The following is a 57,671-nucleotide window of genomic DNA, read 5'->3' as shown; positions in this document are numbered from 1 at the left end:
ACTGATACATATCCATTCTTATCTTGTTGATCAGGGAGATAGCGAATGGGTGAGGCAGGTATTGGCTGGATTGCAGCAATCATCATTGGGGGACTAGCAGGCTGGATCGCGTCGAATTTCATGAATAGCAATACCGGCATATTCATGAATATAATTCTGGGTATCATCGGCGCAGCTATCGCCAGCTTTATTTTCAGCTTCCTCGGTGTGTCGTTCGGTGGCTGGCTTGGCTATCTGATTGCAGGCTTTATCGGAGCCTGCATATTGATCTGGGTCGGTCGGGCAATCAGTTGAAGCTCAAATCATAAAAGGAATAGCCCCGCACTGCGGGGCTTTTCTTTATCGCTAATTTAAATGCATTTTAAATTGAAACACCCTACTTGTTGAAGCTATTAAAGGTAACGCTGAAAGTCGCGGGGTGGTGGGGTGATAAGAATATTGTTTCTTCTACTGGGTCGCGAGATTATTCAGCGGCACTGGAGAACCTTGCTGGCGATTTCCATTCTCTGGATAATCGGCGGCAGCCTGATCGTCATAGATGCACTGGACGGCAAGACAGTTCTACCTGCCCGCGTGTTTGGTTATTTCCTGCTCCCGGAAGCTGCCTTATGCCTTTTTGCAGCCATTGCGAGCTCTGGAACTGCGCGAAGAATGCGCCTGGTACAAGGTATAGCCCTGCTCGGCGTAAGCATACTGATCATAAGCTCGACACCAGCCAGCAATTTTACACTGGCGATGCTTTTCGGGCTTTGCTTCCTCATTGACGGTGTCGTGCGTATCGCAAGCGCATGGGTGGTTCGCTATCCGCGCTGGCGCGTGGGATTGACCGGCGGTATCGTTGAAGTCCTGATTGCTATTGGCACACTGCAACCATGGCCAACATGGTACGAAGGAACCGTCGGCGTTAATGTCGGCGCCGTGCTTATTCTCACTGGTATCGGTTTGCTTAGCATAGCGTTTCGTATCAAGCGCATGGAAGCCGACGCATCGCTGACCAGTATCCTTAGCAGAAACCCTTTTAATTATCGTGCAGCACAGCTTCATCAAAAGCGCAGTGCCCGAAACCGCAAAAAGCTGGTTGTTCACGTCTGGACGCCAACCGGAACTGCGATGACATCGCTTCGGCAACGAGCGATCAACCGCTATATTGCAGCTGTCGACAGCAATGGTGTCATTTCGACAGGACATGCAGCGCTGGAAATGGAACCGGATCTCTATATCAGCCATTATCCGGCTGCTGAAATCGACCGCAACCCGGATGAATTCAGCCGTACCCTGCGTGCAACCGCAGACAACAATGTTCCCGGACGTTTTTTACCAAGCTACGAATTTGAATCCGGTGACTGGTGTTCATCCACCGTACAGGTGGAAATCAACAATATAGATGCCGCACGCCTACGCCGGTTCTGGAAACATTATCGCGCAAACGACACTTACAATCTGACAAACAGAAACTGTTCAAGCGCTGTTGCCGATGCTCTCGACGCCGCCCTTGAAGGCGTTTATCGCGACCACAGATGGCCCGTTTTCCGTGCTTTGCAAGCACTCGTATTTCCTGAGCTATGGGCCGCAGGCCTTATGCGCAAACGCGCAGAATCCATGGCATGGACGCCGGGACTAGTGCTTGATTATGCGCGCGCCTTGTCAGCACTGGTCGATCATTCCGGCCGTCCTCCGACAAAGCAAAGCTTTCACCTTGTGAAGAAATATTCGCCTCGTAAGTCAAAAGCCCCATAAGTTAAAACGTCCAACGAGGGCGTTTTAACTTGATTATTATACTCATGTTAAATAAGGTTTACTGATCGATCATACAATCAGATGGATCAGGTAGACGTGCATTTTACACCTCATATCCGGGTTTTCCCTTTGCGCAGCATAGCAAAAACTGTGCTCGTGCTGATGCTAATTTGCATTGCACCACAAGCGGCCTTTGCCGAGAACAAAGAGGCCAAACGCATTGTCTCCCTTGGCCCTGACGTCACTGAAATAATATTTGCACTCGGCGCAGGCGATAAGGTTGTAGCGGTTGATCGAAGCAGCAAATATCCCGCGCAGACATCCAGTAAGGCTAATGTCGGCTATCGCCGCAGTCTTTCGCCAGAAGGAATCCTCACACTCGACACCGATCTGATTATCGCATCCGAAGATATTGGACCACCGGAAACGACAGATGTGCTGAACCAGTCAGCACTCGAAATTCTCTATGTCCCGGTCGATAACAGTCGCGAGGGTCTAATCAAAAAGATCGGGCTGATTGCGAAGCGGCTCAATCGCGAACACCAAGGCGAGCTACTTACCCGCAAAGTGGTTGAAGATTTCGATGCTGCAACAGCCTATGCCAAAAAGGTTTCGGCTGGAAAGCAAAAGCGGGTCGTCTTTTTCCACGGTCTGGCCAGGCTGAGCGGTGCGGGAAGCGAAACTGCGGCAGATGCATTCATCCGCTATGCCGGCGGGATCAATCCGCTATCAGTCTATTCCGGTTATAAACCCGTGTCCGAGGAATGGTTGGTCAAGGCAGAACCAGATGTGGTGTTGATGCTCTCAGATGGCAATGGCGGCCCCACACGCGAGGATGTGTTTTCCCAAAAAGCGCTGCAAGAAACACCAGCAGCGCGCAGTCAATCGCTGGTTGTGCTAGAGGGCCCATATATGCTTGGCTTCGGACCACGAACAGCGCAAGCCGTGCGAAAATTAGCGGCAGCTCTTTACGAATAGAAAAAAAGCCCCTCCACTGGAGGGGCTTTCTGTTTTTTACAATGCGATAAGATTAAGCGAAATCTTCTGGCAGAAGTTCCGTTGGGAAGTTCTGATAAGAAACTGGACGCAGGAAACGGCGGATCGACATTGTGCCAACGCTAGTTGCTCCAAAGTTCGTCGATGCCGGATATGGTCCGCCGTGAACCATTGAATCAACCACTTCAACGCCAGTGGGGAAACCATTGACGAGAACACGACCAGCCTTACGTTCAAGCACAGGCAGAAGTTTCTGTGCCTCACCTATGTCGCCTGCATCCATGTGAATGGTTGCTGTCAGCTGACCTTCAAAGCCACGCGCAAGCTTTTCCATTTCATTGACGGAACCAACGCGAATGACCAGTCCGAGAGGACCAAATACTTCTTCACCAAGCGCATGGTCGGACAGGAAGCGCTCACCAGTTGTTTCAAACAGATTTGGTGAAACCTGACGACCCGACGACTCGGTTTCATAAAGCGGCTTCACAGCATTGCGCGTTTCAAAACGCTCTTTGCCTTCGTGGTATGCCTGCGCAATGCCATCAGTCAGCATGGTCTGCGGAGCAACTTTTTTGAGACCTTCAACAGCAGCTTCTGTGAAGGTGTCGGCATCAGCACCGTCGAGAACAACAGCAATACCTGGATTGGTGCAGAACTGGCCAGCGCCCATAGTGAGCGACCCAGCCCAACCCTGTCCGAGCGTTTCGGCCCGCGCCTTCATTGCTTCTGGCAGCAGAAACATCGGATTGACCGAACCAAGCTCACCGAAGAACGGGATTGGTTCTGGACGTGCTGCGCAAAGGTCGAACAATGCACGGCCACCAGCCAGCGAACCCGTGAAGCCAACAGCCTTGATGTTTGGATTCTGAACCAGCGCATGACCGACATCGCGGCGTCCGCCCTGAATGAGCGAGAACACACCCGGATGAACGCCAGTCCTCTTGATCGCGGCTTCAATAGCCTGCGCTACGATTTCGCCCGTTCCAGGATGTGCAGAATGGCCCTTCACGACGACAGGGCAACCAGCAGCCAGTGCTGCCGCAGTGTCACCACCGGCGGTCGAAAATGCCATCGGGAAGTTGGATGCACCGAAAACCGCGACAGGACCAATTGGACGCTGAACAAGGCGGATTTCCGGGCGCGGCGCTGGCTGACGATCAGGAAGTGCTGCATCAAAACGGCGATCAAGATAATCGCCCTTTTCGATATGGTCAGCAAACAAGCGCAGCTGGCCGGTGGTACGACCAGTTTCACCCTGAAGACGCGCTTCCGGCAAGCCGGTTTCCTGCGAACCAATTACGATAATGTCTGCAATGCGTGCTTCGATTTCGTCGGCGATTGCGCGCAGGAATGTAGCGCGCTCGGCGCGGGTCGAATAGCCATAAGACCAGAACGCATCTTCCGCAGCTTCACAAGCGCGGTTCACCAGATCAACTGTACCGACTGCGAACGAATGCGCTGGCCCACTTGCTGGTGAAGATTCAAAGGTCCCGGCTCCATCAAGCCATTCGCCAGCAACAAAGTGTTTCCCTTTGGGCGTAAATGCCATTCGTCCATCCTCCTGTAGAAATCAACGCACAATTAAGCCAGTATCTCACTGAATCTAAATTGTACTTGTCTAATGATTGTATACCCTGTTTGTTTGTATACAGTGTGTGCGCAGATATCAATTGCCTGCAGGACATTCCATGCAGGTTTAGCCATGAAAGATGCATGATGAGCGAGACCACCATCCTGAGCATTGCCACGCTTCACGACCGCGTAGAGGCGATTTTTCGTAAAGCAGGGCTGAACGCTATACAGGCTGCCGCTGTCACGCGTGTTATTATTGCAGGTGAACGCGATCACTGCAAATCTCACGGCATATATCGTATCGAGGGTGCGCTTCGCACAGTCAAGGCCGGGAAGGTAAAAGCAGCCGCGATTCCCGAAATCGTGGCCGATGAAGCTTCAAGCATCGTGCGCGTGAATGCCAATTTCGGCTTCGCCAATGCCGCATTCGAAGTGGGCGTGCCCGTTCTCGCGGAGCGTGCACGGAAAAACGGCGTTGCGGCACTTGTCATCAATGACTGCACACATTTTTCCGCCCTCTGGCCAGAAGTTGAAGCGCTGACATCAGAAGGTTTGGCAGCGCTTGTCATGTGCCCGAGCTACGCAACCGTTGCACCCACCGGCGGCAACAAGCCCTTGCTTGGAACCAATCCTTTTGCGTTCGGCTGGCCGCGCAAGGAAACCTCGCCTTACGTCTTCGACTTTGCGACCTCTGTTGCGGCGCGTGGCGAGATCGAACTTCATCGTCGCGCCGGCAAACAATTGCCGGAAGGCTGGGCGCTGGATGCGGAAGGCAACCCAACAACTGATCCTGAAACAGCGCTTGCTGGTGCGATGCTACCTTTCGGCGAGCACAAGGGTTCAGCCATCAGCACCATGGTCGAATTGCTTGCTGCCATCATGATCGGCGATCTGACCAGCCCGGAAGTGCTTGATTTCCTTGGCACGACAACTCTGTCGCCAGTGCATGGGGAACTGATCATTGCGTTCTCGCCGGAAGCTTTTGCCAAAGGTCGTCCCGGTGATCCGTTTGCGCGAGCCGAAAGCCTGTTCGATGCGATTGTCGGCCAAGGCGCACGCCTGCCTTCGCAGCGTCGCTTCAAGGCACGCGCCGAATCTGAAAGCGAAGGTATCAAGCTCACCAAAGCGGAAATTGATCAGCTCGATCTGCTGCTGGAAAAAGGCCTCGAAGCCATCAACTAAAAACAAAAAAGCCCTCCAAACGGAGGGCTTTTTCAATCCATGGCTATATTCAAGCTTTGTATGTCTGAACCGCGCCGGGAAGCTTGCTCCACTCGGCATACCAGCTGTTGAACAGCTTGAACTGCGCTTCGACATAACCGCGCTGGCTATCGGAAAGAGCGTCACTTGCATTGAAGTGCAGCGTGTATTCCTTGTCACCCTTCAGAACCATCATGTGCTTGAAGTAAAGCACGAGATCTGGACCTTCATCGAAAGAAGACAGAACAGCAAGCGCTTGTTCGAGTTCAAGCGCACGCTGACGCGCGTCGGCATCTCCTTTTGCTGCAGCCTGCGAAAGCTTGCACATCTGGATGACTTCCTTCGGCAGAACGTTGCCGATGCCGGTAATAGCACCTGTTGCGCCGCAGTTCACAAATCCATGGAACACAGCCGTATCAACACCGATCATCAGCGTGACATCGTCATCACGGCTGGTGATGTTTTCGGCTGCGTAACGCATGTCTGCGGGGCCGCCGAACTCTTTGAAGCCAACGAGGTTCGGATGCTCCGCACGCAACGCGAAGAACAGATCAGCACGCGTTGCAAAGCCATAATAAGGGCTGTTGTAGATGACGGCAGGAAGATCAGGAGCAGCCGAAAGCACAGCCTTGAAGTGCTCCTTCTGCGCTGCAATCACCGAGCCACGCGACAGAACGCGCGGGATAACCATCAGGCCTTTTGCGCCCACTTTCTGCGCATGTGCAGCATGAGCCGCAGCAACAGCGGTGTTCACGGCGCCAGTACCAACGATAACCGGAATGCCAGCAGCGGTCAGGCGAGCAACGCCTTCCATACGCTGCTCGTCGGTCAGCAGAGGCCAGTCGCCCATCGAACCGCAATAAACGACAGCCGACATACCAGCGTCGATCAGTTCCTGCCCCTTGCGCACCAGCGCATCGAAATCAGGCGTGCGGTCGTCCTTGCACGGGGTCATCAGAGCCGGAATCACGCCGGAAAAAATATTGGCAGCCATCGAAAACTCCTCTCAGAGCATTGCCATCGAACTACGGTGCAGTTTCACAAGAGACAATGCAACAAACAAAACCAAAGCGATTGGACTGTCATGGGTCTGGCCATTTTCAGTTCACCGCAACTGATATATCAGCCTGTATTTTATTTGTCGACAGAAATTACACGGTACTAAAGGTTTATTTTAAGACGGTCATCGCGCATCACCAGTTTCTGCACCTGACGCACGATCTGCTCTGCATGTTCATGCGCCAGCTGTTCGGCAAGCTTCATGTCGCGTGCAGCGATTGCAGCGATCATTTCTTCATGCTCTTCGACAAAACGCCTTGGCAGGCGATCATTATAGGACTGATAATAAAGCCGCAGAATACGCCGCCCCTCATCCAGCAATCGTTTAAAAAGACTGGTGAAATATGGATTTCGCCCTGCCTCTGCGATTGCAAGATGCAGCGCTGCGTTGGTCGCGATCATCCCAAGTGCGTTCTGTGCTTCAACAGCGGCGGTAAACTCTGTCTGATAAGACGCGATAATGTCCAGATCTTCCTGCCGATGGTTTTTGGCGGCAAGCTGAGTTGTGGCGCGATACATCAATGTCAGCGCGTCGAAGTATGTATGCATGTTAAGGAAGTCGATATTCGACACCATCGTCGAGCGGTTGGGCAGCGTATCAATAAGCCCCTCACCCGCAAGCCGCACCAAAGCCTCACGTATCGGCGTACGGGACATTTTAAACCGCTCCGCAAGCTGCACCTCATCGATCGGGCTACCAGGAGGCAGCACCAGATCGAGGATTTCATCGCGCAGCAGATCATAGACCATTTTCCCGCCGGAACCGCGTTTGCGTTCAGGGATGGCGTTATTATCGCTTTCCGTCATCGTTAACTTCCTTAAGCAAAAATCAGACGAACGGTTCCGTTGGTCCTTTTGCAGGCTGCGTAAACCACTCTGCGCCCTCGGTGCTCATGTAAATATGATCTTCCAAGCGCACACCAAACTGCCCCGGCACGACGATCATCGGTTCATTCGAGAAGCACATGCCCGCTTCGAGCGGCAGCTGATTGCCACGAACGATATAAGGCGCTTCATGGATTTCCAGTCCCAAACCATGACCCGCGCGATGCGGAAGCCCGGGAAGCTGATAATCCGGCCCCAAGCCATGCTTTACCAGCACCGCACGCGCTGCGTCATCAAGGCTGGAACAGGCAGCACCGATTTTTGCCGCATCAAAAACCGCTTGTTGTGCCTGCCGCTCAATCGCCCATATACGCTCAAAATCAGCTGTAGGCTCATCAAGCATATAGGTGCGGGTCAGGTCCGAATGATAGCCATCAATCCGGCAACCTGTATCAACAAGAATAACATCGCCATTTTTATAGAACTGCTCGCCATCGGCACCATGCGGCAAAGAGGTCGCCTCGCCAAAGGAGACGATGCAAAAGGTTGAGCCCCTTGCGCCCATTTCGCGATGCTGCTCATCGATGAAGCGCACGACATCGGATGCAGCAACGCCGGGACGAATGAATTGATGCGCACGGCGATGCACTTCAAGCGTCAAGCCCATCGCATATTTGATAATATCGATTTCGGTTTGTGATTTTTGGATACGCTGTTCTCGAATGATTGGGCCAGCGTCGACAAGGCGGTCAGCGCCAACTTGCTCACGCAACGCATTATAGACAGAGAGCGGAACGGCATTGTCGACGGCGAGCGTTTCGCCCGCCTTCAAAAGTGAAGCGACGAGCACGGCGCTGTTTTCTTCTTCCTGCCAGATGCGGATTTCACCCGGCAAGTGCGGGAGGCTTTCCACGCGGCTCAGCTCAAAACCGGGAACAATATAGATAATGTCGGTCTGCGTGATCACAGCACCCAGCAGGCGTTCGCTCGAATGCCAGACAAGGCCAGTGTAATAAAGCAGGCTCTCAGTCGACCCAAGCAGCAAGGCACCGATGTTTTTTTCGCTTAAATTGCGGCGCAGAACGTTGATACGCTCAAGCCGCTCATCATTGGAAATGCAAGGTGGTTGAGTTGTAAGAGACATTGCTTATTCCTTTCAGCCTGCCACGGACTCGATGGTATGATGAAAGGATAAATCTCTGTACGCAATTTGTCGACAGATTAGATTTTGACTAAACCTGTTCTTTTAAGGACTCCCATCAAAAGCAAAGGCAGCAAAGTCGTGAGCAGGATCGCGATGAAGGCCATGGCCATGCCAAGGCCAATTGATCCCTGTTCAAACTGTCGCCAGATAAAGATCGATATGGTCTGCATACCGACAGGGGCAACCAGAATGGAAGCAACAAGCTCACGCGTCGCCACCGCAAATACCAACAGCATTGCAGTAACCAGGCTTGGCGCGATCAGCGGTAGCATGATGCGGCGGAAAGTTGTAAAACTACCAGCGCCACAAACACGCGCAGCGGCTTCGAGGTTGTCTCCGATCTGATGAAACGCTGCGGTCGCATAGCGGATTGGCTGCGGCAGCAGAATGCAGCAATATGCAAGTAGTAGGATCAGCGGTGTATTATAAGGTGAAATCAGGAGCGATGGCTGGTTCCATGCAAGGATAAGGCCGACTGCAACCACGACACCCGGCAGCGAATTTGGCAACACCGTCAGAACATCAAGCCAGAAACGCCCACGGAAACGCATTTTCACAACTGCATAGGCAGCTATCGCTCCAAGCGACCCTGTCAGAAGCGCACTAGCGACACCCAAAGAAAGGCTATTCGTGAGCGCGCGCATAGCCCCTGCACTATTATCCGCAATATCTGCAAAATTATCAAAGCCGAGATTGGATAGTGTAAGTCCACCGGAAATTGTCTTCGACATCGCCGTCGCAAGAATTGCGAGAAGCGGAACGCCAGTCGCCGTAAAAGCGACCACACCAAACAGGATGACAACGGGAACCTTGAACGCACCAAGCTCGCGCTTGTCCTTGTTCTGTGGCTTACCGCCCGTCGTGACATAGGAACGGCGCGTCAGAATCCAGCGCTGGAACATGAATGCCGCAAGCGACAAACAAACTAGTGCCAGCGAGAAAACCGCAGCACCGGAAAGATCAATCGGCCAGTCGGATATGCGCATATCTATTTCTGTGACCAGCACTTCAAAGCCCGAGCGGCTGCCAAGAGCTGCAGGCGTTCCATATTCTTCGATTGCCGAAGCGAATACGAGAAGCAGACTTGCCGCAAGTCCCGGCGTTGCCAGTGGCAAGGTTATGCGGAAAAACGAACGCCAAGGCGACGCACCAAAAACGCGGCCCACATCAGAATAACGTGCGCCAACGGCTTCAATCGTCCGCGACACGGCGAAATACACCAGCGGAAACGTGTTGAGTGCCATTACGAATGTCATGCCAGCCAACGAAAATAGGAATGGCGCTAGGTTAAAACCGGCAAGCTGATCGAGATAACCGCGCGGCTGCAACGTCATGATCCAGCCAAGCGTCGCAATATAGGGCGGGATCATGAAGGGCACGAGCATCAGCACGTCCCAGACCAGCGCAAGAGGCACTTTGTAGAGTGCTCGAAAAACCGCGAGAGGTACAGCAATAATCGCCGATAACACCACGACGCTGACACCAAGCAGAATTGTGTTGCCGGTCATACGCAGCAGTCTTGGATCTTCAAACAAGGCTGGCAGATGCACAAAAGGCGCGCTGAACACGCCCTGCCCGATCCGCGGAAAAATAGCCTGTAAGACAATGAAAATAAACGGAACCGCGACGACAATGGCAAGGCCGATGATGGCCACAAGCCCAAGCGGATTTGCAGCGGTAGCGGTCTTTGCACTCATAATTGCCTCTGCGGTATTCCCGCTGCCATGAACAATGACAGCAATTTAAAAATCACCAAATGAAATGGCTCTCCTCGATTTGAAGAGAGCCATCCGGGTTTTACTTTTTCACGCCAAAAATCGCGTTGAATTCCTTCAGCGTTTCATTGCGTTTGCCATAAACAGCTGCTGCGTCGATCTTGAGAATCTTCAGATCATTAATCAGTGGACGGTTAGCCGCAACGTCAGAACGTGCAGGCATCAGGTAAGTGTCAGCAACCATCTTCTGACCTTCATCCGAAAGCATGTAGTCGATGAACTGCTTGGCTTCGTCCTGATTTTTCGACCAGTTGAGGATCATCGCAGGACGTGGTGCAATTACCGTACCCGATGCTGGAAAGATAACATCAATAGCTTCGCCCTTGGCTTTGCCAGCAAGCGAAATGTAATCGACAGCGCCAAAGACCGCTGCTTTTGCGCCCTGAAGCACAGGGTTCAGCGCTTCTGCATTGGCACCGGCTGCAACTGCACCATTTGCCTGCAGGTTCTTGAACAGGTCCCAGCCCTGTGTTTCCGAAAGTGCGGCAACGAGTTCAAATGTTGCACCCGACTGCGATGGATCTGGAAGGTTCACCAGATCCTTATATTCTGGCTTGGCCAGATCGGCCCATTCGGTTGGCTTTGGCGTCTTGCTGTTTGGGTTCCATGCAATACCAAGCGCCGACACACCCTGTGCAACAGCGGTTTCAGTCTTGAGGAAATCAGGCACGGTTTCGGCATTTGGGCTGGTATAAGCAACGAGCCAGTCGCGCTTGGCAAAATCGGTTGCTGTATCCCACGAAGCCGAAATCAGAACATCTACGACAGGATTGCCAGCTTCGGCCTCAATGCGAGCCATGACCTTGCCGGTCGTTGCCTGAAAGACATTGACCTTGGTGCCGGTCTTGGCTGTGAAGCCAGCGGCAAGGCCTTCAATCAGCTTGCCCGGACCAGCCGAGTAAACTGTGATGTCGGCAAAAGCGGTCGTGCTTGCGAGCAGAGCTGCGGCGAAAGCCATGCCTGCGCCGATAAGGGACTTTTTCATTAATCTCTCCTGAGATGTGCCTGAGATGAAAGAGTTATTAGGCGAACCAGCGAAGCTGTTCCGCATCGATTGCAATGCCCACCGGAACACCCGGGGAATGACGAGCGCCATCGAGATAGGTCAGTTCGTGACCTTCATGCTGCGAACCGATGCGGACTGTTGTGAGATGTCCATCACCGCGGAACTGCGTGCGCAGAACAGTGGCAGGAATAGAGGCGTCGCTCATTTCGACACTGCGAACCGAGCGTGACGGCACCAGCACATGTGTCGCCTTCGCGGGCGCGACATGGTGCGACAGGTGGATTTCCGTTTGCGTTATGCGATAGCCAGCATTTGCACGCTCAACCGGCATCACACAGCCAAGCCGCAGAAAATCCGCAACGGCTGGCGTAGACGGCTGCGCAACAAGCATTTCGGGCGCTGCAAGCTGTTCGATGACGCCAGCCCGCATGATCGCAACCTGATGCGCAAGTGAGAAAGCCTCGCTCTGATCATGGGTCACATAGATTGCGGTGAGACCAAGATTAGCGACGAGCTGACCAATTTCGGTGACCATGTTCTCGCGCAATTCGCGATCAAGATTAGAGAGCGGCTCATCGAAAAGCACAAGTCCGGGTTCGGCAACGATCGCGCGTGCGATCGCCACCCGCTGTTGCTGACCGCCAGACATATCGCTGATCGAGCGATCGCCGAAGCCAGTGAGACCGACGCGTTCCAGCGCCGATTTTACACGGCTTTCGCGCTCGGCACGTCCGATGCCCCGCATCTCCAGCGGAAATGAAACATTGCCATAAACCGTCATATGCGGCCAAAGCGCATAATCCTGAAACACCATGCCAAGATGACGCTTTTCCGGCGGCGAAAACTTGCCCGTGGTAGCATCAGCAACTTTTACACCATTGATCGTGACCGATCCTGACGTGGGCGCCAAAAGACCTGCCACCAGCCGCAACAATGTTGTCTTGCCGCAGCCTGAAGGACCCAGCAGCGCAAGTGTCTGACCTTTGGTGAGATCCAGATCGATATTTTTAAGGATCTTACTTGCACCATAGGCAAGGCTTAGACCTTCTGTCTGAACAGCAAAATCAGTATATATATTAGATACTTGTAACATTGCCCGCAATCTTTGATTGTTTGCGCGCTTTTATGCTTCCTCCATGACAGAGCGATGACACAAATCACAAGAGGCGGACCGCAAGTTTATGCTGCCGCTTTTCGAAAATTCCGAATCAAGAATAACCTTCAAAAAAGCGGAGTTAACGCAAATTCTATCACATAGTATAATTATGATATTTTTTGCCTAAAATCGACATCAACTTAAATATAAGGTGCGAATGCATCATTTAAAATTAATGAAAAATGAGCACAACAGGGAAATTATTTAAATATATTACATTTTTATATAAAAACACACTTATGCACATTGATTTCTAATATTAAAATTGACACACTGACAACCATAAAAAGAAAAATAATACATATACTTGTAATGCGAACAAACTTGAAAGACGGCTGAAATCAGCTTGTTTTCAGCATTCAGGAGGGACTATGTGTATTAAGTTAAGTGCGATTAAAGTCGCTGTTGCGGGAGCTTTATTTCTACCCACTATTGCCGTTGCCCAGTCACCTACAGCAAACTTCACAGTTCAGATAACGATCACTGGATCCTGTCAGGTCAATTCAGCAACCAATATGGATTTTAATAGCCACGGCGTTCTCAATACAAACTCTGATGCGAGCAGCACAGTCACTGTCCAATGCACGAACACTACGCCTTTTAATTTAGGATTGAGTGCTGGCTCTGGAGCAACTGCTACCATCGCCAATCGGCAAATGACAGGCCCGGGTGGCGCTACAATAACCTATTCGCTTTATCGAAATGCTGCACGAGATACCGTGTGGGGCGACACCACCGGCACCAATACGCTTGCAGGAACAGGAACGGGAGCCGCCCAGCAGCTAACGGTCTATGGTCGAGTGCCTCCGCAGAACACCCCGGCTCCGGGCACCTATACTGACACTGTTACTGCGACCATAACGTATTAAGCGCGAAGGAGAAACGCATGCGTATTCTCGTGTTCGCAGCACTGGCCCTTGCTGGTCTGCATTTTTCGACTGCACCATCAAGTGCAGCATCTTTAAGAGTTTCGCCTGTTCTTATTGATCTCAATGCGCCAACCGCAGCCTCTAGCGTCCAAATCTGGAACGATGCAAAGCGCCCGATTAATGTTCAGGTTCGAATTTTCCGATGGAGCCAGAGCAATGGCGTCGACACTTATACCCCCGCCACGGACGTTGCAGTCAGCCCGCCTATTTCACAACTAAAACCGGGCGGCGAAAATATGGTCCGCGTGGTACGCACATCCAAACGCCCTGTCAGGGCGGAGGAAAGTTATCGTCTGATCGTGGATGAACTGCCAAATGCAGCACAGCAGAAATCGGGAACCGTAAAACTCGTGATACGGCATTCTATCCCGGTCTTCTTTTCACCTCCAGAAAACAAAGGGGCGGATGTTGCCTGGAACGTGCAGAAAAAATCTGGCGGTTATCAGGTAACGTTGAACAACAAAGGCGACAAGCGAATGCGCGTTGCCGATCTTGCCTTACAAAGCAAAGGTGGTGCGGCAGTCGCACAACATCCGGGTCTAGTCGGATATGTGCTTGGAAAATCGAGTGTTTCCTGGTTCATTCCCGGCACCCGTAACAGTCAGAGTGGTGGCCCGCTGACAATTTCGGCACAAAGCGATACAGGCCCCATTCATGCACAAGCGAACGTCAGGGGCGGCTGAACTCGCTGTTTTGACGATTGCTTGTCTGACAATTTTCTCGGCCCTTCCGAAGGCTGCAGCTCAGAATTTGCCACCACCTTCGACAGGAGTTTCGCTTCCTGACGATGGGTTCCTTGAGTTGCAACTTGAAGTCTTCGTAAATGGCGCCCCCACAGAGCTGATTGCCGCATTTCGTCAAACATCCGATGGGCTTTTATTGATCGAGCTTGTGCAACTTAAAAACGTAGGCATAAATCCTGCAAAGGAAGCGATAAGAGAGGACGGTTGGGTCGACATTGGTAGACTGCCCGGCGTGGTAGCAACCTATGATGAGGAAAACCAGACCTTAAGTTTTGACGCAATCGAGAAGAGCCGCGCGGCACGCATTATCGATGCACAGGCCGATGAAATATCCCTGAATATTGAGGAGGAGGAAGCGCCAGTCGCAACGAGCAATCTGGGCGGGCTTGTCAATTATACTCTATTTGGCGCGACCGGCGGTGAGGAATGGGATGACCTCACATCATTTCAGGGACTATCCGGCTTGTTTGAGGGACGTCTGTTTGGTCCTTATGGGGTGCTGAGTTCATCACAGATCGCAAGCTCTTCCGACGCCGAAAATTTCGGCTCAACGCGGCTTGATACACGATGGTCCTACTCCGATCCAAAACGGCTGATGACATATAACGTTGGCGATATAATTTCAGGCGGACTTTCATGGACGCGCCCGACGCGTCTGGGAGGCATACAGATACGCCGGAATTTTACGTTGCGCCCTGATCTTGTAACCATGCCGCTGCCTGAAATTTCCGGGTCCGCCGCCGTTCCGTCAACGGTCGATGTGTATGTCAACAATGCGCAAAACGCTTCTCGTTCTGTCCCGTCAGGCCCATTTTCAATCACCAATCTGCCGATTGTAACGGGTGCGGGCACAGCACGACTGGTTGTGCGCGATGCGCTGGGTCGCGAGACCATATCGGAAACCCCGTTTTATGCGTCGTCCAACCTTCTGACGAAAGGGCTTCTCGACTTTTCGGCGGAGCTTGGTTTTGCAAGGCGCTATTATGGTGTTGAATCCAACGATTATGATGATCGTCCCGTCGGCTCTGCCACGATGCGCTATGGATTAAACAATCATTTCACCCTCGAAGCCCATGTCGAAGGTGCCGAAAATTTTTACAATGCAGGCGCGGGTAGCGTCTTCAATATCGGCACTTTCGGCATTGGCTCCGTAGCTGCATCCAGTAGTCGCTTCGGTAGCGAAACCGGTTATCAGATTGCAGCAAGCGTTGAAGCAGAACTCTGGAACGTCAAATTTTTCGCGCGAACACAACGGACATTCGGCGACTATAACGACATTGCTTCTATCACTGCCGATATTCGGAAATTCGGATTACCATCAACGATTTATAGCACAAAACCGCCGCGTTCGCTTGATCAGGCCTCGATCTCCCTGCCCGCTATGTTCGAGAACCTCAATTTCAACTTCTCCTATACAGAGCTTGAAACTGCAAATTTTGACAAGTCGCGCCTGCTCGGAATGACGGCAACGAAAGCCATCGGACAAAAGGGAAATGTCTTTGTTACAGCCTTTACGGATTTTGAGCGCAAAGGTTCTTTCGGGGTTTTTGCAGGCCTGTCGTGGATGTTGGACGGCAATATAACAGCCTCAAGCAGCGTATCGTCGAATGAGTCGGGCACGAGTGTTACCGCTGATCTCATGAAGTCAGAGCAGGCCTCTGTCGGCAGCACAGGATGGCGCTTGCGCGGATCTCACGGTGAAAGCGACATTCTTGCAGCGAGCGGCAGCTATCGAAGCTCAGTTGGACGCGCGGAAGGTGGCGTTGAAAAGTTCAATGACAATATTCGTGGAACCGCGCAATTTGAGGGTGCGCTTATCTTGGCGGGTGGCGGGGCATTTTTATCAAACCGCGTTGATGATGCTTTCAGCGTAGTCGATGTTGGGGCACCGGGTGTTGACGTGTTCTACGAAAACCGCCCAATCGGAAAGACGAACAGAAGCGGCAAACTGCTCGTGCCAGATTTGCGGTCTTATGAAGATAATTCGATTTCGATTGATCCTTCCAATTTACCACTTGATGCAAGTGTTGGCACCACACGTCAGGTCGTTCGACCAAGTGATCGCGGTGGCGCAGTCGTTGACTTCAATGTGTCTGCGCAAACCAGACCTGCGCTGATCACAGTCCGCAACGAGGCAGGTGATTACGTTGAAACCGGAGCAACCGCCCAGCTCAACGGCGGCGAAAACACGATTGTTGGTTATGACGGTCAGATTTATGTCGAGAACATCGAAAAATCGAACAATCTCACTGTCCAGCAATCCAACGGCGAAAGCTGCTCGGTCGCATTCACCGCACCTGCAATCACCAATGAGCGAACCATCATTCCTGACGCGATATGCCGGAAAGAGCTATGAAAAAACAATGTTTGACGATCTTTGCCGTGATGTTCCTATGTCTTGCAGGAACGAGCTTGGCTATCGCTCAGACATGTAGCGCCAGTATTACAAATATGAATTTTGGAACCGTTAATCTGCAGGCGGGTGGTTCAATCGATACGACAGCCACGCTCAATGTCTCGTGTTCCAATACATTGAGCCTGCAATTGTTCATGCGAATCTGCCCTAATCTCGAGGCCGGCAGCGGCGGCATTTCAGGTACGACGCGACTAATGACGCATGATAGCAATGCATTGTCTTATCAGTTCTATCAGGATGCAAACCGGACCATTCCATGGGGTTCCACAACCAACCCGTCATTGGGTTCGGTCACCCCCATCGACATTATCATGCTCCCGCTTTTGCCGGGTAGTGCAAGCCGGACCATCTATGGCCGTATACTGCCATCACAAGCATCGAAACTTGCTGGAACCTACTTATCAACATTCTCAGGTGGGCAAGCACGTGTGAATTATGTACGTTATCTCCTTGGAGCGACGCCAGACTGTGCAGCCGTAACAGATAACCCCTTGCAACCAAGCTTCACAGTGCAAGCAAATGTAAATCGAAGCTGCACGGTTTCAGCTGATGCGATCAATTTCGGCACCCATGGTGCATTGACTTCGAACATTGATGCAAATGGCCGGATTGTTGTCAATTGTACCAACGGCCTGCCTTACAGTATCTCACTGAACGGTGGACTGAGCAACGCAGCACCGACCCAAAGGCGGATGACGCGCGGTACAAATGCCGTGATCTACGGCCTTTATTCTAACAGCGCACGCACAGCACCATGGGGTAACACTGCGGGACAAATTGTTTCCAGAACAGGCACCGGTGCTTCCGAAAATGTTGCAGTTTATGGCCGTGTTGCTCCGCAAGCCACACCGTTCACGGGCACGTATTCCGATACGGTTGTGGTAACAATCAATTATTGAGAAAGCGCCGCTTCCATTCTCACTTTTTTAATTTTAAGACTGAAATTCTTCAAAGTAAAAAGGCAATAAACTTTTGAATCTTCAATAAATATTGAAGTAACTATATTCGGCACTCGCACGACACAGTCCTTTGAAAAACCATATAAGCGTGTAAGATTGAGATCCAAATACCCATTAATACCATGAGGAAATCGTGCTCAAATTTCAGAACACTGTTCTTGAGTTGATAGCCAGAGGCCAGCCTCTGAAGCAAACGCTCGAACAATTGTGCGTTGAAATTGAAGAACTGATCATTGATGCCCGCACGATGGTTTGCTCCGTCGATCAGGCGGGCATGCTTAATATGCTCGCCGCTCCAAAGCTGCCCGATAGTTATGGCTACGCTTTCAATGGAATTGTCGTCGGCCCCGAGGTCGGCTCTTGCGGCAGTGCAATTTATAACAAAATTCCGGTCGTTGTTTCAGATATTGAGAATGATCCCAAATGGGCATCTTACAAGCAACTTGCCCTGCCCCTGGGTTTGCTTGCATGCAGTTCTGTGCCAATCCTCAACGACACAGGCGACGCGATCGGCGCTCTGGCGGTCTATTTCGACAAGAAACACACTCCAACAGCATCTGAACGTGAAATTATCGATATAGGCGCACAGCTTTGTAAGCTTGCAATGGTGCGCGAAGTGCGAATCCTCAACTATGAGAGGCGAGCGACAGTCGATGTTCTGACTGGTCTTGCCAATCGCGCAGCCTTTGACGACGCACTATCACAACTGCGTTGTGAATTGCCGGGGAGCTGGGCATTGTTCGTTATTGATATGGACAATCTCAAAGTTACCAATGATACATTCGGGCATGAAGTTGGGGATGTCCTCATTCAAACGATTGCCACGCGTATTTCAGATAGTCTTTCACCGGATATAACATTTCGCACTGGTGGCGATGAATTTACAGTGATTATCCAGAACCATGATGCGCTCTATGACCCATATCATGCAGCCGATCTGGTTTTCAAGGCGCTGTCATCGCCTGTCCATTATGACGGCCAGACAATCTTACCACGCGTGACAATCGGCGGGGCAGTCCTTGCCGCGCTCGACACGCAACCGCAAACCGTACGTCGCAACGCGGATTTCGCGCTTTATCATGCCAAAGAGAATGCGCGTGGGAGTTTCGTGCTTTATCAAGCCAATGTCGGAACGCGCATCGTCCATCGGCGCAATTCGATCAAGGAAGTCCGCGAAGCACTCGAACAAAAGCGTATCGCCGCGCATTATCAGCCCCTCTTGCGGCTTGATACAAGGGAAATCATCGGCTTTGAAGCGTTGAGCCGTATGACCACGCCATCGGGCGAAATACTTTCCGCCGCCATGTTTCAAGAATCCTTTTCGGATGTTCATATCGCATCCGAAATTACCCAATATATGCTTTCAATCGTCGCACAGGACATTCGACGCTGGCTTGATCTTGGCCTGCCGGTGCAGCATGTTGGCGTTAACGTGACAGCCGCCGACTTCTACGTCGGCGATCTGGCGGCATTTGTTTCAAAGACATTCGCTCGATATGATGTGCCGCTCACACATCTTATCATAGAAGTGACGGAAAACGCCTATATCGGGCAGCGCGACGATGTCGTTGCATCAGGCATCAGAAACCTGCGCCTGCTCGGTGTGCGTATTGCGCTTGACGATTTTGGCACCGGCTTTGCAGCACTGGCGCATCTTCTGACTGTTCCGGTCGACATTATCAAAATCGACCGGTCCTTTGTATGCCGCCTAGCCCCCGGTGATCCAAGTGTCGCGATCGTCAAAGGCATTGTGCAGATCGCCGGTGACCTGAAGATCAAACTTGTCGCAGAAGGCGTTGAGACGCTTGAACTGGCTGAAACGCTCCAGAAGATGGGGTGTCAGCTCGGCCAAGGCTATGCTTTCTCGAAAGCCGTGGATTATGAAAAAGCCACTATGCTTTTGCGGGACTGCGGGCAGTATGAACAGCGCATGCAGACACCGGTGATAAAGACCTACACCGCAAAAAACTAACAGTTTTTGCCCTAAACTGTGATCCAGTTTCATTTTGCCTTCGTAACAGGCTTTATGAATACAAACGTTTCCTTAAGCTCACAGGCGTGGCAAAAGAAAATAGAGCGCAATTCGCCGCTTCTGGCTTTGTCGCATCTGAGCATATGGGATTTAACACGAATGACCGAGCGGACTGCTTCTGAAAATCAGCCTTCTCTGGAACAATTGATGCTGGCAGTCAGTTCGCGACGCGACATGGACGCATTCGAGGCGATTTTCAAACATTTCGCACCGCGCGTGAAAGCCTATATGGCGAAACTGTCTGCCGATACGCAAACAGCGGAAGAATTAATGCAGGAAACCATGATTATGGTCTGGAATAAGGCAGACCAATTTGATTTTTCAAAAGGAGCCTTATCGACTTGGATTTTCACGATTGCACGCAATCAGCGCATTGATGCCGTCCGGCGTGCGCGACGTCCGCAATTTGACCCAACCGACCCGGCCTTTGTGCCCGATGAAGAACGGCCCGCCGATATTCAGATTGCAGAGCGGCAATCCGCCAGCCAATTGCGCGCTGCGATGGCAAGCCTTCCGAAAGAACAATCCACATTGCTTGAACTCGCCTATTTTGAAGACAGCACGCATAGTGCAATTGCAAAGAAACTAAATCTGCCGCTTGGAACCGTGAAATCCCGTCTGCGGCTGGCATTCAATAAATTGCGTTCTGCGCTCGACAATTCGGGAGCGTACTGATGAATATTCAACACCATCTGAGCGACGAACTTCTCTCAAGCTACGCAGCCGGCACATTGGCCGAAGGCTGGAGCATTGCAGTAGCAACACATCTCGCACTTTGCCCGGCCTGTCGCTCGCGTCTTAAGCAGTTTGAGCATATTGGTGGTGAGCTTCTGGAGAAAGTCGCACCGGCAGAAATTCAACTTGATGCATGGGGCGCCTTAAAAAGCAGGCTCGAAACTCAACCGAAGACCTCGCTGCAACGTCCAGCACCCACTGCAGCGCCTGCAGTTCTTCCTGAACCGCTACGCTCCTATGTGGGCGGAGATCTGCCGGATTTGAAATGGAAAGCGCTTGGCCGCGGTGCCTATCAAGTTCCGATTGCAATCAACGATGGCGAAACCAATGTCAGGCTGCTCAAAATTCCGGCCGGAAAGCCTGTGCCTGAACATGGCCATGGCGGACGCGAACTCACACTGGTGCTCTGCGGCAGTTTTGAGGATGAAACAGGCGTTTTTGCACGCGGTGATATTGAAGAAGCCGATGCCGATCTTGTGCATCAGCCGATTGCGTCACGCGGCGGAGATTGCATATGCCTTGCCGTGACAGACGCACCGCTGAAGTTCCAGGGCTGGCTGATGCGTATGGTTCAGCCACTAATCGGCATTTAGAACAAAAGTGCGACGAGGTTTTGCGAAGGATAATGCGTAAAAACATAAGTAAAAGGCGGCATATTTGCCGCCTTTTACTTATTCAATTGAGAACTATAATCGCCGTATTCAATGCAGTTGCCACCGATAGCCATGCCAGATAGGGCACAAAAAGCAGTGCAGATATCCGATCTGGTTGCCATGCACGAACGATAAACAGAAGCACACAAAGCCACGCACCAATGATGACAACAAGTCCGAGAACAGTCATATGTGCGCCAAAGAAAATCGGTGACCAAATGAAATTCAGCACCATCTGACCAAGCCAAGGTCCACGACGCTTCCAACCATTATCGCTAAGAAATGTGCGCCAGCCTGCAATCGCTATGAACACATAGAGTATCGTCCAGACCGGCCCGAATGCAGCATTTGGTGGCGTGAACCAAGGCTTCTGCAACGACGCATACCACTCGCCGGGCGGAAAGCTGATACCCATCACCATACCAATCGTGATGATCACGAAGGCAAAGACTGCCAGAAGACCCAATTTCTGCATACTATTACTCCGGCTAGAACCGTGACAATTGGAACGGCTCTATTTCTCTGTTTTTACGCATTATCCTATGCATCGTAGCAGGATTAAAAATCAGTCCAGTGAACTGATTTCCCTGCGTAGACGCTACGCACTTTTGCTGGAAATGCTCAGCCTACCAAACGCGACGTTACCCAATAGCCAATATAGGCGGAGACGGCAGACAGCACAGTACCCCAGATCAGATCTGCAATGGTCAGAGTCCATGACCAGTTTTTCAAGGTGGCCTGATTTGTCAGATCATAAGTCGCATAGGCGACAAATCCCAGAAGTGCACCATTCAGCAGCGTAACTGCGCCGCTCCCTGCAAGAAGTCCCGGTCGCACGGCAAAGAACACCAGCCCGAACACAAAAATCACGTAGAATACAACCGCTGGAGCAAGCCGGAAACTTGGCGCAAGCATATCGCCCATCACAGGGCGATAGAACACATTGGCCATGTTCGTCAGCCACACTGAATCAATGGCCAGAAAAGCGATGGCCGTTACCACATAGGCTACAATGTAAGATTTCATCAAAACACCACTCTCTTATTTTATACGAGACCAGCTCACATCCCGGCACAAAAGACCTGCCAGAACGCATCCATTGGTCGTCATTTTATCGCCGTCCACCTTCACGCTGAGCTTATAAGTAAGATTGCGCTGTGGATCGAAAGCCGTGCCGGAATATTGGCCGCTGGCAGTCTGGTTGATCGTCATAACCAGACGGTCGCCGGTCTTTTCTTTCGGCGTTCCCGGCTTGATCCATGTGTTGGTGGCACAAATATCATTGCCGCAGTCAGCGATCTTGACCCTCGCCTTGCCATCGCCGCGCGCCCAGTTGCCGCCTATATCTGCAGCCTGCGCAATTGATGGTGTTAACATGGCGATGCTACCTATTATGAGTATCCATTTCATCGGTGCCTCCTGCATCCGTGGATTCATTTTCATCAAGCATGCTCGATCGTATAAAGCCCGACATTGATGGCGCCTTCTTCAAAGCCGCCCTCGCAGTAACAAAGATAATATTCCCAAAGTCTGCGGAACCGATCATCAAAACCGAGTTTTTCGATCTCTGGCCAATTGGCGTTGAACCGCTGCCGCCACTCGGCCAGCGTAAGCGCATACGAATGGCCGAAATGGTTGATCTCTTTCAGAACGAGACCGGCTTTGGCGAGATCGCGCTCTAGAACCTTATCGGATGGCAGGAATCCGCCGGGAAAGATAAATTTCTGTATAAAATCGGCCTTGCGACGATAGTTTTCATAGCGTGCATCTTCAATTGAGATGATCTGCAGAACAGCCTTACCGCCGGGCTTCAGACAATGCTTGAGCGTTGCAAAATATTCCGGCCAATAGGCTTCTCCTACCGCCTCAAACATTTCGATCGATACGATCCGGTCGAACTGCCCTTTGACATCGCGATAATCTTGCAAGCGCAGATCAACGGCATCGTTGTGTCCCGCCTTCTGAACGACATTCTTTCCCCATGCGAGCTGGGATGGTGACAAAGTAATGCCGGTTACATGTGCATCCCCATAATCGGCCAGATAGGTTGCCAGAGCGCCCCAGCCACAGCCAATCTCAAGGATTTTTTCACCACCCTGCAGAGAGAGCTTTTGTGCAATGCACTTCAACTTATACTCCTGCGCAGCCTCAAGACTATCCGTCGTCTCCTTAAAAATGGCCGACGAATAAAGCATCGATGGATCAAGCCACTGGCTGTAAAAACCATTGCCGAGATCATAATGCGCTTCGATATTCTTACGGCTGCCGCGTCGGGTATTGGCATTAAGCAAATGGCCGACACGATGCACCAGACGCATTAAAGGTGATCCACGAAACGTCGAAAGAAGCGTGTCACGATTGCGCGCTGCAAAGCGGATGACACTGGTCAGATCGGGCGATGTCCAGTCACCTTCTATATAGGCTTGCGCAAAACCAATATCGCCACCCGCTAACAGACGGCGCAGGCAGCGCCAGCTTTTGATAATAATTTTCGCTTCTGGTCCCGGCTGCGCACCTTGTGCAACAACCGACTGTCCTGACGGCAAAACAAGTGTCAGACGGCCATATCGGACCTGATTGAGCAGACGCTTTAACAAGCGCACGGAAGGACTCAACACAGAACGCCCCAGCGACGCAGAGGCAGGAAAGTGGGAAGTTTCATCAAACTGGCTCATGCGACCCTGTTCCTCTGCCAGAAATTTCACTATGGATATGGGATATTGCGGCCTGAGGCGGGCTTGGACGCTTGCGAAGTTTGATGCCCTTCAGCAAAATTTTCACCGCTTCCCAATGGATGCCACCGACAACCCGCAATGTTAAAAAGGGAATGGCAAAGAAGGCACGCAGCAAGGCCGCGTCGCTCAATTCAACCCGGTGCGCCAGATGCCGCGCGGTGAGCACCAAACCTTCATCGTCAAACGTATTGATCCTGACTGCGAGCTTGTCTGCCGGTGGCTGGACCTCAAACTCATAGCGCAGCTTCATATCCATGAAGGGCGATACATAGAATGCCTTGTCACAGGTCTGCACGATGCGTCCGCTCTCATCAGCTTCCACCGGGATCATGTAGCCATGGCGCTGTTTGAACGTGTTATCGACTTCCCATAAAATGGCTGTGAGGCGATCTTCACGATTGTAGCAAAAGAAGATGCTCAACGGATTAAATGACCAGCCAAGAATCCGCGGCATGGTCAGAAGGCGGATCGCACCACCATCCGGCTCTATACCTGTGATGCGCATTGCATCTTCAATCTGCGCGCGCAAAGGTGTTGTTGATCCGTCGCCGCGGTCTTTTTCACGGAAAGAAAACAGATTTAAGCGATTGACAGAAAACAGCTTTAATTTGCTGTCAAGGGCCTGCAATTCGTCAAGATCAAGCAGCAGCGAATAGATTTTATAAGCAAGCTTATGCACCTTTGGCCGCGAACGTGCATGGGTCACATGACCCGGAAAAAGGGCGGATTTAAAAATCTCGCTCATGCCAGCGCCCTTTCCCGGATCGGCACAGGCTGGCGAACAATCCGCGCACTTTCGTGCTCGACCTGCCATGGACGACGCACGCCGCCAAGGTCTTCGGCCACCGCAAGACCTGCCTGCAAACCATCTTCATGAAAGCCAGAACCAAAATGCGCGCCGCAAAACCATGTTCTGCGCTGCCCCTGCAACGACCAGATTTCCTTCTGTGCACGATCCGTCGACAGATCGAAAATAGGGTGCTCATAGGTCTGTCGGCGGATGACTAAATCTTCACGCGGCGCACGACATGGATTGAGCGTTACAAATGTATCGGGCGCGGTTCCCAATGGCTGTAAGCGGTTCATCCAATAGGTTATTGATGGCTGCGAAGGCCCCGAACCCGCATTGGTTAGATAATTCCAGCTTGACCACGCAGCACGTCTTTTTGGCATCAGCGAAGTATCCGTATGAAGCACCGCCTCATTGCGCGCATATTGAAACGAACTAAGAATGCGGCTTTCCTCATGACTTGGGTCGGCAAGAATGCGTAAAGCCTGATCGGCATGGGTAGCAATCACCACATCGTCGAATGAATACGCAATGCCACTCGCATCCATCAGTTCAACAGCGTTTTCCAACCGTCTCACCGACTTTATCGGTGTCGATAGCCGAATATTATCCGCATAAGGCCTGGTGATACGCTCAACATATTCACGACTGCCGCCTTTTACCGTTCGCCAGATCGGACGATCACGCAAAGCAAGCAAACCATGATTAGAGCAAAATCGGACAAAACTTGCGGCTGGATAGCGACCGACTTCCATGGCTGGTGTCGACCATATTGCCGCTGCCATCGGATAAAGATGGTCCTCGCGAAAAGCCCGGCCATAGTCATTTCGCGCGAGATAGTCATCCAGCGAAATGCCACCCATCATGCTAAAATCCTTGGGAGCATTACGATAAAAGCGCAGTAAATCACGGATCATCGCCCAGAAACGCGGACTAACCAGATTTGAACGCTGTGCGAAAAGGCCAAGACCTGTACCGCCCGAATACTCAAAAGCGCCATTACCGAGCGACACGGCAAAGGACATATTTGACGAAGAAGTGGGTACGTCGAGTAGCTTAAAAAGCGACGTGAGATTGGGATAAGTCACTTCATTATAAACAATGAAGCCTGTATCGACGGCGACGGGCCCGCCACTGCTTGCGAACTCGACCGTGTTGCTATGTCCGCCGATGCGGTTTGAGGCTTCAAACATAGTAACATCATGGCGTTGCGATAAAAGCCACGCAGCAGACAGGCCGGAAATCCCACTCCCGATAATGGCGAGCTTGAGGCGTTTAGCGCCGCTCGGATGGTTTGTAATATCCATAAGTCCCTCACTGTGCCGCATTTCTTCATCTTACGTTTTAAGATGCTGATTGGTTCAATGGAGACTGTAACTTTTTTTGATTTTTTTGAGCGGCTTAGGAAACCAAAAGCCAAGGCCATACGTATGCATTGTATAAAACGCAATCTCGACCAAAGGCCCGCAAATGCAACCCGATCTTCTTCTCATTGTTGCCATCAGCCTGTCGCTCATCATGAGTTTTGCGTGGGGCTTGGAAAGAAAGACCGGCAAAAGTGGCTGGATCGATGCGATTTGGTCAATTTCTGTTGGATTAGGTTCGCTCATAGCTGTGCTTTGGGCCGATACGCCATGGCAACGCCGCTCAGCAATCCTCATCCTGATCCTTGTTTGGTCACTGCGTTTGGGGCTTCATATCGCACAGCGAAGCCTGTCTCACGGCGAAGACCCGCGTTATACAAAGCTTATGAAAGAATGGGGCGACAACGCCTCAAAGCGCTTGTTCTGGTTTTTACAGATACAGGCCTTGGCGGCGTTTATTCTTGTGCTTTCAGTCTATCTTGCAGCCGTAAGCCGTCCTGACTTCCCCAATGTCTGGGACGTTATCGCTGTTGCAATTATCGCGATTGCTATTGCGGGCGAAGCATTGTCTGACGCGCAGCTTGCAAAATTTCGCAAAACACCAGCGGCAAAAACTGAAATTTGCGAGTCCGGCCTTTGGGCCTATTCGCGGCATCCTAACTATTTCTTTGAATGGCTTTTCTGGTGCGCATGGCCGTTGATGGCAATTAATGCATCGCCCTGGAGCTGGGTGTCGCTGCTCGCCCCCATCCAGATGTATTGGCTGCTGGTGCACGTATCGGGCATCCCCCCTCTCGAAGAACACATGCTCAAATCGCGCGGTGAAAAATTCCGCGCCCTTCAACGCCGCGTTAATGCGTTTTTTCCCGGTCCCAAAAAGTCAGGAGCCTGAATATGAATATGCTGGCCTATGCAATCAATGCAGCGGAACGCGTTCCTTTGAGCGATACGATCACGCTTGCAGGCATCGATTATCTTTGCGGTCGTACAAAGCGCAGGCTGGCCGGAACGCCGGAACAAACGGAACTTGATTTCCTCCAGACAATGAAGAACTTCCCAGTTGCTACCCACACCGATGAAGCCAATCGCCAGCATTATGAACTCCCTCCGCAATTTTTCGAATTGGCACTGGGACCACAACGCAAATATTCCTGCTGCTATTATCCGGATAAAAACACAACACTTGGCGAAGCAGAAGCATTCGCGCTGCGCGAGACGTTGAGCCACGCCGACATTCACGATGGCATGAACATTCTGGAACTGGGCTGCGGATGGGGTTCGCTATCGCTTTATCTGGCTGAAAATTTTCCAAACGCCAACATTATATCGGTGTCAAACTCTACGCCGCAACGCGCCTATATCGAGGCACAGGCAGCCATGCGCGGCCTTGGCAATCTAAGCGTAATCACTGCAGACATGAACGACTTTTCAATTGATCAGCGCTTTGATCGCGTGGTCTCGGTTGAAATGTTTGAACATATGTCTAACTGGCAATCGCTGTTTGAGCGCGTGCGCGGCTGGCTAACTGCAGAGGGAAAATTATTCATCCATGTTTTCACCCATCGCGACCGCTCTTACCGGTTCAATCACGACAATCCGGCAGACTGGATTGCCCATCATTTTTTCACGGGCGGCATCATGCCAGCTTTCGATCTTCCGCACCGCTTTGGTGAACTATTCACAGTTGAGCAGGATTGGCGCTGGTCCGGCACGCATTATCAGCAAACGGCTTTGGATTGGCTAAGCAACTTCGATAAATCGATTGATCAGATCAGACCAATCCTGCAACAGGTCTATGCGCAGGACGCTGGCCTGTGGGAACGTCGCTGGCGGCTGTTTTTCTTAGCGACTGCCGGTCTTTTCGGTCACGACAACGGAAATGTCTGGGGCGTCGGGCATTATCTTCTAAAGCCCGTCAAATAAGGATTATTCAATGACTGCAAATGCGCTTGTCTGGTTGCGTAACGATCTGCGCCTTGCCGACAACCCGGCTCTGGATGCTGCTGTCAAGCTTGGCGGTAGCATCACCGCGCTCTATGTGCACGAAACCAATCCGCATTTGCGCTCCCCCGGCAGTGCTGTGCTCTGGTGGCTGGAGCAGAGCCTGACTTCGCTTGAGAAAAGCCTCAACGCACGCAATGTAGAATTGATCGTGATGAAGGGTGACGCACTCAATATCATCGAAAATTTGATCAAGGAAAACGGCTTTGATGCCGTGTTCTGGAACCGGCGCTATGCCCCGCAAGAACGCGACGTCGACGCACAGGTCAAAGCGGCCCTGAAAGACAAAGGACTGAATGTTGGATCTTTTGCAGGCAATCTCCTGTCAGAGCCATGGGAGATCAAAACAGGCGGTGGCGGTCCTTATCAGGTGTTTACACCTTACGCCAAAACGCTCCGCCAGCAAGGGGTGAACCGTCCACTTACATCATCTGATTGGAAAGCTGCACCTTCTAAGCTGCAACACAAGTCAAAGACAGCAACTCAGATACAACTCTTCTGGTCAAAGAAAATGAACGGTCTGTGGGAGATTGGCGAACAGGCTGCTGTCGACCAACTCTATCATTTCTTTGACGAGACCATCCAAAATTATGCAAGTGACCGCGACCGCCCCGATGTGGGAGGCACTTCCAAGCTCTCGCCACACTTACGCTTCGGTGAAATCAGCCCGCGACAGGCATGGCATGCAACGCTGTCGCTGATGGATGAGCATCCCGACACGCAAACGGGGGGCGAGAAATTTCTGTCCGAACTTATCTGGCGCGATTTTCACTATCACCAACTCTATTATCGCCCGGACATTGCCGAAAACGACATGCGCAACACGCTCGCCGATATTGAGTGGAACCACAATCCAGTGGCGTTTGAGGCCTGGAAAAAGGGCAATACCGGCGTTCCGATGATTGACGCCGGCATGCGTCAGCTCTGGGCGACAGGCTGGATGCATAATCGCGTGCGCATGCTGGTTGCCTCTGTCTTGAGCAAGAACATGCAGATCGACTGGCGTGAAGGCGAAAAATGGTTCTGGGATACGCTGGTCGATGCCGACATCGCCAGCAATCCGGGAAGCTGGCAATGGGTGGCAGGCTGCGGCATGGACGCAGCACCCTATTTCCGCGTTTTCAATCCTGTCCTGCAAGGCGACAAATTTGATACTGGCGGCGCCTATGTGCGCGAATGGGTGCCGGAAATTGCCGACCTACCGGATAGATGGATTCACAAACCTTATGCGGCGCCCGAAGACGTTCTGCGAAAAGCAGGCGTTGTTCTTGGCAAAACCTACCCGCTTCCCGTTTTCAAGGCACCCAAGGCAGGGAAGTAATCAGAATTTTTGCATCAATCGACGCGCAGCATGCTCCGAGCGTTTCAGGTCTTTATAGATTTCGCGCTTGGCCGCATGAAACGCGTTGGCAAGTCCTTGCTGCGGTTCAATCGTTTCGGCAATTTCGCTCATGCTCGCGGCTACCTGCGCGAGATCACTTTTCTCAAACGCGCTCGCACCCACGATGCTGGATCCAAGCAAAACCGGCTCGGCTGATGATGGCAGCGCCACCGCGAGCCCCGTTGCATCGGCTAATATTCGGCGCATCAGCGGGCTTCGAGCAGCACCACCACTGACAATGATCGTTTTGATTGGAATATCTTTTTCTTTCAGCGCATCGAGAATATCGGCTGTGCCATAAGCCAAACCGCACAGGCCAGCGACAAACAGGCTTACCAGATTTTCCCGCGATGCATCAAGCTTAATGCCCGCCATTATGCCTGTCGCATCGGGATCCGCATCCGGCGCACGATTGCCCAAGAATTCCGGCACCACATGAAGACCTTTTGCGAGAAGTGCCACTTCCGAAAGCTGGTGGACGGACTCTATGGCAAGCTTTTCAAGATAGTCGAGCAGCGACAGACCGGCAGCATCAGCTTCCTTTTGCGCCTCCGCCTTATAAGGGTGCATGCCAACCAGATAATCAGTCGCCGCCCCAAAGGCAGACTGCCCACCTTCGTTAAGCCAGAGATCCGGCATCATCGCGCCCCAATATGGTCCCCATACCCCATCCACGAAAGCTGGCTTTTCAGTCACGCTCATCGTGCAGGCAGAGGTTCCGATGATCAGCGCCAGACGCGAACGCATGTCTACCACGCGCTCCCCCTTTACACTGCCAGCAATGGTGCCCACGCCACCGGCATGTGCGTCAATCAGAGATGCACCGACCGCCGTACCCGGCAAAAGTCCCAGTTCTTTTCCTGCCTGCTCAGTCAGGCCTTGCCCAAGAGGCGTTGCAATATCGACAATATCGGTGCCGATACGCTTAAAACCTTCGTCGGCCATAACACCGAGACCAATTGTGCGGAAATAATTTTCATCCCAACGTTTTTCATGTCCCAGATAGGTCCATTTGCAGACCACAGTGCAAAGCGAGCGCGAAAGACTACCCGTCGCGCGATAGGTCAGATAATCGGGCAGATCAAAAAACAGGCCAGCTTCATTAAACGTTTTTGGATTGTTTTCCTTTAGCCAAAGCAGCTTTGGCGTTTCCATTTCGGGTGAAATGCGACCGCCAACATATTTCAGCACCAAATGGGATGTTGCATTGATGCGTTCGGCCTGTTCGCGTGCGCGGTGATCCATCCAGACAATAATATTGCGTTCCGCATCCCCTTCCGGGCTTGCAGGCAGTGGATTTCCGTCTTTATCGACAATGACCAGCGAACAGGTGGCGTCAAAGCCGATGCCTTTGACCGCTTCCGGCGCAATATTTGCCAGGCTGAGCGCTTCCCTAACGGCAGTACAAACAGCCTGCCAAATATCACTGGAGGACTGCTCCACAATATCTGAGCCTTGTTTCCACATGCGAATGTTTTGCTTCGCACTCGCAAGCAATTCGCCATCACGTGTAAAAAGCCCGGCACGCGCACTGCCTGTACCAACATCAACGCCGAGAAATACGTCCACCATAGCCTCCCATCCGTAGCATCGTTTCGGACCTTGGCTACAACATCAGCCGGTAAATCGGAACTGCTTTTTTGATAGGAGATGCTTTATCGCAACGCTTCAAGCTCAGCGATGCGCGCAGCACTATCGTGCTCCAAGGCACGCGTCATTTCGCGAATAATGGTTTCAGCGAGAACGAAAATTGATGCGGAGGAATCCCATGCAGATGGCACCGCGATGCGCCCAGCCAACACATGCCCCGCAACGCGTGCAATCGGTGAAAGCCACTGATCAGTGATGAGAATGACCTCAACACCTCGCCCACGCGCTTTTTCAGCAAGTCTCAACAAACTATGCTGATAACGACGAATGTCGAAAACGACGAGGACATCGCGTTTTCCCATATCCAGCAGCCGGTCACGCCACATGCTTTCTTGTCCTCCCAGATGAAAGACATGGGGACGGATAATTGACATATGGGCGGTCATATATTGCGCTATTGGATCGGTAAAACGTCCGCCGATCAGATAGACATTTCCCTTGGAATTGCTCAGTGCCGCAACGATTTGCTGCAACTGCCTGTCTCCTAAATGCCTGAAACTTTCCCGAATATTATCAAGCGTATATTCGACAGCAGGATAGGCCGTATCCGGTGCCTTCTCGGGCTGTTCGTTGCGATGATGCGGAGATTGCAACTGCGCTGCGAGCTCATCCTGCAAACGTGCCTGAAACTCGGAATAGCTCTGAAACCCCAGCCTGTTCACAAATCGCAAAATGGTCGGTGAGCTTACGCCTGCCTGTGCTGAAAATTCAGCCACAGTCTTCAGACCAAGCATGGGATAGTTGGCGATCAGTGTCTGCGCTGCACTACGCTCACCCGCAGGCATGCTATCAATCCGTTCGTTCAACAACTCCGCAATGCTGGCGTTTTCCATTCGGGCAGCTCTTTTCAAATTCGCGCAAAATTATATTTGACAAAGCATCATACGGCGTATCAAATATTCCGCAATAGCGCACGCAATCATAAAACGTAACAGAAGTTACAGCGCGGGGAATAGACAGAATGGCCGACAAGCAAGATCGCCAAGACTTGGTCCAAAAGCCGGTTTTGGTTGTCAACGAAGATGGGAAAAGTCCGTATGTTTTCGTTTGCGAACATGCATCCAATTATATTCCAGAAGGCTTCGATGGGCTTGGCCTCGACCCTCAATCCCTAATCGCACACATTGCCTGGGACCCCGGCGCTGTAGAGGTTGCACGTCAACTCAGTGAACAGCTTGATGCCCCTTTGCTGGAGGCGACCTATTCACGTTTGCTGATTGATTGCAATCGCCCGCTGGATGCACGTGACCTTATTCCAGAAATCAGTGAAACGACTGTCATTCCCGGCAATAACGATCTCAATTCTCTTGAGCGTACAGCGCGTATTGATTTGTCGCACAGACCATTTCACCGGCGCATAGAGGAAGTCATTCATAAGCGTACAGCGCGTGGTCTAGCTTCGTGGATCGTGACGATCCATTCCTTTACACCGATCTATAAGGGCGTCTCGCGTCCATGGCCGATTGGCATTATTCACGACGCGGATGCGCGCATTGCAGAGCCTTTGATTGCAGCACTTGAAAAGGACAATTCGCTGAATGTGGGTGTAAATGAACCCTATTCGCCAGCCGACCGGGTCTATTACACGCTGGAGCGCCATGCGCGACCGCGCAATGCCCCATGTGCAATGATCGAGATACGCAACGACGAAATCGCTACTCCTGAAACGCAGGAAGCCTGGGCTATGCGGCTTGCTGTGATCTTTAGGAAAATTGAGCGCGTGATACCGTGAGGAGCGAAGCATAATGGCCGAACAATTGACTTTCGACACATTGAAAAAAGCCGTCGCAAATAACGAAATCGACACGGTTCTCGCCTGCTTCGTCGATATGCAAGGCCGCTTGATCGGCAAACGCTTCTATGCAGAATTCTTTGTTGAAACTGCCCATGACGAAACGCATGGCTGCAACTATCTTCTAGCCAATGACATCGATATGGAGCCAGTGCCCGGCTATGAGGCGGCAAGCTGGGACAAAGGCTATGGCGATTTCGTTATGAAGCCCGATCTTTCCACGCTGCGGCTTGCGCCGTGGCTGGAAAAGACGGCCATAGTTTTGTGCGACGTACTTGATCATCACGATCATGAAGACCTCGCGCACTCACCGCGTGCCGTTCTCAAAAAGCAGCTCGCACGGCTGCATGAGCGTGGTTATCGCGCCTATTTTGCATCTGAACTCGAATTCTACGTGTTTGATGAGACCTATAAAACAGCGCGCGCCAAGCATTGGCAGGAACTGGAGACTGCATCCCCTTATGTGCAGGACTATGTGATCCATCTGACCACCAAAGAAGAGCAGGTGCTGCGCGCAATGCGCAACCATCTTGGTGCGGCAGGCATTCCGGTTGAGAACTCCAAGGGAGAATGGGGACCCGGCCAGCAAGAATTGAACGTGCGCTATGCGGAAGCGCTCGACATGGCAGACCGGCATGTAATCATGAAGAATGCCATGAAGGAAATTGCCGAAGCGCATGGCAAATCTATCACTTTCATGGCGAAATATGATTATGCCAAGGCTGGGAGTTCCAGCCACGTGCATAACTCCATCTGGAGCGCGGATGGCAAAGAACCTTTATTCTTTGATCCAAAAGCACCCTATACCATGACGCCTCTGATGCGCTCGTGGGTGGCAGGCCAGCTTAAATATGCTGCCGATTACACCTATTTTCTGGCCCCCTACATCAATTCCTACAAGCGTTTTCAGGCCGGAACTTTTGCACCCACCAAGATCATGTGGAGCCAGGATAACCGCACGGCGGGTTTCCGCCTTTGCGGCGAAGGCAGCAAATCAATCCGTATTGAATGCCGCATTGGTGGCGCTGATCTCAACCCCTATCTGGCATTTGCAGCGCTTATTGCAGCAGGACTTAAGGGCATTGACGAAAATCTTGAACTGGAAGATCCATTCGTCGGCGACGCTTATAGCGCCGTGAAACTCAAGGAAATTCCCTATACGTTGCGGGAGGCAGCGGAAGCGCTCAAGAACTCGGGCTTTCTCAAGGAGGCACTTGGTGAGAATGTGGTCGATCATTACGTTCACACAGCCCACTGGGAGCAGATTGAATATGACCGCCGCGTGACCGACTGGGAACTGCATCGCGGCTTCGAACGCTATTAATTTCGTACAGAGGAATTGCCCGATGAGCGGCACTGCCAAGATCATCTCCCCTATCGACGGCTCAGTTTACGCAGAGCGCGCCTATGCAACTGATGCCGCAATCAACGGTGCAATCACCGCAGCAAAACAAGCACAGTCCGGCTGGGCCGCATTAAGCATCGCAGAACGCGCTCGTTATTGCCGTGCGGCACTGGATGCTCTTAGCGCAATGCAGGTTGAGATCATTCCTGAAATCGCATGGCAGATGGGCCGACCTACGCGCTATGGAGGCGAAAATGGCGGCGTACAGGAACGCGGCCAATATATGATCGACATCGCGAAAGACGCGCTGCAAGCCTATGTGCCTGCACAGAAAGATGGCTTCCGCCGCTATGTAAAGCATGTTCCGCTTGGCGTGGTGATGGTGATTGCGCCGTGGAACTATCCTTATCTCACAGCCGTCAATACGATCATTCCGGCGCTGATGGCCGGAAATACTGTGCTTCTCAAACACGCAACGCAGACGCTTCTGACCGGCGAGCGCTTTGCGCAGGCTTTTGAACAAGCCGAACTTCCAAAAGGTGTTTTTCAGAATATCGTTCTGGATCATGCCTCGACCGAAAAGCTACTCTCATCGGGTCAGATCGATCATGTCAATTTTACTGGTTCGGTTGCCGGCGGACGCGCAATTGAAAAAGCTGCTTCTGGCACTTTCATGTCTCTTGGGCTGGAGCTTGGCGGCAAAGACCCGGCCTATGTGCTACCCGACGTCAATATCGATCACGCCGTCGCCAATCTGGTTGATGGCACGTTTTTCAATTCCGGCCAGTGCTGTTGTGGCATCGAACGCATCTACGTTCATGAAGCCGTCTATGACCGCTTTGTCGATGGTTTCATTGATCTGACGAAGCAATATGTCGTCGGCAATCCGCTGGATGCCTCGACTACACTTGGCCCCATGGCACAGGCCCGCTTTGCCGATCTCATTCGTGAACAGAAAGCCGAAGCCCTGCGCAAACGTGCAAAATCCCACGTCAACATGAGCGTAGAAAACGATATTGCCGGTTCGCCCTATATTGCACCGGAAGTGCTCACCCACGTCGATCACCAGATGAGCGTCATGCGTGAAGAAAGCTTCGGCCCTATTGTCGGCATCATGAAGGTGCGCAATGATGAAGAAGCATTGGCGCTGATGAATGACAGCATTTACGGCCTCACCGCCTCGCTTTGGACGACTGACACCGACCACGCAGCGGCTCTCGGCGATCGCATTGAAACCGGAACCGTTTTCATGAATCGCTGCGATTATCTCGATCCCGCATTGGTCTGGACCGGCGTGAAGGATACCGGCAAGGGTGCCGCCCTCTCGCCCATCGGCTATGGCAATCTCACGCGACCAAAATCCTTCCATCTGCGTGAAAAAATCTGAATTATTGAGTCTCTGGAAAGCAATCGACATGACCACTCTGACCGCCAAATGGAATTTCCCGACTACCGTGCTTTTCGGACCGGGCCGTATCAAAGAACTGCCAGCCGTGCTAAAAGCAGCGGGCATCGAACACCCGTTATTCGTCACTGATCCCGGACTTGCACAATTGCCAGTCGTCGCCTCCACGCTCGCAATTCTTGATGAAGCAGGCGTCAAATATGCGGTCTTTTCCGATGTGAAGCCCAATCCGGTCGAGAGCAACCTTAATGCAGGCGTAAACGTCTTTAATGACGGCAAGCATGACGGCGTGATTGCTTTTGGCGGCGGTTCAGCGCTTGATCTTGGCAAGCTGATTGCCTTTCAGTCAGGCCAAACACGCCCTGTATGGGACTTTGAAGACGTTGGCGACTGGTGGACCCGCGCCGACAGCAAAGCCATAGCCCCAATTATTGCTGTGCCAACCACCGCTGGCACAGGTTCGGAAGTGGGCCGCGCAGGTGTTCTAACCAATGAAGCCACCCACACCAAGAAGGTGATCTTTCACCCGAAAATGCTTCCCGTCACGGTCATTGCCGATCCTGAACTTTCAGTAGGGATGCCGCCATTCATCACTGTTGGCACCGGCATGGATGCGCTTGCGCATTGTCTGGAAGCCTATTGTGCGCCCGGTTTTCACCCGATGGCCGATGGCATTGCGATTGAAGGCATCCGCCTTGTGTTTGAAAATCTGCCGAAAGCCTATGCGAATGGCGCAGATATTGAAGCCCGTGCCAATTTGATGGCAGCAGCTTCCATGGGCGCTACGGCATTTCAAAAGGGACTGGGCGCAATCCACTCCCTTTCCCATCCTATCGGCGCTCTTTATGACACCCATCATGGCATGACAAATGCCGTTTTCATGCCCTATGTTCTGCATCACAACCGTGCGGCAATCGAAGAGCGCATCAAACGGCTTGCTAATTATCTCGGTATTGAGGGCGGATTTGATGGCTTTGTCGATGCTATCATGAAGCTGCGAAGCGATCTCGGTGTTCCCGATACATTGCAGGATTTTATTAAAGGCCTTGATATGGATGAGGGCCGCAAGACGCTGATCGCGGAAATGGCAATTGTCGATCCGACAGCAGATGGAAATCCGGTTGAATTAACAAAACAAGGCGCGCTTGATCTGCTCAACGCATCGACCACAGGCAGAGTATGAATGATAAAAGCCTCGCGCAACACGCACGGGGCTTTTCTACAAACCAATTTTAGCGGCGCTTGAAAATAGGAGGCCGTTTTTCCTTAAAAGCCGCCCGGCCCTCTTGTGCATCAGCCGTTGCAAAGCAAATCGTTTGCAAGTCGCGCTCATACTCGATGGCTTTTTCAAGCGGCATCGAAACGGCGGCCTTGAGATTAAGCTTTGCAGTTTCAGCAGCAATCGGTGCGCGTGATGCAATCACACCCGCGATTTCACGCGCACGTTTGAGCAAATCCGCCGGTGGGACCACCTCACTGACCAGTCCCCAGCGCTCGGCTTTTTCCGCCGAAATCGGATCACCGGTCATGACCATCAATGCCGCATTGGATGCGCCGACGGAATGGGCGAGATGCGCTGCCATGCCACCGCCGCCAATCCAGCCCAGCTTGATTTCAGGTGCTGCAAATTGCGCATTGTCCGAAGCAATGCGAATATCGCAGGACATTGCCGTTTCCAGTCCACCGCCAAAGGCATAGCCGTTAACGGCTGCAATGGACGGCTTGAGGAGCGCGCGAAACGCATCGCAATAATCCGGGCGGTTGCGAAACTGCCAGGGCGTTTCATAGGTGTCGAGTTCGCGAATATCGGAACCTGCACAGAAGGCACGCTCGCCAGCGCCAGTAAGAATAACGCAACGGATCGTGTCGCTGTCATTACATTCGGTGACGGCAGCCACAATCGCATCCGCCATTTCCGGCGTAACCGCATTGAGTTTTTGCGGACGGTTAAGCGTGATGACAGCCACGGCTCCATGGACTTCAAATTTTACGTCGTCGGTCATAAAACCCTACCTTTCACCACCATTTACACGCGAAGCGGCATAAAGAGACTGGAGTTCGTTCAAAACTAAGTCAGCCGAGCGCCGCTCATCAAACGCAGCACCCAAAAGTACCGAAGCTTTCCCCTGAAAAGCGATGTAGCCATCATGACGCGGACGCACATAGGCCTGCTCCAGCGTATCCGCAGTGTTGCGATAAAAATCGCCCCAGCGCGCATTAACACGTTCGTCAGCCCAGGCATCGCGGCGCGATGGCTGACCGTCGTGATCAGGAATGAAACTGCATTGTGCCTCGCGGCTCAGGAGCCACAGAAGATGATCTTTCAATTCCGGCGTCACGTTACAACTTCGCGAAATCCCGATGCCTGTGCCTCCTAGTGTCGAACCCGGACGGCCATTTGCAGCCAAGCGTGGCGCATTGTGAAAAGCCAGCGGATGACCGCTTTGTGGAGCCGCATAATTCACATAGCCGTAGACCAGCGGACAAAGCGCGACATCGTCATTTACTGCCATATGGCCAAGTATGCCGATAGGATTTTTCTGCCGCACCGATGCGGGGCTGCGAGCCGCAAGTTCGGCCATCAGATCATAGACTTGTCTGCCAGTCGCTTGTGAGACGAGAATATCAGGGTCTTTTTCGGCTGGCGGCTCGCCTAAGGCTGCCGCTATCGACAGAAACGAAAGGCAGGCGTGTGGTCCAGCAAGGGAAAGCGCAACTTTGCCGCTTTCACGCGAAAGCTTTGCAACCTCATCCCACGTCACTGGAACTTCGTCCAGGAGATCGGGCCGCAAAGCCATGACTTGCGTTGCGGCATCGAGCGGCAACGCCCAATGATTTCCCGCAAAGCGATAGCTGGTCAGCGAAGGGCCAATACTTGCATCAGCAAGTGCTGCAAGTGTCTCTTGTCCAAAGACCTCCTCAAGCGAAAGAAGACATTTGCCATCAACGGCTTCACCCACATGCGGATGATCGAGAACCACAAGATCATAACGCGCGCAAAGATCAGCAATCGGATGCGATTCAAAGCCTTCAAGCGGCTGCTTTTCCCAACTGATCAGAAGTCCTTCTCTTGCCATTTCCGGACGCTTGGCGGCTGCGGCCAATGCATTGAAACCACGCGGGTGATCCCAGGTGAGTGCCTTAATCACCTGCATTTCAGATTTTCCCCGAAACCACAGCGCCGGATTGCTCAAGCGCATCAATCTTATCTGTCGCGTAACCGGCCTCGGCCAAAATATCGCGCGTGTCCTGACCGGTGATCGGTGCACCGCGATCAACGGTTGATGGAGTCTTGGAGAAGCGGATCGGGAAGCCAGGCGTCTTCACCTTGCCTTCGGTCGGATGCTCATATTCGACAAATGTGCCGTTATGCTTGATCTGCTCGTCCTCAACGAGATCGCCATAGCCATAGACCGGACCGCACCAGATATCGGCAGCACGCAGCAGTTCGAGCCATTCCGCGGAGGTCTTCGTCTTGAGCTTCTCACGCGTCTTGGCAAAGATTTCATCGCGGCGAGCCCATGTATCGACTTCGTCATTCATGGTCAGAAAACTGTCTTCGCCAATCACTTCGCCGAGTGTTTTAAGCTTCGGAAATGCAACAATGATAAAACCGTCAGAGGTCGCAAAAGCACCATAAGGCGCGCGAATATAGACATGCGCATGCGGTTCGGCAGAACGCGTTTGCGGCTTGCCACCCACTGTGAAAACCGAGAGTTCCTGCATCTGGATTGTGGTGATGGCATCGAGCATATTGACCTGCACAAGCTGGCCCTCGCCGGTACGTTCGCGATGCAGAAGTGCAGCCAATGCGCCTTCAAAGGCAGTATAGGCGGTGATTGCATCAACAAGATACTGACCAGCCGCGGTTGGTGCTTCACCTTCACGACCGGCAGACAGCATGGCACCCGACATGCCCTGCAACACAAGGTCCTGTCCCGGGCGGTTCACGTACGGTCCATCTTCGCCATAGCCGGAAATCGAAACATAAATCAGTTTCGGATTGATCTTCGAAAGTGATTCATAATCGACGCCCAAACGCTTGGCGACACCCGGACGATAATTTTGCAAGAACACGTCGGCGGTTTTGACAAGATCTAGCAGGACCTGTTTGCCATCGGGCGACTTGAGATCAACCGCCAGCGAACGCTTGTTACGGTTGAGCGACAGGAAGGACACATTGATCTGATTGCCTTCTGCCCCACCAGCCGCCACATGGCGCTGCCATTCGCCTGTCGTTGGCTCAACCTTCACCACATCAGCCCCAAGATCACCGAGCCGCTGGGCCGCAAATGGGCCCGCCATGGCGATTGAACAATCCAAAACCCGATACCCAGTTAAAACGCCCATAGCGCTATCCTTACGACTCTCATTTGATCTGCAGAAAATTAACTTCTGTTGTTGATATTTCTAAAGTGAGCGCTAACATTTTTCAACAAGAATTTAGCGCAAAGATCAATCGATTATTCTTATCCGCTGGCTCTGATCTTCAGTTCAAAGCCAACATCGACAATATTTTGTACGGAAACCTCGCCGCGCATTCCCTCTAGCAAAAGCTTTGCGGCCTGACGGCCAATGCGAGCGGAGGGAACTGCAACCGTCGTCAATGGCGGCACGAGATGTTGGGAAAGCTCAAAGTCGCCAAAGCCAGTAATTGCCAGTTGTTCAGGCACATTTATGCCACGGCGCTGCGTTTCAAGCAGCGCGCCCGATGCCAGAATATCGCTTGAAAACATGATTGCATCGGCTTCCGGATACTGCGCGCGGACAAGAGCCAAAAGATCAACGCCCGATGTCATGACCAGCGGCATATCCGTTGCGATGGTCATGCGTGGCTTTTGATCGGAAAAACTATTCGCCATTTTTGCTTCAAATGCGGCACGGCGCTCTGCTGCACGGTTGTCACCCTTGCGCACAACACCGGCAAAAACGATATGGCGCTTGCCCGTTTCAAGCAGGTGATCAACCATGTTACCAATGGCGTTAGCATTGGAAAATCCCACCAGCCGATCAAGCGGACGATCCGTCATATCCCAGCTTTCAACAATAGGAATTTCCGCGCGTTTAAGCAGTGCGATACTGCCTTTGGTATGTTGCGTACCAATGAGAAAAATACCATCTGGGCGCCGTCCGAGCAGGCTGCGGATAATCTCTTCCTCGCGTTCTTGACTATAATCGGTGTTGCCCAGGAAAATCTGATAGCCAGCTCGATGCAGCACGTCAGAAAAGTGCTGAATTGTATCAGCAAAAACCGAAGCGGACAGCGTCGGGATAATCGCGGCAACCGTATTGCTTTTATGCGATGCAAGATGGCTTGCAGCCAAATTATGCACGTAATGCGTCTTCTCGATTGCATCCTGAATGATCTTGCGCTTTTCCGGCGTCACTGTGTCCGGGTATCGCAGCGTGCGCGACACGGTCTGCATGGAAACACCCGCGGCCGCAGCCACATCGGCCATGGTGACACCTGAGCCTTTGCGTCGGCTTTTTCTGGGAAGCGCTTTTTCGCCTGTCAAAGATAAAAGAACCCTACAAAAGAGTAATACCGCTATGGCTGCATCTTTTCCTAATCCATCACCCGGATCAGGTAAACGCAAAAATGCCTTCCATAGAAAACAGGCCCGTTTTAATGCATTACCCAGCCGCCATCCACATTCAAGGTCTGCCCTGTGATAAACCCGGCTTCATCCGAAGCCAAAAACATCAGCGCGGAAGCAATATCTTTGGACGACCCGCGGCGCTTCACTGCTTGATGCTCAAGTACGAACTTTGTGTAGCCGTCTGGATCAGGATGAATTTTCTCGGCATCTGTCGGAAATGCACCCGGCGCAATTGCGTTGACGGTAATGCCATAGCCACCAAATTCGCGCGCCCATGCCCGCGCAAGCCCGATCAAAGCACCTTTCGACTGCACATAAGGCGACAACAGTGCCCAGCCGCCATAGGCTGTGACGCTTGCAATATTAATGATACGGCCCCATCCTTTTTCGCGCATATGCGGCAGCGCTACCTGAACGCAAACAATGCCCGCATCAACATTGATGTGCTGCACCTTCTGCATTTCCTCAAGCGTATAGTCCTCAAACGACTTGGACGGATAGATCGCAGCATTGTTGATCACGACATCAAAGCCGCCAGCCTCAAGGCTAATCTCTTCTAATGCGCGGCGAAGTGCAGACAATTCAGACAGGTCAAGTGCGTGGATCGAAAGCCCGCCCAGACCTTCGCCCTCGGCTTTGCTTTTCAGCTCTTCGATTTTTTTCCGGTTGTGATCGATAGCCACAACCCGCGCACCGGCACGCAAAAAATTCAACGTGGTTTCAAGTCCGAGGCCACCTGCAGCGCCTGTATAAAGAATGGTTTTACCTGCTACTGAAAACATGGATGCACTGCTCATGAACGGCCTCCAATGGCAATGTGATTACCGGATGGCACCGGATATTCTTCTTCTGGCTGCCTAGCGATTGCGGCAATTCGTGTTTCGGTTTCCGCAATGCTCGCCGCATCACCAAGAATACGGAACGTACTGTCGTAGCGACGTTCTTCTCCATGTTCGAGCCAGATCAGCTCGTTGCGATCGCGTGCAGCACCGTGCCCCTGAACGTGATTTGTTGCAGGCTCGATGCCTAGTGCATATTGCCCGGCTTGCAGGTTCTGCCATTCATACATGCAAGGGAACTGATCCTTGCGTGTTATAACTTCAAAGCCGATGCCCAGCCGATCATTGACCAGCGCAACAGGCACTTCGCCATTGGCGTCTGCACCCATTTCATGCTGCCAGACCTGTTCATGGAAATTCATCTGCGGTGCAGGCAGTGAGCGATAGCCAACGCCCTGTTTTTCATAATCTTCACCCGCGTGAGCGGCCCAGACCACATCCTTGAGCGGTGCCAGATAACGCGAACCCTCGGCAAGAACCGGATGACCAACATTGATATGGTAGCAATACATATGCGGCGTGCGGTAAAAACCGCGATTGGTCACGCGATCCGTCAGTTTGATGTCGTTGGTGCCAGCCTTAATTTCGATGCGACGCGTCAGTTCCAGATGCTCGCCAAAGACCGTCCCTTGGGTCACAACGCCTTCGCACCAGAGATAGCATTCATCGCCTTCCCAGCGCTCGCCATAGCCTGTGAGTTTGGCCGGAATGGTGCCAACGCGACCATGAATGGAATGCTTGATTGTCTCACGCGGTTTATAATTATAATGGCCGGCTGGTTCGTCATACATGAAGAGGATATGGTCAAGACCGCAAGTCACCAGAAGGCCGGAGAATGAGCGCATCCAGCCAAGACCGCCTTCGCCTTCATATTCATGAAGACCCGGATGACGGAAACCAGACGGTGAATTCCAGCCGATAGCCATGCCACGATATTCGCAATCGGCAATATCCATGGCGCGGTCCACGAGAACGGTGAAGCGCAAGCCAGTGCCAGAACGGAACTCCAGCATTCTTATGCCGCGTTCCAGTCCGTCTTCGAGCACCATGAGGCGTACGCCAGCAAATTGCGCAAAGGAACCGCTGCAAGCTGCAATATCGCGACGCGACTTCGCCTCTCCGTAAAGCTTCACCATTTTCAAACCTTAGATACTGAGGCTTACAGCCACTTCATTTAAAATGGCGGTCGATGCAAACTCTTATGTTAAAGCATCGGCCGCCCCATCCCGCCCGAGGTGGTATCAGAGTCCCTGCGCGCGCAGTTTGCCGTCGAGGAATTTCTTCGCACGCGGCACATCCGCCTCATCAAGATGCTCGATGATCATCGGAATGTTTGGATGTTTCTGCGCCAGACGCTTGAGATAAAGATCATAGTTCAGCGAACCAAGACCCGGAGCAGGCAATTCAATTTCGCCGACGCCGCGGAAAGTATGGCTTTCAAGAGCTTCAGCATCGCCAATGTCGGCATGCTTTTCACTCTTGTCATCGCCAGAGCGCTTAACGTCCTTGGCATGACCAATTTTGATCTTATCGCTTAGCGTATCGAAAACCTGATTGAGGATTTCATCCATACGATCGATATTGTGCGTCTCGAAATAATTGGTTGGGTCCATCAGCAGACCAAGGCCCGGATGATCGACTTGAGCAAACATTTTTACTGTTTCTTCAACAGAACCGACGACGTTGTTCACATAGGTTTCGAGAAGAAACACTGCGCCATGATCATAGGCAAACTGCGACAGATCCGCGATGACCTTGCGGCATTCTTCAAAGCCTTCTTCGGTCTTGTTCTTGGGATGATGGACCCAGTCAGACTCTGTGTTGTAAGTGCCGGTTTCTGAAATCACATAAGGCGTGCCGAGATACTGCGCGTGGCGGATAATCTCCTTGAGATAACCCACGCGACGTTCGCGCTCAGCCTTGTCGGGATGAATGATGTTCGTATAACCGGAAATGCACGAAATCGGCAGATTATGATCGCGGAATGTCTCGCGAATTTTAATGCACTTATCCTTGGTGATCTGACCAGCACTAAGATCAATATCCTTGAAATGCATATCCAGCTGGACAGTATTGAAGTCAAGCGCACGGATCTTTTTTGCTGTTTCCTCAAGCGAATAAGGGAAATAGCCGCTGAAAATGCCAACCTGCATCATGTTAGAAATCCTCCCATTTAAATGATTATTTAATCGATATTTCAGACAGTCTGACCGTGCGGCCTTCATCGATGGACTTGTAACCAGCCTCGATAAGCGCAACCGTTTTCACATTGTCAGCAACCGACAAAGCGGGCGGCTCGCCGGAATGAAGCGCATATTGCAACTGCTCCATCACGCCGATGAAAGCATGCGGGAACCACATGGTGTCCCATTGAGGGCTGACCCATTTGCCGTCCGTCGTCTTTTTGGAAGCATAGGTCAGGGTTGATGGCGACCCATCCGGCCAGCCAATCGTTCCTTTTGCCACGCCCTCGGTGCCTTCGACGCGCCATTTGATGTAAATATCGCTGTCAAAGCCCTCTTCGCGCGGACCTGACCAGACGTCCTCCATCGAAACAGCCATCACGCCGCTTGGAAACATCAGCGTCGAAACGGTGATACCGTCCTTATGCTCAAATTTCGTGCGCGGATCGGTACGTGTCAGCGTGGTGATGGTGTCAGGCTCGCCAAACAGGAAACGCAACACATCCAGATGATGTACGCTCATATTGGACAGCGTGAGACGATCGTAATCTTCAAGAAAAGCCTGCCAATGCGGGATAGCGCGCATTTCAATGGTCGCCATGACCGGCGTGCCAAGTTCACCCTTATCGAGGATTTGCTTGAGAACACGCATTGACTGATCGTAGCGCATGTTCTGATTGACGGAGAGAATTTTACCAGCTTTTGCCGCTTCATCGCGCAGTGCAATGGCTTCTTCGAGCGTCAGAGCCAGCGGCTTTTGCGCGAGAACGCCCTTGATATGCGGCTCTGCCAACGCTTTGCGGATCAGTGCCGGTTGCTGATCTGGCGGATAGGCAATATCAATAATTTCAATATTGTCGTCAGCGATCAGCGCTTCAGGCGTGTCGTGAACATTAGCAATCCCCCAGCGCTCGGCAACCTCTGCGGCCTTTGATCTGGTGCGCGAAGCGATGGCTGCAACGTTAAAACCTGCCTGCTTATAGGCGGCAAGATGGCACTCGGCCATGATCATGCCCGCACCGATGCAACCAATCTTGAAATCCCGAACCCGAACCTGCGGATCAGGGGCAAAGCCCTGCGCTGCGCTCATACATTCCTCCCATGACATGCGACATCAAGAAGAACCTTGAATGGCTCCGCCCAATGAAATCGACCTCCATCGACACGGAGCGAATTATTGAAGATAGCTTTAGAAGGTGTCAACATCACAACAAATCATTTTACATCATTAGCAATCTTTTTTGATCGGAAAATGATCTCAACGACAATTTTATCTGCTTTTATACGTGCAAATGATGGTTTTTGATGTAAATTAAACATCAAGAATGCGTAGAATTGAGGAATCAGGCTTGCGATCAAAAATTACAGATGTTGCCAAGGCGGCAGGCGTATCGACTGCGACTGTCGATCGTGTCCTAAACAACCGTGCGGGTGTGAGCAACCGAACGCGGGAAATCGTGTTCAATGCAGCGCATAGTCTTGGCTATATCGCAGGAACACTGAGCGAAGAAACCGTTCCATTGAAATCAATCAAGCTCGCCTTTGTACTCCCCGCAGGAACCAACACATTCATAGCCAATCTGCATGACCAGATCGCCAAGCAGGCACTGTTGCAGCCAGAAATTGATGTGACCATACACAGCGTCGAAGGTTTCAACCCGGATACGCTGGCGCAAGCCTTGGAAAACCTGAAGGGCAAAGCGCACGGCGTCGGCGTCATTGCGCTTGATCATCCAAGCGTGCGCGAAGCAATGCGTTCGCTCGCCCAGTCCGGCATTCCTATTGTGACGATTGCCTCTGATATTCTGCATGTGCCGCGCATCCGTTACATCGGCATCGATAATCGCGCAGCAGGCCGTCTTGGCGGCTATATTCTGGGACGTTTTCTGGGAAAATCCAGAGGAAGCAAGATTGCGCTTTTTGCAGGGTCGCTCTCATATCGCGGCCATGAAGAGCGCGAAATGGGCTTTCGCCGCGCCATTTCGGAGGAATTTCCGCATCTCAACATCGTTGAACTCAACGAAATCGAAGATGACCGAGAGCGCGCCTATAGCGAAACGACTGCTGTCCTTAAACGCCATGCAGACCTTGCTGGCATTTATAATCTTGGCGCAGGAAATCAGGGCATTGGACAGGCCTTGTCGGATGCAGGTAAATCCGGCGCTATCGTATTTATCGGGCATGAACTGACCGAAGACACCAAACGCTTCCTGCTCAATGGAACAATGGACGCAGTGATTGATCAGAACCCGCGTGTGGAAGCGCGTGAAGCCCTGTCAGTCCTGATCAACACCATCAAAAATCAGCCGTTCGATGAACATCCACCACGCATTCAGGTGATATTCAGAGAAAATATCCCCGAAAGCTGATGACGAATTACTTTGTATAAAGGTCTCGTGAGCGCTCCAGATGGTGACGCATGGCACCTTCGGCGCCATCGGCGTCTTTGGCGGCGATTCTATCAAGAATTTCCTCATGCTCGACGAGCGTGAAGTTTTCTTTACCCGTCCATATCAACATATGGGTATGATATTCACGCAGCCATGCGAGCATTGCTTCACTTAGGCCCACAAAGATCGGATTGCCCGAAATCTTCGCAATTCGAATGTGAAATTCCATATCGGCAGAGATGAATGCATCCGCATCGCCCAGCGACGTGCGCTGCCGATCAACGATTGCTTTCAGATCAGCAACATCCTGCGCGGTTGCCTTCAAAGTCGCTTCGCGCGCAATTCCACGCTCAAAGAAAATACGCGCATTCTTAAGATGCTCAAGCGAATCAATCGACTGTGCCAGCATGATTTTTGCTGTCGGATCAACCTGTTGAAAGATAGACCTCGCAGTGAGCTTCAAGACCTTTGCGCGCTCACCATGCGAAATGCTGACCAACCCCATTTTGGCGAGCGATTGCATAGCTTCACGGATCGCAGGACGGCCTACGCCAAAGCGTTCCATCAAGACACGCTCAGACGGCATCTCATCGCCGGGCATTAGTTCGCCCGACGTAATCATGTTTTCAAGCCGGTCAAAAACCTCATCGGATAATTTGCGGCGAACGATAGGTTCTATAGGCTTGTTCATTGCATCTCGCTGCTCACGCACGTTCTCCTCTTATGCATCGTCAAGCGACCAGATAAAAGCTGTTACCCACTTTCTCGTGAATGGGCTAACAATTTTCCACTTGCAGATATTGGAATACTCATTATACCAGTTCGCACTCGGAGCCAAGCGCTTCAGTCGCATCCTTGAAAGCGAGGAGAAACTTTCGGGGCGATGCGCGAAATAAACTGTCGGAGCATTTCTGACATGGGTGGAAACGAGAGCGGATCCCGAAAAGTGTGAAACGATTTTCGGAAAAGATGCGCTTTAAAACAAGCAGCGAGCGACAAAAAATCCGATGAATATCTGTCTGACCTATCGCATTGAGACAACCGGCAGCATCGAACAGATGGCAGCCAAGATCGCCAGCGATCAGTCAACCGGCACTTTTGTCGCCCTTCCTGGCGAGACAGAAGAACTCAAAGCTCGCGTTGCAGCGCGTGTTCTGGAAATTCGCCCGCTCGAAGATGCAACAGTTCCCGCTTGGCCAGAACTTGAACCCGGACACGGCCCAATTAAGCGCGCCGATGTTGATATTTCTTTTCCGCTTGATGCGGTCGGCACCGACCTTGCAGCGCTGATGACCATTGCTGTTGGCGGTGTTTACTCGATCAAGGGCATGACCGGCATTCGCGTTGTCGATATGAAGTTGCCGGAAGCCTTCAAGAATGCGCATCCTGGCCCACAATTCGGCATTGCCGGAAGCCGTCGTCTGACAGGCGTCGAAAAGCGCCCGATCATCGGCACGATCGTTAAGCCAGCGCTTGGTCTACGTCCGCAGGAGACAGCAGAACTCGTCGGCGAACTTATTGAATCGGGCGTTGATTTCATCAAGGACGATGAAAAGCTGATGAGTCCGGTCTATTCGCCGCTTAAAGAGCGCATTGCAGCGATCATGCCGCTTATTCTCAATCATGAACAGAAGACAGGTAAAAAGGTCATGTATGCGTTTGGCATTTCGCATGCTGATCCTGATGAAATGATGCGCAATCATGACATGGTGCTAAAGGCTGGCGGCAATTGCGCCGTGGTCAACATCAACTCGGTCGGTTTTGGCGGCATGAGCTTCCTGCGCAAGCGCTCCGGCCTTGTTCTGCACGCACATCGCAATGGCTGGGATATTTTGACTCGCAATCCGGGCACTGGCATGGATTTCCGCGTCTATCAGCAGTTCTGGCGCTTGCTCGGCGTGGATCAGTTCCAGATCAACGGCATCCGCGTGAAATACTGGGAGCCTGACGAAAGCTTCGTTAATTCGTTCAAGGCCGTCAGTACGCCGCTATTTGATCCATCCGATTGCCCGCTTCCCGTTGCCGGTTCCGGCCAATGGGGCGGACAGGCACCGGAAACCTATGAGCGCACAGGCCGCACGACGGACCTGCTTTATCTTTGCGGCGGCGGCATTGTCAGCCATCCCGGCGGACCAGCATCGGGCGTTCGCGCCGTGCAGCAGGCATGGGAAGCAGCAGTCGCGGGCATTCCACTCGAAACTTACGCAACGGACCATCCTGAACTTGCGGCTTCGCTTGCGAAGTTCGGCCCCGTTAACGCAAATGGGGGAGGCGAATAATGTCAAAAGCACCTCACGATCTTCTTCTCTCTTATTACGGCGACGATCTCACCGGCTCCACCGACGTTATGGAGGCCATGGCATCCAATGGTGTCGATACCGTTCTGTTCATGAATGTGCCGGACGAAGCGCTGCTTTCGCGCTTTTCGCATTGCAAGGCGATTGGCCTCGCTGGCACCAGCCGCAGCGAGACGCCGGAATGGATGCAGGAAAATCTCACGCCTGCATTCAACTGGCTAAAAAGCCTTAATGCAGCGATTGTGCATTACAAAGTCTGCTCGACATTCGATTCTGCACCGAAGGTGGGCAATATCGGCAAGGCTGTCGAAATAGGCAAAGCGATCTTCGATCAGGCCTATGTGCCGGTGATTGTCGGCGCACCGCAATTGAAGCGCTACACGTCCTTTGGTAATCTGTTTGCGGCTTATCAGGGCGAAGTCTATCGCATCGACCGTCATCCGGTCATGAGCCGTCATCCGGTTACACCCATGCATGAAGCCGACCTGCGCGTGCATCTCGCTCAGCAGACGGCGCTTAAAACCGTACTTGCCGACCTCGTAGCGCTTTCAGCCGCCGATGCAAATGACCTTGTAGACGCGATTGTCAAAGATGCTGACGGCATGTTGCTGCTTGATGTGGACAGCCGCGAAAGCCAGTTGCAGGCAGGCGAACAACTCTGGCGTCTGCGGCCTGATGCTGGCTGGTTCGTTGCTGGCTCGTCAGGCGTTGAATATGCGCTTTTGGCTGCATGGGCAAAGGCCGGACTGATCGGCACTACAAAAGAATTCCCACTTCCCGGCAAAGCTGACCGCATTGCGGTTGTTTCGGGCAGCGTATCACCGACAACTGAACGCCAGATCCGTCATGCGACGGCATCAGGATTCACCGGCATTGATCTTAATCCGCTCGATCTGCTTGGCGAAAACAGCAATCAGGCAATCGAAACTGCCATCGCTCAGGGTCAGCAGGCACTTCAGCAGGGTAACAGCGTGATCTTGAACACGGCGCTTGGTCCATCGGCTGATCGTGGAACCGAAATCGATAAGATCACAGGCAGCCGACACAAGCTGGCACGCAGCCTCGGCTTCATCCTCCGCAGCCTTGTTGAGCGCGAAAAACTTACCCGCGCTGTAATCGCAGGCGGCGATACTTCCAGCCACGCATTGCGTGAATTGCATGTCGATGCACTCACCACGCTTCTGCCGCTGCCACAAACACCGGGGTCGCCGCTTTGTACGGCGCACGGCGCTCACCCCGCCACCAACGGCCTACAGATTGCCCTTAAGGGCGGTCAGGTCGGTTCTGACGGATATTTCAGCCAGATTCGTGACGGTCTCACCGCTTAAATCTGGAATACTCATTGACTGGTTATACCAGTTAAGCTACCAAAACTACGGGAAGGAAATACAATCATGACAGCTATTGCTCTGTTCGGCGCAGGTGGCAAGATGGGCTACCGTCTGGCCAAGAACCTTAAAGGTTCGCGCTTTGACGTTCGTCACATCGAAGTCAGCGAAGTCGGTAAAGCACGTCTGAAGGACGATCTCGGCCTAGATACAGTCGATGTTGATGCAGGTCTTGAAGGCGCAGAAGTCGTTATCCTGGCTGTTCCAGATACCATCATCGGTAAAGTTGCAGCAGGCATCGTTGACAAGCTGAAGCCAGGCACCATGGTTGTTGCACTCGATGCAGCAGCACCATTCGCCGGTCACCTGCCAGAACGCGCAGACCTCACCTATTTCGTCACGCATCCTTGCCATCCGCCAATCTTCAACGATGAAACCGATCCTGCTGCAAAGCGCGATTTCTTCGGCGGTATTGCTGCCAAGCAGCACATCGTTTCGGCTCTGATGCAGGGTCCGGAAGAAGCCTATGCACTCGGCGAAGAAGTCGCCAAGGTCATCTGGGCTCCTGTCATGCGCTCGCACCGCGTCACTGTTGAGCAGCTCGCAATTCTTGAGCCAGGCCTTTCGGAAACCGTTGCAGCTTCGCTTCTCGTTGTTATGAAGCAGGCCATGGACGAAACCGTTCGTCGCGGCGTTCCTGAAGAAGCAGCACGCGACTTCCTGCTCGGCCACATGAATGTTCTGGGCGCTGTCATCTTTGGCGAAGTTCAGGGCGTGTTCTCGGATGCATGCAACAAGGCAATCGAATTCGGCATTCCAGCGCTGATGCGCGACGATTGGAAAAACGTTTTCGAACCAGAAGAAATTGCAGAAAGCATTCGTCGCATCACGTAATATCTATCGGGGAGAGCGCAAGCTCTCCCTTCACTGCCTCTTGGGAAATGGGGCTTTAATTGGGAGGAAAACATGAAGTTTACACGTAGGACAATTGCGCGCGGTTTTGCCGTAGCAGCTCTTTCGGCCACCTTGGCAGGTGGCGCGGTCATGCCGGCCTGGGCAGCAGACCTTATCGCGATCATCACGCCATCGCATGACAATCCATTCTTTAAAGCGGAAGCCGTTGGCGCTGAAGCAAAAGCCAAGGAACTTGGCTACGAAACACTTATCCTCGTGCATGATGACGATGCCAACAAGCAGTCGCAGCTTGTCGACACGGCAATCGGCCGTGGCGCAAAAGCCATCATTCTCGACAATGCCGGTTCAGAAGCGTCAATCGCTGCTGTTCAGAAGGCAAAAGATGCTGGCATTCCATCCTTCCTGATCGACCGCGAAATCAACGCGACCGGCATTGCCGTCTCCCAGATTGTTTCCAACAATTATCAGGGTGCGCAGCTCGGCGCGGAAGAATTCGTGAAGCTGATGGGCGAAGAAGGCAATTACGTTGAATTGCTGGGCCGCGAAGCAGATCTGAATGCTGGTATCCGCTCCAAGGGCTATCACGATGTGATCGATGATTATCCTGATCTGAAGATGGTTGCACAGCAGTCGGCCAACTGGAGCCAGCCAGAAGCCTTCACCAAGATGCAGAGTATTTTGCAGGCAAACCCGGATATTAAGGGCGTTATCGCTGGTAACGACACTATGGCCATGGGTGCATGGGCAGCGCTTGAAGCAGCTGGCCGCAAGGATGTAATCGTTGTCGGCTTCGACGGCTCGAACGATGTTCGTGACTCGATCAAGGCAGGCGGCATCAAGGCAACCGTTCTCCAGCCAGCCTTCGCACAGGCACAGATGGCAGTTATTCAGGCTGATGAATACATCAAGACCGGCAAAGGCCCAGCTGAAGAAAAGCAGCTGATGGATTGCGTTCTGATCAACGCTGACAATGCAGACAAGCTCGAAACCTTCGCTTTGAAGGACTAACTCCCAAGGCTTGCGAGGACGGGAGCGCCGACAAATGTTAGCGCTCCCAACAGCATTTCTTCTATCGAGGATATTCTCATGTCAGTGCTGAAGTCAGCTTCCATTGTCCTGCTGGCCTGCGGCGTCGCGCTTTCGGGCTGCAAGATCATCAAAACGCCAACAGCAGAAGAAGCCGCAGAAGCACGCGGCGATAATTTCAACCCGGATCGCTCGGTTGCCGAAATCTGGGAAAGCAAAGTCGTTCCTTATTTCGCAGAAAAATCCATATCGCTCGGCGAAGTGATGGATGCTGCCAATAGCAATCTTGATGAGGCTGGCGAAAAGTTCGGTCATCGCGAGAAGCAAGGCAATGCGCCATGGACCTTCGCAACCAAGCTTGAAGGCACTGTGGTTGACGCAGAAACCAAATCGCGTGCCGCCTATGTTGATGTGGACAGCAATGGCGACGGCAAAGCAGATGCGCGCGTTCAGATCGGGCCGACAGTGCGTGGCACTGCAATCCGCGACGCTCTTAAAATCGTCAACTTCAACGAATTTCGCAATCAGATTGAATGGGCGCAATTCGGTAAGTCGTTCAATATTCGTATAAACGACGAAACGCTTACAAAACTGCCGCGTGAAGAGCTGATCGGTATGAAAGTGACTGCAACCGGCGCTTTCTCGATGCCATCAAAGGGTCAGTTGCCGCTGTTCACCCCTGTTTCAATTTCCATGGAGAAATGATCCATGGAAGACGAAACACATAACAAGGACGACATCGTCCTCAGACTTGAGGACGTGTCGAAGGTCTATTCAGGCATTGTCGCGGTCAAGCGCGCCAATCTCGAATTGCGCCGTGGTTCAGTCAATGTGCTGGTTGGTGAAAATGGTGCTGGCAAATCTACGCTGATGAAAATCATCGCCGGTGTTGAACGTCCTACCATTGGCAAGATCATTCTCGACGGCGAAGAAGTATCCTTCGATAGCCCCGCTGACGCGCAAAAACGCGGCATTGCGATGATTTTTCAGGAACTGAACCTGTTTTCAAACATGTCAGTCGCGGAAAATATCTTTGCCAAGCGTGAAATCACTCGCGGCATACGCGGGATTGACCACAAGGCGCAGATCAAAAAGGCCAATGAATATCTCGACCGTCTGGATGCGGGCATTGATGCCCGAACCATGGTTGCAGACCTGCCGATCGGTCAGCAACAGCTCGTCGAAATTGCCAAAGCCATTTCGATTGATGCGCGTATCGTTATCATGGATGAGCCGACTTCGGCTCTTTCAGCCGCTGAAGTGGATATTCTCTTCAAGGTAATCGCAGACCTCAAAAGTCGCGGTGTGGCTATCGTCTATATCTCGCATCGTTTGGAAGAACTGATGCGCATTGGCGATTACATCACCGTGCTTCGTGATGGGCAGATTACCGGTCAGGAAGAAATCAAAAACATCAACACGCAATGGATTGTGCGGTCGATGATTGGCTCTGATGCCAAGGATTTCGCCAAGGCAGTGACGCACAAGATGGGTGGCGAAATGTTTCGCGCCGAAAACATCACCCTGCCTCGCGCAATTGGCGGTCTGGCTGTAGACAATGTATCGCTCAGCGTTCGTGCAGGTGAAGTGCTCGGAATTTACGGCCTTATGGGTGCCGGACGCTCCGAGTTCTTTGAATGCATCATGGGACAGCACGCGCATTCCACCGGCGAGATTTACATCGACGGCAAGAAAGTGACCGAGCGTGACACCACCCGTCGTATCAGACGCGGACTGGCGCTGATCCCTGAAGATCGGCAGCGCGAAGGTCTGGTGCAAATCTTGTCGATTGCCAGCAATCTGACACTGGCGAGCCTTGATCGTCTTGCGCGTTTTTTCCACATTTCGCCCAAGCGTGAAAAACAGGCCATCCAGGAAGCCATCAAAGATTTGGCGATCAAAGCGCCCAACCCTGATTTTGAGGTCACTTCAATGTCAGGCGGCAACCAGCAGAAGGTTGTTATCGGCAAGGCTTTGATGACCAATCCGAAAGTTCTGCTGATGGACGAGCCATCGCGCGGTATTGATGTTGGCGCAAAAGCTGACGTTTTCCGCACCATGCGCAGGCTTGCCGGTGAAGGGCTCGCTATTCTGTTTTCAACATCTGATCTGGAAGAAGTCATGGCGCTCTCCGATCGCATCGCGGTGCTCAGCAATGGGAAGCTGATTGCCATATTTGACCGCGAAAACGCGACAGAAGCCGACATTGTTGCCGCTTCGGCCAAGGGCCACGGACATGTCAACGACCATGACCAACAAACAAGGGAACTCGCGTCATGACAGCCAAAACCACGGCAGCCTCTGACCCAACCTTTTCGAGCGGTTCAGCTCTGCTGACGCTGATGAAACTGCGAACCTTTATTGCGCTTTTTGCAGTATTTATTTTCTTCGCATTCGCAGCACCAAACTTCCTTTCGACAGCCAATCTCATTTTGATGTCGAAGCACGTAGCTCTCAACGCATTCCTTGCGATGGGCATGACATTCGTCATTATCACCGGCGGCATCGATTTGTCGGTTGGCTCCATCGTCGGCCTTTGCGGCATGGTCGCTGGCGGCCTGTTGATCTACGGCATTGACCTTGGCATCGGCTACACGATGTATTTCAACGTGATTGAAATCTCACTTATCACGCTTGCAGTCGGTGTGGCCGTTGGCTTCGTCAACGGATTGCTCATAACGCGGCTCAATGTTGCGCCGTTCATCGCAACACTCGGAACGCTTTATGTCGCGCGCGGCTTGGCACTGCTATCATCCGACGGTCAGACCTTCCCGAACCTCGTCGGCCGTGAAGACCTCGGCACACAGGGCTTTGGTTTCCTGGGCGCGGGCAGCATTCTTGGATTGCCAGTGTCGATCTGGATTCTGGTCGTTGTCGCACTCGCAGCCGCTTATATCGCGCGTTACACGCCCCTTGGCCGACAGATTTTCGCCGTTGGCGGCAATGAACGTGCGGCGCGCATGTCCGGTATTCGCGTTGATCGCGTCAAGATGTTCGTTTACATGTTTTCGGGCTTCTGTGCGGCAATTGCAGGTCTTATCATCTCGTCAGAATTGATGGCGTCGCATCCGGCAACGGGTAACTCTTTCGAGCTGAACGCGATTGCTGCGGCAGTTCTGGGCGGCACCTCCATGTCAGGCGGACGCGGCACAATCGGCGGCACAATTATCGGTGCTTTCGTTATAGGTATTCTCTCCGACGGTCTGGTCATGATGGGCGTATCGTCCTTCTGGCAGATGGTCATCAAAGGGCTTGTCATCATCATTGCCGTGGTGGTCGATCAGGCACAGCGCCGCCTCCAGCAGCGCGTAACACTCATGCAAATGGCAAAAGCAGGATAAAAATGGCAGACTTGAATGGCGCTCTCATAGGTTGTGGCTTCTTCGCAATCAATCAGATGCATGCATGGAATGACGTTTCAGGTGCCAAAATTGTGGCAATCTGCGACCGTGATCCTGAGCGGTTGAAGATTGTCGGCGATCAGTTCGGCATCGAACGCCGCTACACAGATGCAAACGCGCTGTTTTATGATGGTGGTATCGACTTTGTCGATATCGCCACCACAGTCTCCAGCCATCGCGCTCTGGTCGAACTTGCAGCCGAACATAAAGTGCCAGCAATCTGCCAAAAGCCATTTGCCAAGACACTTGATGATGCAAAAGCCATGGTGAAAGTCTGCCGTGAGGCAGGCATTCCGCTGATGGTACATGAAAACTTCCGCTGGCAGGCGCCTATTCAAGCTGTACGTAAAGCGCTTGATAGCGGTGTCATCGGCGCACCTTTCTGGGGACGTTTTTCCTTCCGTTCGGGCTTTGATGTATTCTCCGGTCAGCCGTACTTGGCCGAGGGCGAACGCTTCATCATCGAGGATCTCGGCATCCACACGCTTGATATTGCGCGCTTCATTCTGGGCGATGTGACCAGCCTTGTTGCGCGTACCAAACGCGTTAATCCGAAGATCAAGGGCGAGGATGTTGCAACCATTCTTATGGACCATGAAAATGGTGCCACATCAATTGTCGATGTGAGCTATGCGACCAAGCTTGAAACCGATCCATTCCCGGAAACCCTCATTGAACTCGACGGCACCGACGGTTCGATCCGGCTTTATCAGGGCTATCGCCTTGAGGTGATTACACCTTCTGGCACCGCGGTTTCCAACGTTTCGCCAAAACTGCTTTCGTGGGCCTCGAGACCTTGGCACAATATTCAGGAAAGCGTTTTTGCCATTCAGCAACATTGGGTGGATAAGCTTGCATCAGGTGAAGAAACCTCGACATCAGGGGCAGACAATCTCAAAACGTTCGCGCTTGTTGAAGCGGCCTATGACAGTGCTGCTAGTGGCAACCGCATCGACGTGATTGCGCTGCTCAAATGAGCAGCATCGATCCCTTCCTGCTGTATGGCACACGTGAGGCTGAAACCCCGCCTAAAAACCTCAAGGCTGGCTTGCTTTGCGTTGATCTGAGCGACGGCAATCTCCGCACCATAAAATATGATGGTGTCGAGGTTTTGCGTGGTGTGTCCTATCTGGTGCGTGATCGGGATTGGGGAACCTATAATCCGGCAATCCACGATCTGAATGTCGAGCAAAGCGACCACGGCTTTAGCGTGAGCTATCAGGCACGTTGCGAAGGCCCTGATGCCACAAAACTCGCCATCGATGTGCGTATTGAGGCTGATAACAATGGAACACTGACGTTTGACGCTGTGGCCAACACCGCAACCGGCTTTGAAACGAACCGCTGCGGTTTCTGTATTCTACATCCGATTGTTGGCGTTGCCGGTTCGCCTGTCACTGTTGAACATGTCGATGGCACGCGCAACGAAACCCATCTGCCTGACCTGATTGAGCCATGGCAACCTTTCAAAGATATGCGCGCCATCACCCACGAGGCAATGCCGGGCGTTTTCGCCGAATGCCGCATGGAAGGCGATACGTTTGAGATGGAAGATCAGCGCAACTGGTCTGATGCCTCTTATAAAACCTATGTGCGCCCGCTCGCTCTGCCGTGGCCTTACCCGATCGAAGCATCACAGCCTCTGCACCAGCGCGTTGTCCTCAATATTCGCGACACGCGCGAAGCTGCTTCAAAGACGACCAAAAGTGCTGGACCCGTGCGCATTACGCTCGGTAAGACAAGCGGCAAAATGCCGAATATCGGCATCATCATCACGCCGGAAGAAGCCAAAGCAAGCCTTGCCGCAATTGATCTTCTGCACGAGGTAGCACCGCAGGATTTGCTGTTTCACTACGACCCGCTGGCGGGCCATGACGGATCAGCATTCGTCGATTTTGCAGCACTGGCAAAGCTTCACAAGGGTCGCGTTTCGCTTGAAATCGCATTGCCTTGCGAGAAATCGCTCTTTGATGAGACGAAGGCCATCGCCGCAGACATGAAAGCGGCAGGCTTTACGCCAGACGCGATCATGATCTCACCAGCAATCGACCGACAATCGACACCTCCCGGCAGTGCATGGCCGCCCTGCCCGCCGCTTGAAGACGTCTATGTGGCAGCAAGAGTAGCTTTTCCGGACGTGAAGCTTGGCGGCGGCATGCTGAGCTATTTCACCGAGCTTAATCGCAAGCGCGTTCCCAGTGATCTTATTGACTTCGTCTCACACTGCACCAA

The 57,671-nt window shown here is 52.3% G+C and carries 52 protein-coding genes (1 of these 52 only partly in view); 28 read left to right on the top strand and 24 right to left on the bottom strand.

Going from position 1 to position 57,671, the window contains the following annotated elements:
- Positions 1–45: 45 nt before the first annotated feature.
- The 3 genes from CEV31_RS09255 (at position 46) to CEV31_RS09245 (ending at position 2,715) form a co-directional block, all read left to right on the top strand.
- Positions 46–294: a GlsB/YeaQ/YmgE family stress response membrane protein gene (locus CEV31_RS09255; protein WP_094506782.1), complete on the top strand. Its 249-nt coding sequence runs from the start codon at positions 46–48 to the stop codon at positions 292–294.
- 144 nt (positions 295–438) lie between these two features.
- A complete protein-coding gene (locus CEV31_RS09250; RefSeq protein WP_235818062.1) occupies positions 439–1,737 on the top strand; it encodes an HdeD family acid-resistance protein in 1,299 nt (432 codons plus the stop codon).
- Between the two features lie 129 nt (positions 1,738–1,866).
- Complete coding sequence (locus CEV31_RS09245; protein ID WP_235818061.1) at positions 1,867–2,715, top strand: heme/hemin ABC transporter substrate-binding protein; 849 nt, start codon at positions 1,867–1,869, stop codon at positions 2,713–2,715.
- Positions 2,716–2,767: 52 nt separating this feature from the next.
- On the opposite strand, the gene CEV31_RS09240 is transcribed toward CEV31_RS09245, so the two are convergent.
- Positions 2,768–4,282: an aldehyde dehydrogenase (NADP(+)) gene (locus CEV31_RS09240; protein ID WP_094506780.1), complete on the bottom strand. Its 1,515-nt coding sequence runs from the start codon at positions 4,280–4,282 to the stop codon at positions 2,768–2,770.
- Positions 4,283–4,449: 167 nt separating this feature from the next.
- Between CEV31_RS09240 and CEV31_RS09235 the strand changes: the two genes are divergently transcribed.
- A complete protein-coding gene (locus CEV31_RS09235; RefSeq protein ID WP_094506821.1) occupies positions 4,450–5,487 on the top strand; it encodes an Ldh family oxidoreductase in 1,038 nt (345 codons plus the stop codon).
- A 49-nt stretch (positions 5,488–5,536) separates the two neighbouring features.
- On the opposite strand, the gene CEV31_RS09230 is transcribed toward CEV31_RS09235, so the two are convergent.
- From CEV31_RS09230 to CEV31_RS09205, 6 genes are all read right to left on the bottom strand, one after another.
- Positions 5,537–6,499: a dihydrodipicolinate synthase family protein gene (locus CEV31_RS09230; protein ID WP_094506779.1), complete on the bottom strand. Its 963-nt coding sequence runs from the start codon at positions 6,497–6,499 to the stop codon at positions 5,537–5,539.
- A gap of 167 nt (positions 6,500–6,666) precedes the next feature.
- Positions 6,667–7,371, bottom strand: a complete 705-nt coding sequence (locus CEV31_RS09225; RefSeq protein WP_094506778.1) for a GntR family transcriptional regulator — start codon at positions 7,369–7,371, stop codon at positions 6,667–6,669.
- Positions 7,372–7,393: 22 nt separating this feature from the next.
- On the bottom strand, positions 7,394–8,533 hold the full coding sequence (locus tag CEV31_RS09220) for a M24 family metallopeptidase (RefSeq protein ID WP_094506777.1): 1,140 nt from the start codon (positions 8,531–8,533) through the stop codon (positions 7,394–7,396).
- A 77-nt stretch (positions 8,534–8,610) separates the two neighbouring features.
- Positions 8,611–10,290, bottom strand: a complete 1,680-nt coding sequence (locus tag CEV31_RS09215; RefSeq protein ID WP_094506776.1) for an ABC transporter permease — start codon at positions 10,288–10,290, stop codon at positions 8,611–8,613.
- A 100-nt stretch (positions 10,291–10,390) separates the two neighbouring features.
- Positions 10,391–11,353 carry an ABC transporter substrate-binding protein gene (locus CEV31_RS09210; RefSeq protein WP_094506775.1) on the bottom strand — a complete coding sequence of 321 codons (963 nt, stop codon included), beginning with the start codon at positions 11,351–11,353 and terminating at the stop codon, positions 10,391–10,393.
- A gap of 37 nt (positions 11,354–11,390) precedes the next feature.
- Positions 11,391–12,467, bottom strand: coding sequence for an ABC transporter ATP-binding protein (locus CEV31_RS09205; RefSeq protein WP_094506774.1), 1,077 nt, complete (start codon positions 12,465–12,467; stop codon positions 11,391–11,393).
- A gap of 434 nt (positions 12,468–12,901) precedes the next feature.
- Here CEV31_RS09205 and CEV31_RS09200 point away from each other — a divergent pair, with 434 nt between their 5' ends.
- The 7 genes from CEV31_RS09200 to CEV31_RS09170 all read left to right on the top strand — a co-directional run bounded on the left by CEV31_RS09200 (position 12,902) and on the right by CEV31_RS09170 (position 20,937).
- On the top strand, positions 12,902–13,399 hold the full coding sequence (locus CEV31_RS09200) for a Csu type fimbrial protein (protein WP_094506773.1): 498 nt from the start codon (positions 12,902–12,904) through the stop codon (positions 13,397–13,399).
- Positions 13,400–13,416: 17 nt separating this feature from the next.
- On the top strand, positions 13,417–14,142 hold the full coding sequence (locus CEV31_RS09195; protein WP_094506772.1) for a fimbrial biogenesis chaperone: 726 nt from the start codon (positions 13,417–13,419) through the stop codon (positions 14,140–14,142).
- Positions 14,114–16,558, top strand: coding sequence for a fimbria/pilus outer membrane usher protein (locus CEV31_RS09190; RefSeq protein WP_094506771.1), 2,445 nt, complete (start codon positions 14,114–14,116; stop codon positions 16,556–16,558). Before CEV31_RS09195 ends, CEV31_RS09190 begins: the two co-directional genes overlap by 29 nt.
- Positions 16,555–17,517: a Csu type fimbrial protein gene (locus tag CEV31_RS09185; RefSeq protein WP_094506770.1), complete on the top strand. Its 963-nt coding sequence runs from the start codon at positions 16,555–16,557 to the stop codon at positions 17,515–17,517. Before CEV31_RS09190 ends, CEV31_RS09185 begins: the two co-directional genes overlap by 4 nt.
- A gap of 193 nt (positions 17,518–17,710) precedes the next feature.
- Positions 17,711–19,549, top strand: a complete 1,839-nt coding sequence (locus tag CEV31_RS09180) for a sensor domain-containing phosphodiesterase (RefSeq protein ID WP_094506769.1) — start codon at positions 17,711–17,713, stop codon at positions 19,547–19,549.
- A 159-nt stretch (positions 19,550–19,708) separates the two neighbouring features.
- Positions 19,709–20,284 (top strand): sigma-70 family RNA polymerase sigma factor, encoded by a 576-nt coding sequence (locus tag CEV31_RS09175; protein WP_210190904.1) that lies wholly within the window; start codon positions 19,709–19,711, stop codon positions 20,282–20,284.
- Positions 20,284–20,937: a ChrR family anti-sigma-E factor gene (locus tag CEV31_RS09170; protein ID WP_094506768.1), complete on the top strand. Its 654-nt coding sequence runs from the start codon at positions 20,284–20,286 to the stop codon at positions 20,935–20,937. Before CEV31_RS09175 ends, CEV31_RS09170 begins: the two co-directional genes overlap by 1 nt.
- An 82-nt stretch (positions 20,938–21,019) precedes the next feature.
- On the opposite strand, the gene CEV31_RS09165 is transcribed toward CEV31_RS09170, so the two are convergent.
- The 6 genes from CEV31_RS09165 to CEV31_RS09140 all read right to left on the bottom strand — a co-directional run bounded on the left by CEV31_RS09165 (position 21,020) and on the right by CEV31_RS09140 (position 25,829).
- Positions 21,020–21,472 carry a TspO/MBR family protein gene (locus tag CEV31_RS09165; protein WP_094506767.1) on the bottom strand — a complete coding sequence of 151 codons (453 nt, stop codon included), beginning with the start codon at positions 21,470–21,472 and terminating at the stop codon, positions 21,020–21,022.
- 146 nt (positions 21,473–21,618) lie between these two features.
- A complete protein-coding gene (locus tag CEV31_RS09160) occupies positions 21,619–22,023 on the bottom strand; it encodes a DUF2177 family protein (protein WP_094506766.1) in 405 nt (134 codons plus the stop codon).
- Positions 22,024–22,038: 15 nt separating this feature from the next.
- On the bottom strand, positions 22,039–22,407 hold the full coding sequence (locus CEV31_RS09155) for a DUF2147 domain-containing protein (protein WP_094506819.1): 369 nt from the start codon (positions 22,405–22,407) through the stop codon (positions 22,039–22,041).
- 32 nt (positions 22,408–22,439) lie between these two features.
- On the bottom strand, positions 22,440–23,672 hold the full coding sequence (locus CEV31_RS09150) for an SAM-dependent methyltransferase (protein WP_094506765.1): 1,233 nt from the start codon (positions 23,670–23,672) through the stop codon (positions 22,440–22,442).
- Positions 23,659–24,477, bottom strand: a complete 819-nt coding sequence (locus CEV31_RS09145; protein WP_094506764.1) for a DUF1365 domain-containing protein — start codon at positions 24,475–24,477, stop codon at positions 23,659–23,661. The genes CEV31_RS09150 and CEV31_RS09145 overlap by 14 nt, the downstream gene beginning before the upstream one ends.
- Entirely contained in the window at positions 24,474–25,829 is a 1,356-nt protein-coding gene (locus tag CEV31_RS09140; protein ID WP_094506763.1) for an NAD(P)/FAD-dependent oxidoreductase, read from the bottom strand. The genes CEV31_RS09145 and CEV31_RS09140 overlap by 4 nt, the downstream gene beginning before the upstream one ends.
- 163 nt (positions 25,830–25,992) lie before the next feature.
- Between CEV31_RS09140 and CEV31_RS09135 the strand changes: the two genes are divergently transcribed.
- From CEV31_RS09135 to CEV31_RS09125, 3 genes are read left to right on the top strand one after another with little or no spacing between them, the layout of a single operon-like run.
- Positions 25,993–26,778 (top strand): DUF1295 domain-containing protein, encoded by a 786-nt coding sequence (locus CEV31_RS09135; RefSeq protein ID WP_094506762.1) that lies wholly within the window; start codon positions 25,993–25,995, stop codon positions 26,776–26,778.
- 2 nt (positions 26,779–26,780) lie between these two features.
- Positions 26,781–27,809: an SAM-dependent methyltransferase gene (locus CEV31_RS09130; RefSeq protein WP_094506761.1), complete on the top strand. Its 1,029-nt coding sequence runs from the start codon at positions 26,781–26,783 to the stop codon at positions 27,807–27,809.
- A 10-nt stretch (positions 27,810–27,819) separates the two neighbouring features.
- Entirely contained in the window at positions 27,820–29,208 is a 1,389-nt protein-coding gene (locus tag CEV31_RS09125) for a cryptochrome/photolyase family protein (protein WP_094506760.1), read from the top strand.
- On the opposite strand, the gene CEV31_RS09120 is transcribed toward CEV31_RS09125, so the two are convergent.
- On the bottom strand, positions 29,209–30,840 hold the full coding sequence (locus CEV31_RS09120) for an FGGY-family carbohydrate kinase (protein ID WP_169717325.1): 1,632 nt from the start codon (positions 30,838–30,840) through the stop codon (positions 29,209–29,211).
- Between the two features lie 83 nt (positions 30,841–30,923).
- Entirely contained in the window at positions 30,924–31,769 is an 846-nt protein-coding gene (locus tag CEV31_RS09115) for a MurR/RpiR family transcriptional regulator (protein WP_094506759.1), read from the bottom strand.
- Between the two features lie 110 nt (positions 31,770–31,879).
- Here CEV31_RS09115 and CEV31_RS09110 point away from each other — a divergent pair, with 110 nt between their 5' ends.
- The 4 genes from CEV31_RS09110 to CEV31_RS09095 are packed head-to-tail and all read left to right on the top strand — an operon-like array spanning position 31,880 to position 36,643.
- Complete coding sequence (locus CEV31_RS09110; protein ID WP_094506758.1) at positions 31,880–32,650, top strand: N-formylglutamate amidohydrolase; 771 nt, start codon at positions 31,880–31,882, stop codon at positions 32,648–32,650.
- Between the two features lie 13 nt (positions 32,651–32,663).
- Positions 32,664–34,034 (top strand): glutamine synthetase family protein, encoded by a 1,371-nt coding sequence (locus CEV31_RS09105; RefSeq protein WP_094506757.1) that lies wholly within the window; start codon positions 32,664–32,666, stop codon positions 34,032–34,034.
- A gap of 22 nt (positions 34,035–34,056) precedes the next feature.
- A complete protein-coding gene (locus CEV31_RS09100; RefSeq protein ID WP_094506756.1) occupies positions 34,057–35,442 on the top strand; it encodes an aldehyde dehydrogenase family protein in 1,386 nt (461 codons plus the stop codon).
- A 28-nt stretch (positions 35,443–35,470) separates the two neighbouring features.
- On the top strand, positions 35,471–36,643 hold the full coding sequence (locus CEV31_RS09095; protein WP_094506755.1) for an iron-containing alcohol dehydrogenase: 1,173 nt from the start codon (positions 35,471–35,473) through the stop codon (positions 36,641–36,643).
- 49 nt (positions 36,644–36,692) lie between these two features.
- On the opposite strand, the gene CEV31_RS09090 is transcribed toward CEV31_RS09095, so the two are convergent.
- The 8 genes from CEV31_RS09090 to CEV31_RS09055 all read right to left on the bottom strand — a co-directional run bounded on the left by CEV31_RS09090 (position 36,693) and on the right by CEV31_RS09055 (position 45,172).
- Positions 36,693–37,463 carry an enoyl-CoA hydratase/isomerase family protein gene (locus CEV31_RS09090; protein WP_094506754.1) on the bottom strand — a complete coding sequence of 257 codons (771 nt, stop codon included), beginning with the start codon at positions 37,461–37,463 and terminating at the stop codon, positions 36,693–36,695.
- 6 nt (positions 37,464–37,469) lie between these two features.
- Entirely contained in the window at positions 37,470–38,615 is a 1,146-nt protein-coding gene (locus tag CEV31_RS09085; RefSeq protein WP_094506753.1) for an ABC transporter substrate-binding protein, read from the bottom strand.
- A gap of 1 nt (position 38,616) precedes the next feature.
- On the bottom strand, positions 38,617–39,810 hold the full coding sequence (locus CEV31_RS09080; RefSeq protein WP_094506752.1) for a CaiB/BaiF CoA transferase family protein: 1,194 nt from the start codon (positions 39,808–39,810) through the stop codon (positions 38,617–38,619).
- A gap of 119 nt (positions 39,811–39,929) precedes the next feature.
- Positions 39,930–40,919, bottom strand: coding sequence for a LacI family DNA-binding transcriptional regulator (locus CEV31_RS09075; RefSeq protein WP_235818060.1), 990 nt, complete (start codon positions 40,917–40,919; stop codon positions 39,930–39,932).
- Between the two features lie 167 nt (positions 40,920–41,086).
- Positions 41,087–41,857, bottom strand: coding sequence for an SDR family NAD(P)-dependent oxidoreductase (locus CEV31_RS09070; RefSeq protein WP_094506750.1), 771 nt, complete (start codon positions 41,855–41,857; stop codon positions 41,087–41,089).
- Complete coding sequence (locus CEV31_RS09065; RefSeq protein ID WP_094506749.1) at positions 41,854–43,035, bottom strand: aldose 1-epimerase family protein; 1,182 nt, start codon at positions 43,033–43,035, stop codon at positions 41,854–41,856. The genes CEV31_RS09070 and CEV31_RS09065 overlap by 4 nt, the downstream gene beginning before the upstream one ends.
- Before the next feature lie 105 nt (positions 43,036–43,140).
- Positions 43,141–44,055 (bottom strand): sugar phosphate isomerase/epimerase family protein, encoded by a 915-nt coding sequence (locus CEV31_RS09060; protein WP_094506748.1) that lies wholly within the window; start codon positions 44,053–44,055, stop codon positions 43,141–43,143.
- A 25-nt stretch (positions 44,056–44,080) separates the two neighbouring features.
- Positions 44,081–45,172, bottom strand: coding sequence for a Gfo/Idh/MocA family protein (locus CEV31_RS09055; RefSeq protein WP_094506747.1), 1,092 nt, complete (start codon positions 45,170–45,172; stop codon positions 44,081–44,083).
- A gap of 259 nt (positions 45,173–45,431) precedes the next feature.
- Here CEV31_RS09055 and CEV31_RS09050 point away from each other — a divergent pair, with 259 nt between their 5' ends.
- The gene (locus CEV31_RS09050) at positions 45,432–46,451 is read left to right on the top strand and encodes a LacI family DNA-binding transcriptional regulator (RefSeq protein ID WP_094506817.1); all 1,020 of its coding nucleotides are present in this window, start codon (positions 45,432–45,434) and stop codon (positions 46,449–46,451) included.
- 7 nt (positions 46,452–46,458) lie between these two features.
- On the opposite strand, the gene CEV31_RS09045 is transcribed toward CEV31_RS09050, so the two are convergent.
- Complete coding sequence (locus CEV31_RS09045) at positions 46,459–47,163, bottom strand: transcriptional regulator NanR (RefSeq protein WP_094506816.1); 705 nt, start codon at positions 47,161–47,163, stop codon at positions 46,459–46,461.
- Between the two features lie 316 nt (positions 47,164–47,479).
- On the opposite strand from CEV31_RS09045, the gene oiaX reads away from it, so the two are divergent.
- From oiaX to apnL, 9 genes are all read left to right on the top strand, one after another.
- On the top strand, positions 47,480–48,751 hold the full coding sequence (gene oiaX, locus CEV31_RS09040) for a 3-oxo-isoapionate-4-phosphate decarboxylase OiaX (RefSeq protein ID WP_094506746.1): 1,272 nt from the start codon (positions 47,480–47,482) through the stop codon (positions 48,749–48,751).
- Positions 48,751–50,097 carry a four-carbon acid sugar kinase family protein gene (locus tag CEV31_RS09035; RefSeq protein WP_094506745.1) on the top strand — a complete coding sequence of 449 codons (1,347 nt, stop codon included), beginning with the start codon at positions 48,751–48,753 and terminating at the stop codon, positions 50,095–50,097. The genes oiaX and CEV31_RS09035 overlap by 1 nt, the downstream gene beginning before the upstream one ends.
- A 66-nt stretch (positions 50,098–50,163) precedes the next feature.
- Positions 50,164–50,991: a phosphogluconate dehydrogenase C-terminal domain-containing protein gene (locus CEV31_RS09030; protein WP_094506744.1), complete on the top strand. Its 828-nt coding sequence runs from the start codon at positions 50,164–50,166 to the stop codon at positions 50,989–50,991.
- Positions 50,992–51,063: 72 nt separating this feature from the next.
- A complete protein-coding gene (locus CEV31_RS09025; RefSeq protein ID WP_094506743.1) occupies positions 51,064–52,020 on the top strand; it encodes a D-ribose ABC transporter substrate-binding protein in 957 nt (318 codons plus the stop codon).
- A gap of 78 nt (positions 52,021–52,098) precedes the next feature.
- Positions 52,099–52,743, top strand: coding sequence for a DUF2291 family protein (locus CEV31_RS09020; protein WP_094506742.1), 645 nt, complete (start codon positions 52,099–52,101; stop codon positions 52,741–52,743).
- A gap of 3 nt (positions 52,744–52,746) precedes the next feature.
- Positions 52,747–54,318 (top strand): sugar ABC transporter ATP-binding protein, encoded by a 1,572-nt coding sequence (locus tag CEV31_RS09015; RefSeq protein ID WP_094506741.1) that lies wholly within the window; start codon positions 52,747–52,749, stop codon positions 54,316–54,318.
- Complete coding sequence (locus CEV31_RS09010) at positions 54,315–55,379, top strand: ABC transporter permease (protein ID WP_094506740.1); 1,065 nt, start codon at positions 54,315–54,317, stop codon at positions 55,377–55,379. Before CEV31_RS09015 ends, CEV31_RS09010 begins: the two co-directional genes overlap by 4 nt.
- Positions 55,380–55,381: 2 nt before the next feature.
- On the top strand, positions 55,382–56,416 hold the full coding sequence (locus CEV31_RS09005) for a Gfo/Idh/MocA family protein (RefSeq protein ID WP_094506739.1): 1,035 nt from the start codon (positions 55,382–55,384) through the stop codon (positions 56,414–56,416).
- A protein-coding gene (gene apnL / locus CEV31_RS09000) for a D-apionate lactonase (RefSeq protein ID WP_094506738.1) crosses the window boundary here: on the top strand, positions 56,413–57,671 show its 5' portion. It continues 568 nt past the right edge of the window; 1,259 of the gene's 1,827 nt are visible here — the first part of the coding sequence; it begins with the start codon at positions 56,413–56,415; the stop codon falls past the right edge of the window. Before CEV31_RS09005 ends, apnL begins: the two co-directional genes overlap by 4 nt.

The organism is Brucella thiophenivorans, from assembly GCF_002252445.1.
In the GTDB taxonomy this organism is placed as follows: Bacteria; Pseudomonadota; Alphaproteobacteria; order Rhizobiales; family Rhizobiaceae; genus Brucella; species Brucella thiophenivorans.
Note: the sequence above shows the minus strand (reverse complement) of the source record. Positions and strands in the feature narration are given on the sequence as shown.

Bases quoted from the DNA above. Each gene is read 5' to 3' on its own strand.
- CEV31_RS09100 (WP_094506756.1), top strand. From the start codon at position 34,057: ATGAGCGGCACTGCCAAGATCATCTCCCCTATCGACGGCTCAGTTTAC.
- CEV31_RS09080 (WP_094506752.1), bottom strand. From the start codon at position 39,810: ATGGGCGTTTTAACTGGGTATCGGGTTTTGGATTGTTCAATCGCCATG.
- CEV31_RS09210 (WP_094506775.1), bottom strand. From the start codon at position 11,353: ATGAAAAAGTCCCTTATCGGCGCAGGCATGGCTTTCGCCGCAGCTCTG.
- CEV31_RS09120 (WP_169717325.1), bottom strand. From the start codon at position 30,840: ATGGTGGACGTATTTCTCGGCGTTGATGTTGGTACAGGCAGTGCGCGT.
- CEV31_RS09230 (WP_094506779.1), bottom strand. From the start codon at position 6,499: ATGGCTGCCAATATTTTTTCCGGCGTGATTCCGGCTCTGATGACCCCG.
- CEV31_RS09020 (WP_094506742.1), top strand. From the start codon at position 52,099: ATGTCAGTGCTGAAGTCAGCTTCCATTGTCCTGCTGGCCTGCGGCGTC.
- CEV31_RS09240 (WP_094506780.1), bottom strand. From the start codon at position 4,282: ATGGCATTTACGCCCAAAGGGAAACACTTTGTTGCTGGCGAATGGCTT.
- CEV31_RS09035 (WP_094506745.1), top strand. From the start codon at position 48,751: ATGTCAAAAGCACCTCACGATCTTCTTCTCTCTTATTACGGCGACGAT.
- oiaX (WP_094506746.1), top strand. From the start codon at position 47,480: ATGAATATCTGTCTGACCTATCGCATTGAGACAACCGGCAGCATCGAA.
- CEV31_RS09150 (WP_094506765.1), bottom strand. From the start codon at position 23,672: ATGAGCCAGTTTGATGAAACTTCCCACTTTCCTGCCTCTGCGTCGCTG.
- CEV31_RS09175 (WP_210190904.1), top strand. From the start codon at position 19,709: ATGACCGAGCGGACTGCTTCTGAAAATCAGCCTTCTCTGGAACAATTG.
- CEV31_RS09235 (WP_094506821.1), top strand. From the start codon at position 4,450: ATGAGCGAGACCACCATCCTGAGCATTGCCACGCTTCACGACCGCGTA.
- CEV31_RS09085 (WP_094506753.1), bottom strand. From the start codon at position 38,615: ATGCAGGTGATTAAGGCACTCACCTGGGATCACCCGCGTGGTTTCAAT.
- CEV31_RS09025 (WP_094506743.1), top strand. From the start codon at position 51,064: ATGAAGTTTACACGTAGGACAATTGCGCGCGGTTTTGCCGTAGCAGCT.
- CEV31_RS09095 (WP_094506755.1), top strand. From the start codon at position 35,471: ATGACCACTCTGACCGCCAAATGGAATTTCCCGACTACCGTGCTTTTC.
- CEV31_RS09200 (WP_094506773.1), top strand. From the start codon at position 12,902: ATGTGTATTAAGTTAAGTGCGATTAAAGTCGCTGTTGCGGGAGCTTTA.
- CEV31_RS09255 (WP_094506782.1), top strand. From the start codon at position 46: ATGGGTGAGGCAGGTATTGGCTGGATTGCAGCAATCATCATTGGGGGA.
- CEV31_RS09015 (WP_094506741.1), top strand. From the start codon at position 52,747: ATGGAAGACGAAACACATAACAAGGACGACATCGTCCTCAGACTTGAG.
- CEV31_RS09065 (WP_094506749.1), bottom strand. From the start codon at position 43,035: ATGGTGAAGCTTTACGGAGAGGCGAAGTCGCGTCGCGATATTGCAGCT.
- CEV31_RS09075 (WP_235818060.1), bottom strand. From the start codon at position 40,919: ATGGCCGATGTGGCTGCGGCCGCGGGTGTTTCCATGCAGACCGTGTCG.
- CEV31_RS09070 (WP_094506750.1), bottom strand. From the start codon at position 41,857: ATGAGCAGTGCATCCATGTTTTCAGTAGCAGGTAAAACCATTCTTTAT.
- CEV31_RS09105 (WP_094506757.1), top strand. From the start codon at position 32,664: ATGGCCGAACAATTGACTTTCGACACATTGAAAAAAGCCGTCGCAAAT.
- CEV31_RS09030 (WP_094506744.1), top strand. From the start codon at position 50,164: ATGACAGCTATTGCTCTGTTCGGCGCAGGTGGCAAGATGGGCTACCGT.
- CEV31_RS09135 (WP_094506762.1), top strand. From the start codon at position 25,993: ATGCAACCCGATCTTCTTCTCATTGTTGCCATCAGCCTGTCGCTCATC.
- CEV31_RS09225 (WP_094506778.1), bottom strand. From the start codon at position 7,371: ATGACGGAAAGCGATAATAACGCCATCCCTGAACGCAAACGCGGTTCC.
- CEV31_RS09045 (WP_094506816.1), bottom strand. From the start codon at position 47,163: ATGAACAAGCCTATAGAACCTATCGTTCGCCGCAAATTATCCGATGAG.
- CEV31_RS09205 (WP_094506774.1), bottom strand. From the start codon at position 12,467: ATGTTACAAGTATCTAATATATATACTGATTTTGCTGTTCAGACAGAA.
- CEV31_RS09005 (WP_094506739.1), top strand. From the start codon at position 55,382: ATGGCAGACTTGAATGGCGCTCTCATAGGTTGTGGCTTCTTCGCAATC.
- CEV31_RS09010 (WP_094506740.1), top strand. From the start codon at position 54,315: ATGACAGCCAAAACCACGGCAGCCTCTGACCCAACCTTTTCGAGCGGT.
- CEV31_RS09195 (WP_094506772.1), top strand. From the start codon at position 13,417: ATGCGTATTCTCGTGTTCGCAGCACTGGCCCTTGCTGGTCTGCATTTT.
- CEV31_RS09185 (WP_094506770.1), top strand. From the start codon at position 16,555: ATGAAAAAACAATGTTTGACGATCTTTGCCGTGATGTTCCTATGTCTT.
- CEV31_RS09140 (WP_094506763.1), bottom strand. From the start codon at position 25,829: ATGGATATTACAAACCATCCGAGCGGCGCTAAACGCCTCAAGCTCGCC.
- CEV31_RS09190 (WP_094506771.1), top strand. From the start codon at position 14,114: ATGCACAAGCGAACGTCAGGGGCGGCTGAACTCGCTGTTTTGACGATT.
- CEV31_RS09170 (WP_094506768.1), top strand. From the start codon at position 20,284: ATGAATATTCAACACCATCTGAGCGACGAACTTCTCTCAAGCTACGCA.
- CEV31_RS09060 (WP_094506748.1), bottom strand. From the start codon at position 44,055: ATGATGCAGGTTGGCATTTTCAGCGGCTATTTCCCTTATTCGCTTGAG.
- CEV31_RS09215 (WP_094506776.1), bottom strand. From the start codon at position 10,290: ATGAGTGCAAAGACCGCTACCGCTGCAAATCCGCTTGGGCTTGTGGCC.
- CEV31_RS09130 (WP_094506761.1), top strand. From the start codon at position 26,781: ATGAATATGCTGGCCTATGCAATCAATGCAGCGGAACGCGTTCCTTTG.
- CEV31_RS09090 (WP_094506754.1), bottom strand. From the start codon at position 37,463: ATGACCGACGACGTAAAATTTGAAGTCCATGGAGCCGTGGCTGTCATC.
- CEV31_RS09155 (WP_094506819.1), bottom strand. From the start codon at position 22,407: ATGAAATGGATACTCATAATAGGTAGCATCGCCATGTTAACACCATCA.
- CEV31_RS09165 (WP_094506767.1), bottom strand. From the start codon at position 21,472: ATGCAGAAATTGGGTCTTCTGGCAGTCTTTGCCTTCGTGATCATCACG.
- CEV31_RS09055 (WP_094506747.1), bottom strand. From the start codon at position 45,172: ATGAGCGCAGCGCAGGGCTTTGCCCCTGATCCGCAGGTTCGGGTTCGG.
- CEV31_RS09125 (WP_094506760.1), top strand. From the start codon at position 27,820: ATGACTGCAAATGCGCTTGTCTGGTTGCGTAACGATCTGCGCCTTGCC.
- CEV31_RS09160 (WP_094506766.1), bottom strand. From the start codon at position 22,023: ATGAAATCTTACATTGTAGCCTATGTGGTAACGGCCATCGCTTTTCTG.
- CEV31_RS09220 (WP_094506777.1), bottom strand. From the start codon at position 8,533: ATGTCTCTTACAACTCAACCACCTTGCATTTCCAATGATGAGCGGCTT.
- CEV31_RS09145 (WP_094506764.1), bottom strand. From the start codon at position 24,477: ATGAGCGAGATTTTTAAATCCGCCCTTTTTCCGGGTCATGTGACCCAT.
- CEV31_RS09110 (WP_094506758.1), top strand. From the start codon at position 31,880: ATGGCCGACAAGCAAGATCGCCAAGACTTGGTCCAAAAGCCGGTTTTG.